Here is a 57,671-nt window from a genome sequence, read left to right as displayed (position 1 = left end):
CCGCGATGTCGAAGCGCTCGCGCAACTCGGCGCACAGGGTTTTAACTAGGGCGGTTTTCCCAGAACCTACTGGGCCGCCAATACCAAGCCGCAATGCAGGCTTTTTCATATAAATACTCCACAAATAATGAATAACAAATTCTATGATCGAAACAAACGTGAATACTGGGTTTCGTGCTGAGCCGAGGCCATTGCCAAACCCGGCAAACCAACACCGAGATCATCGCTGTCGCGTGTTTTCGCTGCACTCACACTGGTCTCCAATTTCGGCATTAAAGCCAACAATAAGCGCTGACCATCGGTCTGCCCTAGCGGCACCAATTTAATGGCCGCCGCCACCTGATTCTCTAACCAACTCCAGGCGAAACCGCTGAGCGCGTCATCGCTATTAACTTGCCAATGCTGGGCCGCCAAGGCGAATACCGTGGCAAAACTTACCGCCACGCCTTTGGGCCAAGCCAAGGCATTGGGCACTTCTAGAGAGACTAATAAGCGCAGCAGGGCTTCGCCCATTTGCACGTCTTCTAATAACAATTCCTTGGATTCACGCGCCGCCTGTAAATAGTCATTCCAATAGGCGACATCGTCCAGCACGCCAGCCTGCCATGCCGTATGCAAACGCTGTAAGACAGGTAAATCTAAACCACCCAAGCTGTGGCTTAACACCTCGCCAATCCAATCTTCTGCGCCCGCCAAACTCTTAACCCAGCCTCGCTCAACCGCATACTCCAAACCCTGAGAGTAGGCATAAGCCCCCACCGGCAAGGCAGGACTAACGAGATGCATTAAATGCAGTAATGGACTAGTCATGATGATGGTGGCTGTGAATACTGCCCGCGCCACTATTATGGTAGGCGCCGTTCTCGGGGTGGAAGGGCTTTTCGCCAACTTGAACGTCTAAGCCTAAGCCGCGCAACATATCGTCCAGCACATGGTCGTGCTGATAGCGCAATTCCCCCGCATCAATCTGCAAGGGCACATGACGATTGCCTAGGTGGTAGGCGGCCCGCGCAAACAATAGGGTGTCGTCAGTGTGAACCAGCGACAGAGTTTCTTTAGCCGCCACCACCGATATTTGCTCGCCATTTTTGGCGATTAAAATATCGCCATCGGCAAGCACCTGGCCCCGCTCAATATACCAAGACAAATCCTGACCGCAGCGAGTTTTACCGCGAAAACGACTACGCTGCCGATCTTGATAGTTCAGCACAATACTCATTTCTGGCGCTAAACCCTGGCCCTCACTTGCTACCTCAAAACACTCAAGCATCACTTACTTCCAAATTAAAATTAATTTTTCTCAACTAATTAGAACCAGCAAATCAAAACAAACAATAGCGCTGGGCCAAGGGCAGCTCGGTAGCGGGTTCACAAATTAATAGCTGGCCGTCGGCACGCACCTCGTAGGTATCGGGGTCGACCTCCATCACCGGCTGATAATTGTTCAAGACCATATCGGCCTTGGTCACATTGCGGCAGTTTTTCACCGCGACCAAGGGCCGGTCTAAACCCAGCGCTGTGCCAATATCGGCATCAATCGCCGCTTGACTCACAAAGCTCACCGAAGTCTGCACGCAGGCTTTACCATAGGCGCCGAACATCATCCGGTAATGCACCGGCTGCGGGGTGGGAATCGACGCATTGGGATCGCCCATGGGCGCAGCGGCAATGGCGCCGCCTTTAATAATCATGGCGGGTTTAATGCCGAAAAATGCTGGTTTCCACAACACCAAATCGGCAAGCTTACCTACCTCGATAGAACCCACCTCATGGCTAATACCGTGGGCAATGGCCGGATTAATCGTGTATTTGGCGATATAACGACGGGCGCGGAAATTATCATTATCTGCGCTGTCTTCTGCCAGCGGACCGCGCTGCACTTTCATTTTGTGAGCAGTCTGCCAAGTGCGACACACCACTTCGCCGACTCGGCCCATAGCCTGGGAGTCGGAGGCAATCATCGAGAAGGCGCCAAGGTCATGCAGAATATCTTCAGCGGCAATGGTTTCCTTGCGAATGCGGGAATCCGCAAAGGCCACGTCTTCGGGAATATTGGGATCAAGGTGATGACAGACCATGAGCATATCCAAATGCTCGTCCACAGTGTTCACCGTATAGGGCCGCGTCGGATTGGTCGATGACGGCAATACATTGGCCGCGCCGCAGGCTTTGATAATATCCGGCGCGTGACCGCCACCAGCGCCTTCGGTGTGATAGGTATGAATGGTGCGGCCCTTAAAGGCGGCGAGGGTATCTTCGACAAAGCCCGACTCATTTAGGGTGTCGGTGTGAATTGCGACCTGCACATCGTATTTGTCCGCCACACTTAAACAACAATCGATAGACGCTGGGGTGGTGCCCCAATCTTCGTGGAGCTTTAAGCCCATGGCACCGGCTTTAATTTGCTCTTCCAGCGAATCTGGCAAACTGGCGTTGCCCTTGCCGAGAAAGCCCAAGTTCATGGGAAAGCTCTCGGCGGCTTGCAGCATTTTGCCCATATGCCAAGCACCCGGCGTACAGGTGGTGGCATTGGTGCCGGTCGCGGGGCCGGTGCCACCACCTATCATGGTGGTCACGCCGCTCATCAAGGCCTCTTCAATTTGCTGAGGGCAAATAAAGTGGATGTGCGAATCGATGGCACCGGCGGTTAAGATCTGACCTTCACCGGCAATCACCTCGGTGCAGGGACCAACAATAATATCGACATTGGGCTGTATATCGGGATTACCGGCTTTACCAATGGCGCAAATTCGACCGGCCTTTATCGCCACATCGGCTTTAACCACGCCCCAATGATCTAATATCAAAGCATTAGTAATCACCGTGTCTGGGGTATGGGCGCCGCCTAACTGACTCTGGCCCATGCCGTCGCGAATGACCTTGCCGCCACCAAACTTCACTTCTTCGCCGTAGGTGGTGAAGTCCTTCTCTACCGAGATCCACAACTCGGTGTCAGCCAAACGCAGGCGGTCGCCCACTGTGGGCCCGTACATATCCGCGTAGGCGCGGCGATCTATCGTAGCCATTTATTTATGCTCCTTGCTTGTCGAGGGCGCCCATTACATCGCCACGAAAACCATACACTTCGCGCTTGCCCGCCAGCGCCACCAACTCTACTTGACGGCTTTGACCAGGCTCAAAACGCACAGCCGTGCCCGCCGCAATATTCAAACGAAAACCGCGACTCGCCGCGCGATCAAAAATTAGCGCAGGATTGGTCTCAAAAAAATGGTAGTGCGAACCAACCTGTATTGGCCGATCACCACTATTGGCCACATCAATCACGCAGGTTTCGCGGTCGGCATTGAGGGTAATATCGCCCTTGGCTGCGATTAATTCTCCGGGAATCATAAGTGCTCCGTTATGCCTGTTTATACGATAGGATTGTGGACGGTAACGAGCTTGGTACCGTCGGGGAAGGTTGCCTCCACCTGTACCTCGTGAATCATTTCGGCAATGCCGTCCATCACGTCATTTTTGGTCAGCACTTCACGCCCCGCGCTCATCATCTCGGCTACCGTGCGACCTTCGCGAGCGCCTTCCATTACCGCCGCCGAAATCAGCGCGATAGACTCGGGGTAATTTAATTTCAGGCCCTTGGCCATGCGGCGTTCGGCCAATAGTGCGGCGGTAAACAGTAATAATTTATCTTTATCTCTGGGACTCAATTCCATGGCGGTGTCATCCTGTTTTTAATTAACTCTCATTTCGATGCTTACTTAAGTGTTCCAAATCCGCGGCGGGCAGGCCTCGCGGCCATTAAATTGCGGTCGAAGCTGCGCCCACAGCCACGCAAAACCTTTGCGGCACTGCTCCGGCGAATCACCCAAATAGCGCGCTAAAAAAATATCCCGCTTTTGCGATAAGCCCCACTCCGCCGCCAACCAAGCATTTTGCTCAGCAAGCTTAGTGAGGCCCTCGCGCAATTTATCCATCATGGCCTGATCGCAAATCATCGTCGCGAAAAAGCTGCCGCTCACCGAGGCGCCAGCCATACCCCAAGGCGCATCCAGCATGGCGCTGCCCCCCAGCCATTCGGTGCGTTCAACTAATAGTGGCTTGCCGTCGCGGCGTATGTCGATTTTTTGCAGGCAACGACCCCGCGCGAAACCTTCGCCACTGGCGCGGCGGCCCAGCACCACAATATCCCATGCACATAAACGGGCATTGCCCTGCAGAGCGAAGTGATTACTCAATTCGGCTTCAGCGCCTTCAAATACAATGGTTTCTTGGGGCAGCCATTCCAAACAGGCGCCATCGGCAACATCAGCGCTCACGCCTTGAGACTGCGCCGTTTTCGCCAAATCACTGCGATACACCTTGCCCGCCGAGGGCGTGGTCAACAGCGCTTGCGCGCCAGCATCCAAACTCACCGCCACCCGCAAGGTATCTCCGGCCACTATGCCGCCAGGCGGGTGCAGGAGATAGACATGACAGCAATCTCCCTCAGGATAAAAAGGGCGCTGCACCCGCAATGGCCCCTTGTGTAAAATTCGCACCAAATCAGTGCGATTTATACTTGCGCGCAAACCCAACTCAATCGCCGCTGGCCACGACTTGGTCGGCGGTGTCGCTGATAAGGTGTCGGCAAGCCCAGCGCTTACGGTAGCTATAGCCGTCAACGGCAATTCCTTATTAGTAAAAGTCAATTTCTGCAGTCGCCGAACACTTAAAAGCTCAACGCATTACATTAGTTAAGAGCAATATCTGTACCATCACTGTGCGTTTTTATTAGCACTGCGCCAAATCGGATCTGATTGCTGCCAAAAACGCACCATTATTAAGCCGGCAAGAGGGAGATGCTTGACGGGAGACGGTAAACGCTAAGATAAAATCTAAACCCGACTTGCCTTTGCGTCTCCCGTCTCCCGTCTCCCGTCTCCCGTCCAGCATTTAGCTAGCGCGAGGCGCCACACATCTCCCATGCATCGCCAATAAACGATACACTTAGCCAATCAACGAGGTAACGATCCATGGCTAAACCCGATTTTATTGCTCAGCTGGCGCAACAGGCCAGCAAGCTGATGAACAATGGTCCTGAAATTCAGCAGGACATCGAAGAGAAAGTGCAGGTGTTACTCCAGGGCGGATTCAGCCGCTTAAACGTGGTGTCTCGCGCCGAATTTGACGCCCAAGTCGCTGTGTTGAATCGCACGCGCAGCAAATTAGAGACACTGGAGAAACAGCTCGCGGAATTAACTGAGCAATTAGCAAACCAAACCGGCAGCAATACCTAAACATTGTATTTCAAAGAATAGCGCCGCCTTCAAGGATGAAGACATGCCCCTCGCTACCGTATACAGCCGCGCCAAGCTCGGCGTGCACGCGCCACTGGTCACCGTAGAAGTCCATTTATCTGGAGGTCTACCGGCCTTTAATATTGTTGGCTTGCCCGAGGCCAGCGTGCGCGAAAGCCGCGACCGAGTGCGCTCGGCCCTCGTTAACTCACGCTTTGAATTTCCGGTTAGTCGTATCACCGTTAACCTTGCCCCCGCCGACTTACCCAAAGAAGGCGGCCGTTTCGACTTGCCTATCGCCATCGGAATCTTGGTCGCCTCTGGGCAATTGCCGACCGCACCACTGGCCAATTGCGAACTGATTGGCGAACTTGGGCTGAGCGGTGAATTGCGCGCGGTAGATGCCGCGCTGCCCGCTGCTGTGCAAGCTGGAGAGGCGGGGCACAGCCTGATACTGCCCGCCGCCAACGCTGGCCTTGCCAGTATTCTCGACACCAGCGATATTCGCGAGGCCCACTCCTTGCTCGCGGTAGTTGCCCACCTTCACGGCCAGCAAGCCCTGCCCTATGCCAGCACCGACGATTCCGCGGAATTGGCCGAGCACTATCCCGACCTCAGCGAAGTGCGGGGCCAAGTGGGCGCCAAACGGGCACTGGAAATCGCCGCGGCGGGAGGTCATTCGCTTTTACTTAGCGGCCCACCTGGTACAGGAAAAACCTTACTTGCCAATCGCCTACCAGGTATTTTGCCGCCCTTAAACGAAACTGAGCGTTTAGAAATTGCGACTGTGCAGTCGGTCGCCGGACTGCCACTGCGGCTAAACCGGCCTTTTCGCGCGCCCCACCACACCGCCTCGGGCGTGGCGCTGGTTGGCGGTGGCAGCTATCCGCGTCCCGGTGAAATTTCCTTGGCCCATCACGGCGTATTATTTTTAGATGAGCTGCCCGAATACCCCCGCAAAGTACTGGAAGTACTGCGCGAACCCATCGAATCTGGGGAGGTAACCATCTCCAGAGCAACCCAACAATTAACCTTCCCGGCTCGATTTCAGATAAATGCACACTAACAATGAATAACTTAAACACATTTAAACTGTTGTTTTATATCACTTTTGGAGAACCACCCTCGGCAATGCAATACACACCATTAACAGTTAAACACCCCTGAATAGCCTCTCCATCTTTGAGGTGTATCCACTTAGGGTATGGAGATACAGACACACTATATGACGCCACAAGAAGCTTCACAGGCTTAGCATTAGCAAGGTTTTGTGCATCACATAGGTCGATGTAGCCTAACCACTTAACCCTCCTGTAGTCGCCATTCTTGAGCTTTACTGGCACGACGTTAAACCTTGGCTCTTTGCCTTCTTCGAGTGTCGCCATACAAGCGTTAAATTGGTATCTTAGAGAAATCATTGGCTGTATATTTATACAGTATTTACTTGGTTTCAATATACAAAGGTGGGAAAATTGCGACATCAAATAACAGCCCTACAATTAGCCCTTTGGTTAATGCTTGCACCTCTCTTGGGATATGCCGATGGCAGCTCCTTAATCAGCCCTGACGAGCATCAAGGCCAAAAGATAGGACATAACGAGTGCTTTCAAGAAGATTGCCCAGAGGGCGACTCTAAAGCCCACAGAGCCATCCAAGAAGCCCAGAAAGAAGGCCGAGCATATAGCCAAATATACAACAGAAGCGATTACCCTCATTGGTCAGATGATGACGGTGATTGTATGAATACTAGACATGAAATATTAGCTCTATCATCACTGACACCACCGAAACTCTCACCTAATGGCTGCTATGTATCCTCTGGATTATGGATTGACCCATATAGCGGAAAAGAGCTCAAAAGAGCTAGTGAAATCGACATTGACCACATAATTCCTCTTAAGTGGGCACATCAACATGGTGCTGCTAATTGGTCAAAGCCTAAGAAACAACAATTCGCCAATGATCCTGAAAACTTATTGGCCGTACATGATCGGATTAATCAGCAAAAAGGCTCTAAAGGCATACTTGATTGGATGCCTCCAAATACCCAGTACCATTGTGAATACCTAAAACGCTGGGTGCATGGTATAAATAAATATAGCCTTGGCCTGAATGCCCCAGAGAAGGCTAAACTAAATGACATGAAAACTAATTGCCTATAAGGGCACTTGATAGGGAAGCAACGGACATGCTCTCAATTACCCGCAAAGACGGACAATCATTTTATATTGGTGACGATATTGTTGTTACTCTCACGCGAGCCAGTAAAGGTAGCGCTGTAATTTCTATCAAAGCTCCAGATGATGTAGCCATAATGAGAACTGAATTACTTGATGGCTCATTAGCCAATATCCCACTGCCAGACGTTGAGTTTGAGCCAGAGTGATTGACGGCAATATACACAGCACCTTGTAAATACTACGAATTTAGCTGCAAGAATAATTGATAACTTATTGTTTTATATTGATATTTTTAGATTTAATTTGTAGTTAAACTCCAGACCCTACACGACAATTCCTAGAGAATTGGCAGACTTGTTTAACCCTATAGCGAAATATTGGGGTAATTGGCTGTGTAATTTTAAAATATCTGCTCGACTTGAGGGGGGCAGGTCTTAACTCAAGCCTATCACATTGATTTTAATACAATTTACCGTCAAGAAGCCCCACCACTAACACCTCAGAAAGAACTAATCCTTCCGACAGACAGAAATTTCCCTAGTGTTCGCCGCTACCATCAATTAAAATCAATGAATGTAGAATTGTCTTTTTCAATATACTACACAAATATATTTACGCATAATACCTTTTTATTCTAAAAAATGATTTTTTATAACCTTTTTGAATTTTTAGTTATAAAGACACACAAAGAAGCAAAAGCAACGCCAACCAAAGGAGAAGTATTATGGGTAAGTAACGACCGAAAAGAGAAACACCAAAGAAAAGGAGGACGGGCCTCTCCCAAAGAAAAGACCCAAACGCCAAAAGAGTCCACAAACCCTCAGAAAGTTAATGACTCTAATGGAGGATATCCTGCGCGTTACATTATCACCGAAATTTGGTGATTACTAGCGCCAAACGCAACGAGGTAAATAATGGCCAAACTCAAGGCAGAGTTAGCTTTCCACATAATTGACTGTATTTGCAACGTGATCAGCACGCTACTTGAAGTACTTAGAAGCGACATTGATATCATGCGATACATACATGAGCTGTGGGCGATACTTCATCAGTTAGCTTTTGCCGCCCTAGATTGGATCGTCGGGGCTGCACTCGTTAACTACCTAGGCTTCTTTATTTCATAGGAGAGCGCTCTGAGCTGGTGGCGAAAGCTGCCAGCTTTAGAGTTAATAGTCACCACTAGACTTTAATCTCAAACTCACTGTAAGCCGCTTGAGTGTCAGCCTCGGTAAGACCTATGTATCTCATGGTTACTGCTGGGTGCGAGTGATTTAAGACCTTACACACACGCTCAATACTTGCTCCTTGGCTATGCATTACCCATCCAAGGGTCTTTCGCATGCTGTGAGTACCTAATTTAACGTCAACCATTTCACCAACTTCAGCGAAGGCTTTAGATACTGCTGATCTGCTTAGGGGCTTATTCCTAGCCCTGTTGCTATCAACCTGAAACAAGTACACATGACTTGGATTATTAACGATCCGCTTATTAACGATGCTCATAGCTGTATCATTCAGGGTGATCTTTCTTTTCTTGGCTGTCTTACCCTCAACAATCTCTAAAGTTCCGGTTTTACCTTGAGCCAATGTGATAGGAAGTAAATCAGAAATACGTAGACCTACGTTTACACCGAACACCCATAAGTCAGAATAAATCTCACCTCTGTGCTTATTAAGCAGATTGGCTACATATTTAACCTCGACCAATGTCTTAACAGCTTCAACTGTAGCCATCATCTATTCTCCTTTATTCTGATAATTAATACATTACGTGGAATAGATAGTAACCCAAAGGAGAGATTTCAGCAATGACAAGGATTTGCTAATCCTCATTATTATATTTTGTGGATTAGAGAAGGTTATAATTATTAGCTTTTTTGATTATCCGCATCACAAGGAAAAGCCTTATAGAGAGCCTGAAAGACTAACTGGTTGCTGTAGATATGTAGCTTATCGGGATTGTCCTTCAAGTATTTAACAACAACTCTGATTAATTGCGGAACCTGAGCCGTATATGGAACGCAATATAAAAGCTGCTCAGGTGTCAACGAAACTGAATACATCCAGTTCATATCGCGAAACGCAGAAAGCCGACCGAAACATATCCCACTATTTGTCGCACTTGTGATGCCAAAGTCGGGAACATCCTCATTATCAATAACATTAAGTGCCATCGTGCACTCAGCAAGCAGGTCGCTACCTGTTGGCTCAGCATTAACAAAGCACGAGCATAGGCTCAATAACAAAGCAAATACCTTAAGTTTCATTACTATTCCCACCTACCACTCAATTGGATTAAGACCTAGACAGTACTACACTATCTAGTCAAATTTTGAATAGTTTCTAAAATGCTAAGAATTTAGCTGATTACCGCTATACAGCTTCTTTCCCTTGGTGATCACCTTGGTATTAGTCTTAGCCAAGTATGACAATGCAAAGAAGGCTTTCTCCAGCTTCTTTTGGTGGCTCTTATCCTTGGGCTTTCTTGTGACCCCATCAAAGTCTATAAAGACTGGCACATCATTCCCTTCAGAGGGTGACACATAGCCCCCTTCAGCAGAATGGTTCTTTAGACAAGCATTTTTCCAGTACTTGTTTAATATAGCGTACAACTCAAAGTCATTCTCACCAGAAAACCTAACAGAGTGACCCGATAACACAAAGAATCCATGATAGTGAATACCCTTCTCTTTCTCACCTTCTCGCTTTGTACCAGTGTCATCTTCTTTGACCCAAAGGTAACTAACTGTCTTATGATTTCTGAATGTATTGGTTTTTGACTTTGTTTTTACTTTGAGATGCTTAACAGTATTTTGGATAGCTTCAGAAAGACTCACATTCACATCAATGTCTGATTTGTTAATTGAATCCGGAAGAGTCACATCAAATCTGTATATATAAATCCTAGTGTACTTTTCTGACACATACATAATTCTTTTATGTATAGCTTCTAAGGGTTCTTCATAAAGGTCTAAGTTATTAAACTTCCCCTTGTTAACTGGTAACCCTTTGTAGGTTAGCTCTTTTACTATTGTGTAATTATTTTCCAATATGCTTTGTACCTCTTGGTTAAATTAGTTAATCCATTTCCTCTTGAAGGGTCTTCCCACAGAGCTCCATCATTAAGTGAACTTAACACTACACACATAAAAGTAAGGCTTTAAGTAAACTTAAGGGTTAATGAATACAGTATTAATTCTTATATATTTATTAATATCTATTTCTATCTTCGCCTATCGGCACTCTATACAGCTCTAATTAATACAGTACCTACTTAAGCAGGCTTAAAGGTTAGAGCCAATACAAGCAGTCAATACAAGCAGTCAATACAGTACTAGTGCTTAAGAGGATAACCAATACAAGACATGCACAAGCAAGCTTGAGGGTTTACGCTTTGAAGAGAAGATACTTTAGACACTAAGGATAGCTAAGATATACGCACAAGAAACAGCAATGAGAAACAATGCTAATTAGCCACAGCTATAGCGATCAGTGGAAAACTCAGCATAAACTCCATACCCCGAAATGTTTCAGGGCAAGACTTTCCCAATTTGAATATTACGCTGATTTTATTTTAAAAGATACCTGTTTTATATGATATTTTATTGTGCTATTTAGAATATACCCAATAAATGCCACTAAAGCCCTCTAGATAGACCGCCACTGAACGATCTTTATTTTTTAATACCTACGGCAGGGTGTTTATTTAAATCCTCTTGTATGGCCACTCGGGAGCCTTTTACTGCCCGTTAATGAGATTCTAGCAAACCCACTCTATGAGAAGCTAACTTCACAGCCACTTGTTAGTGACCAACCTTGCCCCGACCAAAAGAGAACGCCACCCCATTTACAATGTAATGATTTCCTAGGATTTTATGCTGCATACTTTCTGATATTGGAGAGATATCTGTTGTGTGAAACGATATTGAATAAACCATATTATTAGCTTGTAGGGCACTTTGAAATTGATCTAGGACAGTTTTAAAAACATTCTCCTCTAAGTAAATAACGGCCTCTATTACACCACCACTACCATACTCATCTTTGATAAATGAGAGAAAAGCATAGGACTTATGATCATCCTTTCGAATAAACCGTTGAAACTCTTTACTGTTGTTCCCTTGATCCTCAAACAATGTACCAATATCAATAGCTAAAGCATCGCTTCCACCAGACCTGATAATCCATGCAAAGCGAAGTTTTTCAGCTCCATTCCAAAGTACGTTCCACATCTGTAAGTGATTGAACTCTGGCTCTTCACATCGAATAACTATCCCGCCGTCTTCAGGCACGACAATAGATACACCATCAATACGTCCATTTATAAATGCCATGCCCTACTCCTCGCAAAATCAAACTAGATCGAGTTTTTATACATTAAAGCACTCTGCCTTCATCCTTTTGAGATAACTGATGCTTCCGTTATAGATTCCAGCGTTTCCAACAGCTCTTCATAGGAGCTTGCGGCGGCTATCACTCCACAATTACGCCTCATAGCAAAGAACCTTTCATCCTCCTCAATCGGATATTTTGTCTCTTCATCTTCAGCAGACAATATTTCAAAAGGCGGTGTATACCAACGCACCAAGTAACAATTGTGCCTAGTGGATCGCTTTATAAGCGTAAATTCACCCCTTGGATAAGCGTCACGAATACTTGCGGTCTTTTGATTTAACTCGATTGCATAACCTCTTCTCTTCAAAGAGCTTCTGAGATGAATAGGATCACTCTCAATAGCATCAATATCTGAGTTCACGCTATTTAAGTATGGATCATTATTTTCATAAACCTGAAACCCGCCCTCATCTCTTAGCAACTTACCCCTATAGTCCGGCTCTGACGCGAGGTCTAAAGCGTTCAACTCCTCACCTGACAGCACTTTCTCTAAGTAGTTAATTTCTTTTGATAGCTGCTTCTGCTGACCGTCTAACTCTTTAAGCCTTACAATTAAAACCTCTTGATCAGGAGCTACCTCTAACACCCCAATGAGCTTCTTCAATCTATCGTCAATCGCACCTTTTTCGTCTATTAGCAACTGGAGCCTCTTTGCATCCTTAGACTGCTGTAAATCCATAGCAGCTAACGCTAGGTGTAACGAATAAGTGTTGTCATGTATAAATTTCAGAACTTCATAAGGCCACGAGGGTTTGTTGTCGCAATAGTGTGCACCTCGCTTCAAATATTGAGAGCAATTTGCGTAAATGATGATTTCTTTAAGGTGTCGTTTCCTCCTAAAGTGATAGGGGGCACCACAATTACTACAATAGCAAAGACCTGAAAGCTCATACGATTCACTTGGAGAGGGTCTTCGTGCCCTAGCCTTCGCAAGACGCTGCAACTCATAAAATGTCTCAAGATCGACAGCCTTTTCACACACATTAGGTATAACCTCACCATCTGACGTCTCCCATTCACCAATCAATGCTCGATTCTTAAACCATCGCTTCAACGTTGATGGGTGCGTATTACTCAGAATTGGGTGCTTTTCAACTAAGGTCAAAATTATCTTCCGATGCCCGTAACCTTTGATATAAAGGGCAATACACTCTCTAAGAACTTCCGTGTTTTCTGGGATTAATTTCCCTGATGTAGTAAGCCAAAACGGCGTATGACGCCTGATATTGTCAGTTTGTCCATTCCTTGCCCTTTCAACTTTCTTTAAATAGGCGCTCCGAATTCTATTTGAAAGGCGACTGGAGTACTCATGTGCTTGTTGAATTTTACCTACTAGGGTAAATAGCTGACCATGACCTGAATTAAGTGTCTTGTGTGAGAATGTCTGATTATCTTCTAATGTAATTATATCAACGCCATTACTAACGATTTTGTTTATATGAGTAAACATCTCCATAGGCTCTAATCGGCCTATACGGTCGATCGCCTCAACTAGAATACAATCTCCAGACCCAATATCACCAGATTCAATGGCCTGTAGTATTCGGCCAAAACCCTGATTGTCTTCTAGGTGCTTCCCACTAAAGCCAGAAACAGCCAAATCATGAAAGGTTTCTTTCAGAAGGAAGTAATCATCATTTTTGGAAAGCCAGTCTGCTATTCGGTCTTGCTGTCTCGCAACAGTGGAGCCATCGCCTTGGTGTGCAGCAGAGAATCTTATATAAGGAATGGCTTTGGGCATAAGTAAGTATCTATAAAAGTTATTCATATAATCTTAGCACATAGTCAATTAATAGCGGCGATGAATCCATGCCCCTGCGGTTTTGATGGCGACAGCGGCAAGGACTGCCGCTGCACCCCCGACCAAATCCAGCGCTATCGGGGCAAGCTATCTGGGCCGCTACTCGACCGCATCGATTTACGCATTACCGTGCCCCGCCTACCGCCAGGGGTTTTACAGGAAGATGGCCTAGCGGAAAGCAGCGCCACCGTGCGCGAGCGAGTTTGCGCGGCCCGCGACCGCCAGTTGCAGCGCAGCGGCAATATCAACGCCCAACTCAGCGCCGCGCAGGTGCGGCAGTTTTGCGCGCTAGACACCCCCAGCAAGCAATTCATGCTCAAAGCAGAGCAAAAACTCGGGCTGAGCGCCCGCGCCCACCACCGCTTGCAAAAGATCGCACGCAGTATTGCCGACCTCGCTGGCGCTGAGGCTATTAGCCTCGCCCATTTACAGGAGGCCATGATTTACCGAGGCGAACTTTAACGGTATTAATTAGCCGCAGCTCGCCGATGAGTTCTTGTTAGCCATGGGCGCTGGTACAATGCTCGGCCCTTCTTGCATTACCTCGGGAAAGATCATCAGCGTGAGTAAACTCAACGACAGACAACGCGAAGCGGTTCGTTATATCGACGGCCCGATACTGGTGCTAGCCGGCGCTGGCAGCGGTAAAACCAGCGTTATCACGCGCAAGATGGCTTATTTGATCGAGAAATGCGGCATGCCTGCCCGTCATATTGCGGCGGTGACCTTTACCAACAAGGCCGCCCGCGAAATGAAGGAGCGCGTCTCGCAGCTGGTAAAAGGCAAAGAAGCCCGTGGCCTCACGGTGTCGACCTTCCACAATTTGGGCATGAACATTCTGCGCGCCGAGTACAAGGCACTGCAGTACAAATCTGGTTTCTCCATTTTTGATGCCCAAGACGCGCAAACCCTGATTCGCGACTTACTAATGCAGGATCACGGCGCCGAAAGTGATAACGCCGACCGCATTCAGCAGCGTATTTCGCAGTGGAAAAACGAATTCATTACCCCCGAGCAGGCGATTGCCAGCGCCGAGGGGCCAGCCGACATACTTTGCTCCCAAGCGTATTTACGCTACCAAAGCGCTTTAAAAGCTTATAACGCGCTAGATTTTGACGATTTGATCATGCTGCCTGCGCTCTTGTTTGAACAGCATCCCGCCATTTTAGAAAAGTGGCAGCAGAAAATTCGCTATATGCTGGTGGACGAATACCAAGACACCAATGGCTCCCAGTACCATTTGGTTAAGCAGCTCGTCGGTGGCCGCGGCGGCCTAACCGTGGTGGGCGATGACGACCAATCGATCTACGCATGGCGCGGCGCCAAACCCGAAAACCTCGCCTTGCTAGGCAAAGACTACCCCCATCTCAAACTGGTCAAGCTCGAGCAGAACTACCGCTCCACCGCGCGCATCCTCAAAGCGGCCAATACCGTTATCGCCAACAACCCCCACGAAATGAATAAGGCACTGTGGTCTGAGCTGGGGTATGGCGATCCGATTCGAGTTATTCGCTGCCGCAATGACGACGCCGAGTGTGAACGAGTGGTGACCGAAATTCTCGACCACAAACTCCGCACCCAAGGGCGTTTTGGCAATTACGCGGTGCTCTATCGGGGCAACCACCAGTCGCGTTTATTGGAACTTAAACTTCAGGTTCACCAGATTCCCTACAAACTCAGCGGCGGCACCTCGTTTTTCAGCCGCAACGAGATTAAAGACATCATGGCCTATCTGCGCCTGATCATTAATCCCGGCGACGACAACGCTTTTTTGCGCATTGTGAACGTGCCGCGCCGCAAGATTGGCACCTCAACATTAGAGAACCTGGGCCGCTACGCCACCGAGCGGGAAATTAGCATGTACGACGCCTGCGACGAGTTTGGCCTCGCCCAGCGCCTGCCCGAGGCCGCCTTGCTGCGCCTGCGGGAGTTCACCAGCTGGCTGGGTAATTTGCGCCGCAAATGCTACGAAGAAGACCCCATCGATAGCATTCGCCAGCTGTGTAGCGACATAGATTATTTAGACTGGCTTATCCAAAACAGCTCCTCGGTAGCGATTGCCGAGCGCCGCATGGCCAATGTTCACATTCTCATTAGCTCTTTGGAAAAATCCCTTAAAGATGACGAAAGCGACAATGCCATTGAGGGCGCAATAACACGTCTGGTATTGCGCGATTTAATGGAGCGTCAAGAAGACGAAAAAGAGAGCGACGATCAAGTTCAGCTCATGACCTTACACGCAGCCAAAGGTTTGGAGTTTCCCCATGTGTTTATGATCGGCTTAGAAGAGGGCATTCTGCCCCACCAAAACAGCATTGACGACGGCATGGTCGAGGAAGAGCGCCGGCTCTGCTATGTGGGTATTACCCGCGCCCAGCGCACCCTAACCATGAGCTACTGCGCCAAGCGCAAAAGTTTTGGAGAATTCACCAGCTGCGAACCCAGCCGTTTCCTTGCCGAACTTCCCCAAGAAGATTTGGAGTGGGAGGGCCGCGGCGACGCCGACCCCGTGCAAAACCAAAAGCGCGGTGGTGAGACCTTGGCTAGTTTAAGGGATATGCTGGGCTAATAGCCGCTAAAATGCCGAGACCGCGTTACAAACTGCGACACAGTAGTTCTGAACTCGGCAAGCCTAGGAACTGAGTGCAGCTGCGTGCTTCATACTCTACTGCACAGGCCAACATTCGCCGCAATAATTTACACATCCTTGTTTTGAATCATTCATACCAATCTCCTAAGTGACAGTCATTTTTTTATGTTACTTTAAACAGAAAATAAAAGTATGTATGCACGGTTTCCCGTCAGGATGATAGGAACACAGCTAGACAACAAAACTCAAAGGAGTGAGTGCGTTGCAAGAAAAATATTCCCGCCAGTACATTATTTGGTTTTGTACAGTTCCTATTCTCCTTGCTTTTTTCAGTATTATTGCCGCCTGCCAAATCCCTATTAGTGGCTTAAATTTAAGCTGGTCCGCAGATCATGCCATTGCTGAGACGCTCCCCCTAAAAATCCAAATTGCGTCCATTAGTACTATTGACGGTGATATACGCTTACAGGCCAGCGATTTTGCGCCTTATCCAAATCGAGAATTCGAAAGCTACCACGGCTATTGGCAATTTCTGCACCGACAACAACAATTTTATCGAGCCCTCAGGGCACAGGATGTGCAATTTATCACCGCCGACGGCGATACCATTGCGATAAACACAGAGCGATCCCGAAGCGTTAGCGATTTACCCCTGCATTTTTGGCAAGGCATTCTTATCGCGATTGCGGCCTGGTACTTAGGCATGCTTGTTTTTTTACGCGATCCTCGCTCAGCCAGTAACCGCTATTTCTTTCTTGCCTGCGGCGCGCTATTTACCGCGACGCTCTCCGCGGGGATATACAGTAGCCGAGAAATCGCGATGTCCGCCCCGCTATTGGTAATATTGTGTGATATAAAGTTTCTCGCCGACCTACTTCTAAGTACCAGCCTTATCTGTTTTTTACTGCACTTTCCCAAGCGCATTGGTCATTACAGTATCGATATAGCCCTTTTTTACTTAATATTTGCATGGTTTGTCTCCGCAGAAGCAGGCCTCTTAAACACCCCAACAAATCGTCAGCTTCCTATTCCAGGCGCCCTTATTATCATTGCCGTGCTAGCCTTGCTGCAGTTTCGACTCAGTGTGAAGGACCCACTCAACAACGCCGCCTTATGTTGTTTTTATGCCTTTTTATGTTCATCACTATTTTTTATATTGTATGAACTGAGCAGTAGCCCCGGAAATCTCGGAGATTTACTACGCACTGATTACACAAGCGCATTACTGTGGGTTTTATTCGGTTTAGGCCTCAGCATGAGCCGGTACAAATTAAATAGTATTACGCGCCATCGCTGTCTGCTATTACTACTGGTGTCGACTGCAAGCTGTTGTCTCATCGTTATAAACCACTATCTGAAACTCAATGATTGGCCAATGTTTGCCCATCCTATATTACTCATTTTAATTGGTGGTTTATGTCTCGCTATTTTTCATGCAAGGAAGGCTTTCGCTGGGTCGCCTTTTACGAACGCTGAGCTACTTATGTTCACTGCCATCAACTACCAGGGCAGCAATAAAGATATTGATTACGCGTGGCACACATTCCTCAATCAATTGTTTCAACCACAGGCCATTCATGTCGACGACGTCAGCTACCTCCGCGCGACAATCAGCCTTAGCGGAAAATTTCTCCATATCCCGCAACTTAAAGGCCCAGGCAGCCTTCGCTGTGAATATGCGCAATACGGCAAGCGCTTATTTAACAGCAGCGACGCACACAAAATAAATACGCTGCTTTTTACTGCTCGGGGTTTGATCGCCAATAGCCAGCAACATCACCGTCAACAACAGGCACTAAATAGGCTATTCGCCGACGATATACAACGGAGTATTGGTGAAGCGCTAGCGCCGGCACTCCGTTATGATGAATGCGGGCCGATTAAAGAAGTCATAAGAAATGTACTCGCGGAAGCTCACACTATTAGCAGCGGTTTGTACGGCCGCCGCATTGCACTACATGAACTTATCGCAGATTTACAAGCTGAGTTAGAACAGCGTCTAGAGCGGCAAGGTCTTATCCTAAACTGGACTGCAAACTTATCTGAAAATTCCTTAAGCCTTGAGTATCCAATATACAAAGCCGTATCGTCAGGGCTAAGAGAGCTGGCTAAACTTAGCTGCCAGGTGCCCGACATCAGCAATATTAGTTTTGATATCGCGTATGACGCTGGACGTTTATTTATTAATCTCGGTGCCCACAACAAAGGTGCTTATCAATCGCTAAGTCACATTGCCGACAATGAAATTTTGCGGCGCACTATTGCCCCCCTTCAAGCTCAGCTTGCGTTGCTCGAAAACAAAAAATGCCAATTTAGTTTCCAATTAACACCGCCAAACAATGCTTTATAAATCACCTGCTGAGTAAAAATCTGCCCAGGTAAGTAAGGTTGTGCTGGCGTTAATAAACCCCCCGTCTTTAGCGTACTTTAATGCTCGCTCAAGATTTACCACGCCGTTGTTAACCGGGTTTACTGTCAAGCCAACAGACAGCACACTAGTCACCGCTAAGGCCTTACCCGTGGCAGTAAATATTGGCCCACCGCTGTCACCGGGCAAACTCGGTGTGTCTGTCACTATTTCGTAGGCCCAGCCATTTCCTAGCACGCCAGTAATCTGGCCTTGTTTAGTTTCTCGACTGCGGACACCAAGATGCAGCGGCGACTGACCATAGGCAAAAATGCCATCACCAACAGTCGCCAAGCCGGTGAACAAGGCGGTAGGCCCACCAAAGGCAATCGCCGCTGGATGAACGTTCGCTAAGTCGCTGGGGTGAATTTTGACCAGCGCAAAATCATTGTATACACAAGTATTTGAGCCCGCCGTTTCGCCCGCTTCCTGCATTGCTCGCCAACTGCTATAAACTAGTTCGCCGGGCTGGCTGGCATTTTCAATACTGATTTCATTAAAGCCAATCGCCAAATTATTACTCTCACAGGGATCAACGCCAGAGTTCGTATCTGTGCTGAAACAGTGGGCAGCCACGCCGATATAAACAGTTTGCGCGTTAGGAGAATACAAAAAATTGCTGGTACAGCTGCTGCCGTCAGCAATAATTTCAACACCTGGGCGAATTTGGCTGGCCACTGGCACGCCTTGGTTTATCGGTAAGCTGGCATTGCCCGGCAATGTCGCTGGCTTAGTCGTATTGGAGGTAGATGATGATCCCCCGCAGGCACTTAACATTATTATTGCTATTAACATCATCCATTGCTTAGTCACTTTTAGTCCTCTTATTGGGCGCTAACAATACTAAATACTACAGCAGATGAGCAGTATCCACTTTTTCTCGGTTCAGCATGTGGATAGCTTACCCCGTTATATGCACATTGTACGAAAACTAAGGGAAATCCGTTTTTTGCTTCATGCAGTACATCAGCACCATGCGTTTTCTACAGGCAAAAAAAAGCCGCGCTAAAGCGCGGCTGATTCGCTCGCGGAAATGATTACTTGCTGTTTTCGATCATATAATCGACTGCCGCCATCACTTCATCGTCTGAACAGCTCATGCACAAGCCCTTAGCGGGCATCATACCGATATTGCTAAAGCCATTAATAGCATTGCTGTAAACCTGGTCCATACCCTTGGCGCTACGCGCTTTCCAGTCTGCCGCGTCCCCAAGCTTTGGCGCGCCGCCAGCACCAACGGCATGACAGCCTTGGCAGCTACTTTTGTATACTTCTTCACCTGATTTAGCTGCACCACCGGCCGCGGCAACTGCAGCGCCACAGCTGCTATCGCCCTGCAGACAAACCTTACCGGCGGGCTGAATACGAGATTCAACTTCACTGTACTGCTTGTCAGTCAGCGCCCAAGCAGACACACACACCATGAGCAAACCAACAACGGCCGCCAATTTCTTTAACATTACACTCTTCACAGTTTACGCCCTCTCGACATACAGGGCTGATCAGCCCGCAAATTTACTGGCGGCATTATAGCGGCATGACCGCGATTACTCCAACACTGGCATTTATCCATCGCGATTAAACCCACAAAAAAGGGCGACCAGAGCCGCCCTTTTCCATAGTTGGCTAAAACTAGCGCTTAACCAAGCCCTCCAGTCGCGTCGCAGCGTCCAATAAATCCGCCCGGGCAAAGGGTTTATCGGTGAACTGAACGTTTAAGTAGGGTTTTGTTACATGCGCTGCAGTCACTACCGGACCAAGTGCATTCGGCATTGCCCCTGCGGTGGTTAAAGTCACTGAGCTCAAGGTATACGGCCCAGACACACCAGCCTCGCGGAGGATCAAGCCGTAAAAGCTTAAGTCCACCCAGTGACTGCCGGGTTCCAAATGAACCGCATTTTGCGATAAGGACAAAGATTCACCCAAAGCTGAGGCCAAGACGCCCGCCAAGTGGTAACGACCGGCGACCGCAACATCTACCTTGGCGGCAATAACTAAACTGCCTTCGCTCAGGCGATCGCGATACTCACCCGTTAACTGTGCGCCCGGTTGGCTATAGAGGAAACCGCCCAGCGCAACGCGCTGGTCTTGATCTGCATTAACCGCAGTCACTTTTATGGCAATATTCTTGGCGCTACCGATGTCCGGCTGGTGAGTCGCGGGCAAAACATAGCTGGCGGTATACACCCCGTCCCCCGCTTGTTGGTCACCATCTTTGCCATCATCGCGATAGCTCAGCATGGCCAGTTGCTGACCATTATTGTCGACCAACTCGCCAGTCACAGCCCAAGGCCCAGCGGCACTCCTTGGCGCTGGCGCCAATAAATTCACTGAGCTTGCCGTGCGCTCAGCTAGCGAGGCATAAAAATACGCCGTATCGCCAGTACTATAGCGAATATCCGAAGCCCACACTGACAACGCGGGACCGGCGCCCGCAGGCCCCGCCTGGGTTTGTACTGTGGCCTCACGACCAGCTAGCAAGGGGTCGGCTAGGGCGCCGGACACTGGCTGCGACCACTCAGGGTAGCGAGCCATGGTGCGGTACTCCGCCGCCGCCTGTGCCGCGAGATCTGGCGTTGCCGCCGCGATTGTCGCCATCGGCGCCAAACTGAATAGCGATGCCGCCAAGAGGGGCTTAATGTGTTTACTTTTCATTGCGATACTCCCTTAAATTCGGCCAATTAATACAAAATGCTAATAAAACTAGCACTGGTCATTGAGCTCTGGACTTGGGTATTGGCTGCACACGGCGCGCCGCTACAGGTCCAAATGCCATTGGGAATTTGCCGACGTACATCCGAGTCGCTGGCGTCGCGTTCGTCACTGTGATTTTCATGGGCCGCGTCCAAGTTCCGGAAGCCGGAAACTTCCTGTTTGGCGCTATTTCCGCACACATTACTGTTGTTGTAGCTCGCGCTCGCGCTACCACTACAGGCAAAAATAGAGGCGTATTGCACAACGCCGTCGTCTTCACCGCTTAAGCAGGCACTGGCGCCAAATATGGCTTCATAGCCTCCTGTTAAGTAGATGTTTTTCGCTGGCGCACTGGCGTAAGTGCGAACCTGCACATCGTCGCTGCTGCGCAGCCACCACGTTGCATCGTCACAGTCCTGTATCCATCCTGCGGCCCAGTTGCAGCCCCAGCTTGAACCGCCGCACACCGCGTCAGCGCCCTCGGAACCGCGGTGGGCGCCACCTAGCGTAATAGCCATGCCAACCCGTGTCGCCACGGTGTCATAGGGCCCGTTGTAATTGTAGTTTGGGTCAGAGGCGTCATTATTTCCCAAGATATAATCCGTTACAGTACCGCCCATGCTGTGGGCAATAATCCAAAATGAGCCACCTTGGGCATAGGTTTGCGCACAGCGATTACCACCGCCGTCAGCCACCCCATTGGTTGCCGCAACGATTTCATTGGCTACCTCGCCGGCCGCCAAGGCATCCCAATAGGGTTTGGTGCCGTTGTAACCCACCACATAGTACGACGCCGAGTAATTTTTGGTGGCGGTACGCACAAAGTCGTTGCTGCCATTTACCCAGTAATTACGCGCTGAATTCCAACTGGTATAGGTATTGGTGTCCGTTTGCTTGCCGTGTACAAAGATCAAACACGGCGCCGCGAGAACATCACTCACAGCGAAGAACAGACACAAGCCCAAGGCCGCACGTAGTGCGGATAAATATCTCATAGCTAAACTCCCATTTATTATGCATTGCTTTATTTCGGGTTTACCCGCCACTGGTTCACGTATGCCGTGCCCAATTAAAACGAGTCGCTACAGTTAAAGAGATGATCTAGATATCGGCCAATAAGCCGAATGAATTGTCACAATTTATTAGATTTATGTCGTAGTGCTCGCAAGTGATACCGGGAGTATTCAGCAAGATCTTGATTTACTTATTATTTATAGATACGACGGAGTTCACATTTACGTAGCCACAATCAAGGGCAACGCGCGCCAACGCCAGAGCTTAAGGTACCAAAAATTGGCGCTGCCAACCGGCCTCACTCTGGGTCCATAAAGTACGTTGATGCATATCGCCACCTTCTCCACGCTGCCAGCGCTCGACAAAATTCACTGCAAGCTGCAAACCGAAGGCATTATCCACCGGCGGAATATCCTCATCGCGGGGATAATCCGCTTTGAGCTTCGCTATGTCAGCGAGGAAAGCCTCTCTACTTTCTATGACGGCACTTTGTGCCTGGTGATTTACATAATAGAGATCAAGGATTTTTGCTTCATAGGGCTTGCGCTGCCAATGATCATGCATCTCAGCCGCCGATAATTCGCGAAGTTGATTGCCACCCAAGCGGTATTGGCGCAGCAACTCCGGCCAAAAAACCAAAATTTCAAAGTTCCCGTTATTTTTCAGCTGTTGCCACTTGGGGCTACTGGCGCTGACAAAGAGCACTAGGGCATTATCGGTCACTGCGCGCAATACTAATGTTCGCGTTACCGGCCTACCATCAAGCCCGACTGTGGCCAGTGAGCAATAGCGCGCATTCGCCAATTTTTGAGCTTGCGCCGCTTGCCATTCCACGGCGAAATCCGCGAGGGGATCAAACATAAGTTAGTCCAGGTATAAGTAAACTCTAAAGCGTATTTAGTATTGCACTATTGGCGCGCGGTGCAGCCAGCGATCATCTTCTAACATGGCCAACATCGCGTGCGCACAATCAGCGAAACTAATACGCGAAAAGCCATTGAAGCGGTCAAAACCTAGGCGATAATCACCTCGCATCGGCCCCGGAGTCATTTGCAATGGCCGCACGCCAATATGGGGAATATCAGGATAAGACTTGAGCAAGAGGTACTGATGCTCTTTATCGATATGACGCAGGCTCATAAAGGTTTCGGCAAATTTGCGCACAAACTTCGCGCCAAAGCCAATCACATCTTGCTCAACAAAGGTACTGCCGCCGCCACACCAAATAAATCGTGCACCGCAGTCGCCGCGCAAGGCGTCGAGAATAATCCGCGTTACATCAGTGCAGAGATCCGGTGGTGAATGCTTGTCGACACCAATAGCGAATAGTACCGCGTCAGTATCTGCAGCTATCACCCGCCAGACATCTTCAGGGCACAGCGCATCGCCTTCCACTACACAGACTTTACTGCGCAGCTCAGCTGATATTTTTTTAGCTGAGCGAACTAAAATCGTCAGTTCATGACCCGCGGCTACCGCCTGCTGCAAACACTCACTGCCAAGCTGACCGGTGGCACCAAACAATGTAATTTTCATCGCAACAGCTCCCACTTTAATACCGCTATTATTTGATCCTAGGACGACTGCACTGACATACATAAAAAAGGGCGAGGCTTAAAACATAAGACCTCGCCCTTTTGTTACCGCTGAGCTCTACGCCATCCGGTGCAAGGCACAAATCTTATTACCCGACGGGTCCCGCAAATAGGCGAGGTATAATTTTCCTAAACCACCTTCGCGAACACCCGGCGCCTCTTCGCAGCTCACGCCGCCATTGGCCAATCCCGCTGCGTGCCAAGCGTCAGCTTGCGCCGGATCTTTGGCGGCAAAGCCGATGGTAGAGCCATTGCCATGGCTTGCTGGATTACCGTCGATTGGCGGCGTAATCGCAAAAACGCCGCTATCGGTAAAATAAAAGCAACGGCCGCGATCATCAAAAACACCCGGCTGGTAACCCATTGCGCCGAGAACAGCGTCGTAAAATACCTTCGACGCCTGAACATCATTTGCACCAACCATAATATGACTAAACATTTGTTATTCTCCTTGTATCTACTATACGCAACTCGCAATTGAGCTTGCGCTTACGCTAAAAATGACTCATTCCGTTCCGCAAATTTCAAAAGCGACAATCACAGTAAAACCTCTGCTTCATCGCCGCTGGTTTCAAGCCAACTCTTGCGGTCTGGCGCCCGTTTTTTAGACAAGAGCATGTCCATCAGGCCATCGGTCTCGTCGCCGTCTTCTATCGACAATCGCACCAAACGTCGCGTATTGGGATCCATAACCGTCTCGCGCAATTGCAGCGGATTCATTTCACCCAAGCCTTTAAAGCGGGTGACCGATATTTTGCCGCGCTTATTTTCAGCTTCGAGACGATCCATAATGCCCTGCTTCTCGGCATTATCCAGCGCATAAAATACGTCTTTACCAAGGTCAATACGGTATAGCGGTGGCATGGCGATATAAACATGCCCCTTCTCAACTAATGGTCTAAAGTGCCGCAAAAACAGCGCGCACAACAAAGTGGCAATGTGCAGTCCGTCTGAGTCCGCATCGGCAAGCACGCAGATTTTATTGTAACGCAGGCCGCTAAGGTCATTTGAGTCGGGGTCGATGCCCATGGCCACGGAAATATCGTGGACTTCCTGTGAGGCTAATATCTGCTGAGATTCGACCTCCCAAGTATTCAAAATTTTACCGCGCAGGGGCAGTATCGCCTGAAACTGACGGTCTCGCGCTTGCTTGGCCGAGCCACCCGCCGAATCACCCTCAACCAGAAACAGCTCTGAGCGCTCAATATCACCACCGGAGCAGTCTGCCAATTTACCGGGCAATGCGGGACCCGCCGAGACTTTTTTACGTACTACTTTTTTGGCTTTGCGCATACGCGACTGGGCATTGTTTATGCACAGTTCAGCAAGCTTTTCAGCATCTTCAGTATGCTGGTTTAGCCACAGGCTAAAGGCGTCTTTGGCGACCCCTGAGACAAAGGCGGCGGCTTCTCGCGAGCTTAAACGCTCCTTGGTCTGCCCTGAAAACTGCGGGTCGGCCAATTTAGACGACAACACATAGCTGCATTTTTCCCAAATGTCGTCAGGCGCGAGTTTGACGCCACGGGGAATCAAGCTGCGAAATTCACAAAACTCGCGCATGGCGTCGAGCAGACCGCTGCGCAAGCCATTCACATGGGTGCCGCCCTGCGCCGTGGGAATCAAATTTACATACGACTCAGCTAGCGGCTCGCCGCCCTCGGGCAACCACTGCACCGCCCAATCTACCGCTTCAGAGCGGCCGCTAAAATGACCGATAAACGGCTCTGCTGGCAGCGTGTCATACTCGCGAGTATGGCTGGCCAGGTAGTCACGCAGGCCATCTTCGTAATACCACTCTTCACTCTCGGCACCCGTCTCATCGACAAAGATAACCTTCAGGCCCGGGCATAAAACTGCCTTCGCGCGCAGCACATGCTTGAGGCGCCGAACCGAGAATTTAGCGGTGTCGAAATACTTGGGATTAGGAGTGAAGCGAATATAAGTGCCGGTATTGCGCTTGCCGCAGCTATCAATCACCGCCAGCTCTGACGCCTTGTCGCCGTCAGCAAAGAACATTTGATGCACTTGGCCGTCGCGTTTAATAACAATTTCAAGAGAGCTAGACAGGGCGTTAACAACCGACACCCCTACCCCGTGCAAACCACCAGAGAATTGATAATTGTCATTTGAGAACTTACCCCCAGCGTGCAGGGTACACATAATGACCTCCACCCCCGGCAAGCCCTGTTCTTTGTGAATATCCACCGGCATGCCGCGCCCGTCGTCGGCGCAACTCAGGGAACCGTCATTGTAGAGCGTAACCGTGACTTCTTTGGCGTGCCCGGCCAGCGCCTCATCGACGCTGTTATCGATCACTTCTTGAGCAAGATGATTTGGCCGAGTGGTATCGGTGTACATTCCCGGCCGCTTGCGAACAGGCTCTAAACCGGTAAGGACTTCAATGGACTGAGCATCATATTGTGACATTTGAAACCATTTTAGCGGCAGGGCCGCATTATCTAATTATGTAATAAAACGCCGTCGCCAATAGGGCAACGATCCTCAACTATTTACTTTGCAGTGGCATTACACCAACTGCAAAAAATTCACCACGGCCTCTAAATGGCGGTCAAAGCCCTGAAAGCTGTGATCGCCACCCGCCTCCACGGTCATTTTGCTACCACGATAAAAATCGAGGGCAAGGCGGTAATCTAATACTTCATCCGCCTCCTGTACCAACACCCAGTAGCGGCTGGCGTGAGGCACCACGCCCATATTGCGAAGCGCGTCGATATCGCCCATTGTGAGACTAAAGTCCACAGCTGTATAAGGGTTGCGATGCGCACCAATAAAATGTTCGGCAAAATTATGTGGCTCAACCGCTGGGTTGATCAAGACCGCAGACAAATCATAGCGTTCAGCCATTACTGTGGCCAAAAATCCGCCGAGGGAGCTACCGACCAAACCCAGAGGCCCCGCACGCTGTCGCAGGCAATCTTGCACTAGGCGATCAACTTGCTGACACGCTTCACCGGGGTTATTCGACAAACCGGGAACAATATAGTCAATACTCGGATACCGGGCGGCAACAAATTCACCCAGCTGCTGAGCCTTGGTTGAGAGCGGTGACGATAAAAAGCCATGAATATAAATTAGCGATGCCGTCATTCGTAACCACGAGCCGAATTATCAACCGCGAATATTACACCTTTTACCCGCGACACTCTCGTCTGAAACTCACGTTTATCCCCCAGCCAAAACCGGCGATAAGCTGGATTGCAATCATCCAAAGCAAAATTGGCACTGTTAGGCGCGAACTGAACACAGGTCGAGGGTGTGCTTAGCAAACCAATATTTTGAAACAATTGCTCTGACTGCTGGTGAACGTGACCGCAAACAATAGCTTTAAATTGATCTTTATTGGCAATTGCGGCAAACACCGCGTCGGCATTTGCAATCTGCTGCTCGTCAAGCCAAGCACAACCGACCGGCTGTAAATGATGGTGTACAAATACAAGCGTGGGGCGATCAAAGCGCGCAGCGTCGGCCAAGATCGCTAATTGATCGGCGGCCAAATTACCGCAGACCTGCCCCGGCACAGCTGAATTTAAAAATACCAGCTGCCAGTCGCCCAATTCAATACGACTCGGCATCCACTGGGCACCGACAATATTCTGCATCAGTTCGCTATTGTCATGATTGCCCGGCAGCCACACTATTTGCTTTGCCATTCCCTTCAAGCGCGCAGCCAAACGCTGGTAGGCGCTGGCATCACCGTGGGCGGCCAAATCACCGGAGGCGACTAGCACATCTATTTCTGGGCACTCCTCGGCCACTGCCTGAAGAACTGCCTCTAGGCTATTGTCGGTATCCATACCAAGCAGTGAGTCGCCGAGCTCAGCACCCAGATGACAATCGCTAATTTGCACCACACAGAGCGGCGCCTTGTTAGACTGAACAGGCAATTTCACCGTTACCTCATTATCTATTGCTTGATTTATACGGTATGACCCTTGCCAGCACCAGTAAATTTCGCGGCCGCTATCATATTTCGAGAAGATTCAGCGGGTTCTCCAGCGAATGCCCCAACGCTAAGCACAGACTCAACCACTCGCCCAAATACGTGTTTTGCTGAGCTTTTTCATCGCGCTGCAACATGCCCGCATTGGGGTAGGCATAGCGCGGTTTTAGTGGGCGCAAACCGCTAGCACCCATCACCTCGGCCAATTTAGCGTCGTGGTAGACCCGCACCTGCAAAGAGGGCACTGGCAGCCCAAGCAACAATGGTTTGTGTAACCGCAGTTCGAGCATCGTGGTGTAAGGTGCACGCTCTTTGACTAGCAGTTCAACCATATTGGCCGCCACCCCAAAACGCAGACAATCCCCCGCCTCGGCGTCGGCGGGCAATAGCTGCCGCAAGCGCCGAAAATTCAGTTCGCAATCGGCCAAGTGGCCGCTGAGATCAATTTGATAGCGTTGACTACTCACACTTCTCCCGATATTTAGCCGTCTAAACCATAACTTTAGTTAATATTCATTCTCAATCAGCTGGAGTTTGGTACACTCCTTGGCTATCTAAACCTCCCGCACTGGAGCACAGGTTAACTCTATGATTGCCAAACGTCATCTTCTCAATGTTTCTATCGCGGCGCTATTCACCAGCCAATCCATATTCGCCGACACCTTACTCGATGTTTACGAGCTAGCGGTAAAAAACGATCCCCAGCTCAAATCAGCGGAAGCGAGCTACCGCGCCAATATTGAAACAGAGAAACTCGGTCGCGCAGCACTGCTGCCGCAGGTCACCGCCCAAGCGTATTACCAAGACGCGGAGACCGACCGCGAAAGTAAAAGTGTTGATTTTTCTTCTACGCCAGGTGCCAGCCCGACCACGATTAACCAACAGACATCTACCGATAGCGAAACAGAATCTTATTCTGTTTCCTTGAATCAAGCTTTATTTGATCTACCTGCTTGGTTTACCTTCCGCGCCGGTAAAAAGATCTCTGAGCAAGCGGAGGCCCAGTTAGCCTACGAGCAACAGCAATTAATCATACGGGTTTCCGAAGCCTATTTTAATGTGCTGCGCGGTCGCGAGAACTTAGACGCCTCCAAAGCCGAAGAGCGTGCCGCCAAACGTCAATTCGAGCAAACCCAGCAACGCTTTGATGTTGGCCTGATCGCGATTACCGACGTTCACGAAGCCCGCGCGGTGTACGACAGCACGGTAGCGCAGCGTCTAGGTTTTGAAGGCAACTTGGCGATTGCCCGAGCGAATCTCAGCAGCCTGACAGGACAAGAACACAATAATTTGTGGTCGCTGAAGTCTGATTTCCCTATTACTATGCCCGAACCTCTGGATCGTGCCGAGTGGGTGGACTTTGCCCTCGCCAACAATAAATTACTGAAAGTTTCTACCGCAGGTGCCGCGTCGGCCTACCAGTCTGCGCAAGCCAAGAAAATGGGTCACCTACCCAAGATTACTGGCAGCTTTACCGCCAGCAAGGAAGACCTGGATGGCACTACCCGCTATATGCCAAGCAGCACATTTTCAACGCCACCAGACGCGTACACCGAATCAGAAGCGCTGCGTATTACGCTGACCATGCCACTGTTTGCTGGTGGCGGCATCAGCGCCGGTCGCCGCCAAGCTTACGAGCAGTACAATGCCGCCAATTACAATGCCCAGGCCACCCAGCGCCAAGTCATTACCGGCACCCGCGCCCAGCATATTGCGGTCTATACTAATGTACAGACGGTTAATGCACGTCATCAAAACATTATTTCTACGCGCAGCGCCCTTGACGCAACGGAAGCAGGTTACGAGGTGGGCACGCGTAATATCGTCGACGTGTTAGACGCTCAGCGCAGGCTCTACGCTGCAATGCGCGACTACACAAATGCTCGTTATGATTACGTTGTGAACGTGCTGAAGTTGAAATTAAATGCCGGCACCTTAAGCCCCGCCGACATTCTTTATTTCAATAAATGGTTACAGGCATCGGAATCGGTCTCGCTAAGCGACCGCTCTCCCGCCACCAGCGTTAATCCTTAAGATAGCCTTCAATAATCGCGAGCAAGCGCTGCAAGGCGCCGCGATTATTATCTACCACCGCCTTTGCCGCCGCGCCCTGCCGCTGACGGCAAAGGGGCTTGGCAAACAAAGTCTGCAACACCTCAGCCAGCGCCCTGTCGCCATCAATCTTTTGCAAGCCACCCGCCGCCTCTAGCAACGCACTGATTTCAGAAAAATTGAAGTCACTTAGCCCAGTCACCACCGGCAAACCCCAAGCCGCAGGCTCCAAGGTATTATGACCGCCATGGTCGATTAAACTGCCGCCGACAAAGGCAATATCTGCGCAGCCTAATAGCAGCAGCAACTCGCCCATGGTGTCGCCTAAAATAACCGATGTAGTGCTCGCCACAGGGGCAGCGGCAGCACTGGCTAGACTCGCGCTGCGGCGTTCAAAGTTCAAATCGCTGCTGGCAATCAACTCGGCCACCTTTGGAAAACGCTCAGGGTGGCGAGGCACAAGAATAAGCACAGCGTCGGGGTGTTGCGCCAATAACGCCCGGTGAGCGGCGAGCAGCACTTCATCCTCGCCAGCATGGGTGCTGGCGGCGATCCACACTGGGCGATCACCCAGCCAATGACTGCGCAGTTCGCTCGCCTGCGTTTGTAATTCTGTGGGAATAGCTAAATCGAATTTAATACTACCCGACACCGTCAAATTGGCCTCAGGAACACCCAGCGCGGCAAACCGTGAACCATCAGCGGCGCTTTGTGCCACGACCTGACTAAACCGCGAAAATACGTCTCGACTCAAACTGCCAATACGACCGTATCCCCGAGCCGAGCGCGCCGACAGACGAGCATTGGCGAGAATCACCGGAATCCCTCGAGCCTCGGTCTGGCAGACCATATTCGGCCAAATTTCGGTTTCCATGATCACTGCCGTGCGGGGTTGAATCCGGTTTAAAAACCGGGCAATCGCATCAGGTAAATCGTAGGGTGCATAAACATGAAAAACCCGATCACCAAACATGGCCTGCACCCGGTCCGAGCCAGTGGGGGTCATGGTGGTAACCACCACCGGCAAATGGGGGTGCTGAGCCAAAAAATAATTAATCAGGGGCGCCGCCGCAATACTTTCACCCACCGACACCGCATGCACCCACAAACCACCGGTATGCGCAGGGGGCTTAAAAAACCCAAAACGCTCGGCGATCCGGTGCCGGTAGGCAGGCGCCCGCGACGCCCGCCACAGCAATCGCACCAGCACCAAAGGCAGGATTAAATAGAAAAAAACACTGTAGAAAAAACGGGGCATAAATAAGATTTAAACTCCGACGCTCAACACGTCACGGCAATTAAAAGAGCTCACAACTGTGGGTTTCTGGCCATTATACCCCGCCTAAAACCGCGCCTTAGTTTAAAACGCGGTTTTAATTCGCCTTTCAGGCCAGACTCAGTACTTCCTTAACGCAGCGGTTAATACCTCTGGCCGCCTCGGCGATACTGCCCGCCACCATATAGGCCGGGGTGGTCACCAGCTTCATGTCTTTATCAATACAAACCTCGTCAACTGCGCACACCTGATGATTACCGCCCATGGCTGTAATCGCTGCCGCCGTATCAGCATCACTGCCAATAGTGCACTTTACGCCCGAACCAAAAATGCGCGCGGCCATGGTCGGCGCAATACAAATTAGCCCAACCGGCTTCGCCGCGCCATGCATTGCCTGTATAAAGCCAAGCACCTCAGGCAGCACATTCATTTCAGCGCCGTTAACGGCGAAGTCAGACAAGTTTTTGGCCACCCCAAAGCCACCGGGCACAATAACAGCATCAAAATCTGCGATATTTGCCTCATTCAGGTTTTTCACCCGCCCCCGCGCCAAGCGCGCCGACTCCACCAGCACATTGCGGCGCTCACCTTCGGCCACTTCGCCACTGAAGTGGTTAATAACATGCATTTGCTCTATATCTGGCGCAAAACACTGGTAACTCGCATCGTGATTTTCTAGCGACAGCATAGTCAGCACGCTCTCGTAAATTTCGGAACCGTCATACACGCCGCAACCGGCTAACAATAACGCTACTTTTTTCATACCTATTCTCCTTTATGCTTGATCTCTACTGACGCAGTCGACACCACCCCAGCATTAACACTGCGTTCAAGAATTCCTTCGCGCAGACCGCGCTCAGAAACCGCCATCTCATCAATATTTAATGCCTCAAAAAGAGCTAGTACAATGGCTAATCCAGAGGCAAAAATAGACTGCCGATCTTCGGGTAGCCCAGCAAAAAATACCGACTCCACACGTGTAAAGGACTGCAAATCTGCCACCAAGTGCCGCAAATCATCTCGGTAAATTCCCGCTGAATGACCACGCCGGGCAATAAGCACCTGCTCAACGGCCAATAATGTTCCCGAGCAACCGACAACCGCAACGCCGGGTGGCAGCGCGAGTTCCGCGGCGGCGCGCTCAAATTCCACTCGCGCGGCACCCAGCGCCGCGTTAAAGTCGGCTCGACCTAAGCGCCCCTCGGGAAAATAACGCAAATAGCTCAGGCAGCCCACCCCCACACTGCGTCCCCGCGCCATACGCGGGCCGTGACCAAACGCCAATTCAGTACTGCCACCACCTATATCGACCACCAATTGTGCGCCATCGCCAGCCTCGTTGCCGACCCCGAGATAAACCAACTCGGCCTCTAGCTCACCACTGACAATCTCTGGCATTACCCCTAACAAGCTCTGCACTTGCCGACAAAATGACGCCGCATTCGCCATGCCGCGCAGCGAAGCCGTGGCCACAATATGCAGGGGCATAGGATCGTAGCCCCCCAGTATTTGTTTAAACTCCGCCAAACAGGCCAATGCTCGCATTTGTGCGTCGGCCTGCAAAAATCCGCCAGAATTCCCCGCCGCCAGCTGCACCTTACGCTCGGTCTTATAGCAGGACCGCCATGCTCCATGCCGAATTTGGCCAATCAATAAATGAAAGCTATTAGAGCCCATATCAATTGCTGCAATATATGAAGCTGCCGTCAAATTTACACCCCTGTCTGTTTTCACTTCCGTCTAAATCCTGTGCTATCATCGCACATCCTAAATTTTATGATGTGTAATCGGAGAAATAACATGAGCGACAACATCGTTCACGTCACCGACAGCAGCTTTGAAGAAGACGTGCTGAAGTCAGACGTACCTGTACTGGTCGATTTCTGGGCAGAGTGGTGTGGTCCCTGCAAAATGATCGCCCCGGTATTGGAAGAAGTGGCGGTTGAATTCGCCGGTAAGATCAAGATCTGCAAAATCGATGTTGATGCCAATAGCGACACGCCACAGAAATTCAGCGTACGCGGCATTCCTACACTGATTATTTTCAAAGGCGGCAACGCCGAAGCGACTAAGGTCGGCGCACTGTCTAAAACTCAGCTGCTCGATTTTATTAACGCGGCACTGTGATTCAAAATCGCGCGGCGCCCTAGCGCCGCGCGATTTTACTGAATTTAAATACTAGACGCCTCTGGCTTTCAATGATAGAGTGCTGACGATCCTTCAAAGAATACCCAATAATTAACCTTATTTTCGCTCCTGCTATACACGTCGAGTTCGTTTCGGCTTTCCGATTCTGCCGTTCCTGCGTCTCGCTCATATCTCGTCTAATTGATACCACTAAACCCATATACCTATGAATCTTACCGATCTAAAAACCAAACCAGCACAAGAATTACTCGACATCGCCAAAGAAATTGGCCTAGACAATGTCTCCCGTTCGCGCAAGCAGGACATCATCTTCTCCATACTTAAGCGCCACGCTAAAAGCGGTGAAGACATCCATGGCGACGGCGTATTAGAAATCCTGCAAGACGGCTTCGGCTTCCTGCGCTCCGCCGACTGCTCTTACCTCGCCGGACCCGATGATATATATGTTTCACCCAGCCAGATCAGACGCTTTAACTTGCGCACTGGCGACAGCATTGCCGGCAAAATTCGACCACCAAAAGAAGGCGAGCGCTACTTCGCTCTGCTGAAAGTCGACGAAGTCAATTTTGCCCGCCCCGAACAGTCCAAGAACAAAGTCCTGTTTGAAAACCTGACCCCACTGTTCCCCAATGAGCGCCTGACCCTAGAACTGGGCACCGGCTCTACCGAAGATTTAACTGGTCGCATCATTGACCTCGCTGCACCAATCGGCAAAGGCCAGCGCGGCCTAATCGTCGCACCGCCAAAAGCGGGTAAGACCTTGATGCTGCAGAATATTGCCGCGAGCATTATCCGCAACAACCCAGAGTGTTACGTCATCGTTTTACTGATCGACGAACGCCCAGAAGAAGTAACTGAAATGCAGCGCTCGGTTGGTGTGCGCGGCGCCGAAGTTGTCGCCTCGACCTTTGACGAGCCACCAGCCCGCCACGTACAAGTGGCCGAAATGGTTATCGAAAAAGCTAAGCGCCTGGTTGAACACAAACGCGACGTGGTCATCCTCCTCGACTCCGTTACCCGTTTGGCCCGCGCCTACAACACCATTGTCCCGAGCTCCGGCAAGGTCCTCACCGGTGGTGTTGACGCTCACGCTCTAGAACGCCCCAAGCGCTTCTTTGGCGCCGCGCGTAATGTCGAAGAAGGCGGCAGCCTGTCAATCATCGCCACCGCGCTGATCGACACCGGCTCCAAAATGGACGAAGTCATCTACGAAGAATTTAAAGGCACCGGTAACAACGAGCTGCACTTGGATCGTAAAATCGCCGAGAAGCGCGTCTACCCCGCCATTAACATCCGCCGCTCAGGTACTCGCCGCGAAGAACTCCTCACCGGCGAAGAAGAACTGGCCAGAATGTGGATACTGCGTAAATTACTGCACGGCATGGAAGACACCGCAGCGATTGAGTTCTTGATCGACAAGCTCAAAGACACCAAGACCAATGCCGAGTTTTTTGATTCAATGAAGCGTAAGTAGTGCCGAATGCTTGACGGGAGACGGGAGATGCTTAAAAGCAAAACCCTAAATACCCGTCAAGATTTACACTTGGGCTTAATTAGCGCGGCGCCTGCCGCGCCTAATATTTTGACCTTGCCTCTCCCGTCTCCCATCCAGCGTAACGCCTGCTATGTATAAAGACCTCAGAGAATTCATTGCCGACCTCGAAGCCAAGGGCGAGCTAAAGCGCATCAAACACCCCGTTGACCCCATTCTCGAAATGACTGAGATTTGCGATCGGGTATTGCGCGCCGGTGGCCCTGCGCTACTGTTTGAAAATCCCATTGGTTATAACATTCCGGTACTGGCGAATTTATTCGGCACCGAAAAACGGGTGGCCATGGGCATGGGCAAGGACGACATCAAAGCCCTGCACGAAGTCGGCGAGCTACTCGCGTTTCTGCGCCAACCCGATCCGCCAAAGGGGCTGCGCGACGCCTGGAGCAAACTGCCGGTATTCAAGCAAGTATTGAATATGGGCCCTAAAATGGTGAATGGCGCCGCCTGCCAACAATGCGTGATTGAAGGCGATGCGGTCGACCTTAACACCCTGCCAATTCAAACCTGCTGGCCCGACGATGCCGCGCCGCTCATTACCTGGCCGCTGGTCATTACCCGTGGCCCAAACAAAGAACGCCAGAATCTGGGCATTTACCGCATGCAATTAATTGGCAAAAACAAGCTGATTATGCGCTGGCTGTCCCATCGTGGTGGCGCCCTCGATTTCCAAGAATTTAAACAGGCCCACCCCGGCGAAAGGTTTCCAGTTTCGGTTGCCCTTGGCGCCGACCCAGCGACCACCCTCGGCGCAGTAACACCAGTGCCAGACAGCCTCAGCGAATACGCCTTTGCCGGTTTATTGCGCGGCAGCAAAACTGAACTCACTACCAGCCTAAGCAACGATCTAAACGTACCCGCCAGTGCGGAGTTTATTTTAGAAGGTTATATCGACCCAACAGAGATGGCCGACGAAGGCCCCTATGGCGACCACACCGGCTACTACAATGAAGTCGATAGCTTCCCGGTATTTACCGTGACCCATATCACTCACCGTAAACAACCGATTTACCATAGCACCTACACCGGTCGGCCACCCGATGAACCCGCAGTGCTCGGCGTCGCGTTAAACGAAGTATTAGTGCCGCTGTTGCAGCGCCAGTTTCCCGAAATCGTGGATTTCTATCTGCCGCCAGAAGGTTGCTCCTACCGCATGGCCGTAGTCACCATTAAGAAACAATACCCCGGCCACGCCAAACGCGTGATGTTTGGGGTGTGGTCGTTTTTGCGCCAATTCATGTACACCAAGTTTGTGATTGTGTGCGACGACGACGTCAACGCCCGCGACTGGAACGATGTCATCTGGGCCATTACCACCCGCATGGACCCCGCGCGGGACACCGTGTTGGTGGAAAATACCCCCATCGACTACCTCGACTTTGCCTCGCCGGTCTCTGGCCTTGGCTCAAAAATGGGGATGGATGCCACCAATAAGATGGGTGGTGAAACCACCCGTGAATGGGGGCGGCCGATTGTGAAAGACCCAGCCGTTATTCAGAAAATTGATGATATTTGGGACAAGTTGGGGTTGAGTTAAGCTCAGCGTTTGGCACCTCCTCGCTGGGCGACTTAGCTACTCGGCACTAAGGGCCCCACCCTCCGGGTGCCTGACAGCGCCTAAAGCGGTTAAGCTGTTTTTTCAAAAAAACCAACGGCATCACTGCGAAACTCGTCTTCGGCTCAGACAGTCCTCGCTAAAAGCATTCGCTGTCGCTCATATGGTTACCTGCCTGCGCAGGTAAGACGACACTTTCAGCCAGAGTGGAATACTTCTAAATCGTCGCTCCTGCGGAGGCAGGAGCCTATCCCCACAACGAAGTACTAGTTAGATGCTGGCACCCAACTTCCTTCAGCGGAGCACTGCAGCAAGCAACGGGAAAAACTGGCCTGAGGTCTGACGTCGGATGTCTGACGCAGGGGCATTCGCTACGCTCATATGCTTGCCTGCCTGCGCAGGTAAGACGATATTTTCAGGGCATGCTGAAATACGACTAAATCGTCGCTCCTGCGGAGGCAGGAGCCTATCCCCACAACGAAGTACTAGTTAGATGCTGGCACCCAACTTCCTTCAGCGGAGCACTGCAGCAAGTAATGGGAAAAGCAGGTCTGAGGTCTGACGCAGGGGCATTCGCTAAGCTCATATGCTTACCTGCCTGCGCAGGTAAGACGACACTCTCAGCCCGAGTGGAATACTTCTAAATCGTCGCTCCTGCGGAGGCAGGAGCCTATCCCCACAACGAAGTACTAGTTAGATGCTGGCACCCAACTTCCTTCAGCGGAGCACTGCAGCAAGTAACGGGAGAAACAAGTCTGATGTCTGATGCAGGGGCATTCGCTGTCGCTCACATGGATACCTGCCTGCGCAGGTAAGACGATATTTTCAGGGCATGCTGAATTACGACTAAATCGTCGCTCCTGCGGAGGCAGGAGCCTATCCCGGCAACGAAGCATTAGCTAGAGGCTGCAGCCCAATCCCCTTCAGCGCAGCGGAGTACTACAACAAGCAATGGCTTTACAGCCTGTTATTCCCCCTTGGAACTATTCCCAATTCCAAGGATCGATTAATGCGCGAGCACAAATACGAAGTGTCACAGGGGTGTTATTTTTGTCCAAAACATTAAACAACCGGCTTGGCCAGATAGCGCCGTGGCGTAGTCGCGCCCCGAGCGGCCACAACGTTTTAATCGCCTGCGCAATGTTCATATTGCTGCTCGCCTTGACGGGGTGTTCTTCATTGCCGCAGGAGGAAGGCAAAGTTGAGGAAGAGGTGGTACTCGTCGTAGAGGAAGCCCCCGCGATCTTCGAATCAGGCCTAGCCTCTTTTTATGGCGATAGACACCACAATCAAAAAACCGCAAGCGGGGAGCGGTACCGACACGAGCTAAAAACCGCGGCCCATAGAACCCTGCCATTGGGCAGCTACGTTAAAGTCACAAACCAGAAAACCGGCCAAAGTGTTGTGGTCAAAATTAATGACCGAGGACCATTTGTGCGCGGGCGGATAATTGATCTTTCCAAGTCGGCCTTTGCTGAGATAGGCAATACCGCATCGGGCCTGCTCCATGTCGACGTTCAGGTAATTGATTAACTCGATGTTGCTTTAACGCACAAAGCACAGCACGACAGCTAGCCTAGGGCGTAGAGATTAACCTCAATAACAACAGCCCATGAATAATGCTAAACTTGCAGGCCGCAGCAGACCATCACAAGTAAAGCCCGATTATGAACGATTCCCTATCAAGCCCCCTTAGCACCGAATCGTCGCAATCAAAGGCAATACCCTTATCACTTTACGTCCACATTCCCTGGTGCGTGCGCAAGTGCCCCTATTGCGATTTTAACTCGCACGAGCGCAAAGGCGACTTACCCGAGCAAGCGTACATCGCTGCGATGTTGGAAGATCTGGAGCAGGATTTAGATCTTATTCAAGGTCGCGAGCTGCAAAGCATATTTATTGGCGGTGGCACACCGAGTTTGTTCAGTGCCACGGCATACGAAACCTTGTTTAAGGGCTTACAAAAACATTTACGCTTTGCCCGCGACATTGAAATCACCCTGGAAGCGAATCCAGGCACTTTGGAACAAGGTCGTTTTGAGGGTTATCATTCCCTCGGCATCAACCGACTTTCTATTGGCGTGCAAAGCTTTGACCCAGCACAATTAAACAAGCTCGGCCGCATTCACAATAGCGATGATGCTCGACGCGCCATTGCCTGCGCCCAGCATGCGGGCTTTAGCAATTTTAATGTCGATTTAATGCACGGTCTCAACGAGCAAAGCCAAGCTGAAGCCATGCAGGATTTGGAAATCGCCATATCGGCAGGCGCGCCTCATATCAGCTGGTATCAACTCACCATCGAAGCCAACACCGAATTTTTTAAACGGCCACCCAGCCTGCCATTAGAGACTGAAATGCATCGCATGCAGGCAGCGGGCTTGTCGCTGCTGAACGACGCTGGATTTGCGCGCTACGAAGTATCGGCCTACGCCAAGGCCGGTCACCAATCTCGTCACAATCTTAATTACTGGCAATTTGGTGATTACCTCGCCCTTGGTGCTGGTGCCCACGGCAAGATCAGTCACGCGAATGGCGATATTTACCGCTACCAGAAAACCCGCAAGCCAGAGGATTATTTGCAGCGCCAGCCTTCCCGCACGAGCAAGCGTGAACCCGTCGCGACAGAGGATTTAGCACTTGAGTTTATGATGAACGCATTGCGTTTAGAACAGGGGTTTACTCGGCAATTATTTAGCGAGCGCACGGGCCAGAGCAGCCAAACCATCGATGCAATCTTAGCCAAGCTGCAGCAGCAAGGTTTACTGCAAGAACAAAATCACCTAATACGTCCCAGCGCACGCGGCTTTGAATTGATAGACAGCATCCTCAGCGAATTCTTAAACGCTTAAGCTCTTTTCGCGCAATACAGGCAAGACACTTTAAAAATCGATGTGAGCTATTAGATCAAGCTGTCGCCCGCAATGTTCATAACAATATCGGAAAATACGCATCGTTATGACATAAGTAAACCGTTAGGTTTAAAGTCTTCCTTCATTAGTTGTGCACTGGCATCGGGAACTGGAGATGCTTCTTTAAAAATAAGAATCTATCATCACCAACGCAAATCTCTCGCCGCGCAAGTACTGTATAGGTTATTACGATGATCGAAAAAGAATTGCTCTCTGCAGCCCTGTCAGCCACTTCGGAAGGGGTTATCATTGCCACCGTAAGGCACGACAACAAGCCAGATCGAATTATTTATGGAAACCGAGCTTTTGAAAAACTTATCGGCTTTGATAATGCGTCAATCATTAATCACAAATATAATTTATTGGAACGCCTAAGTAAAAATACGCCCGTTACTGAAGACGAAATTGTTAAGGCCATAACTGCAGGAAAGAGTATTCAGTGCATTAGAAAATCCCAGACCAAATCTGGCGATTACTTTTGGCACGAACTGAGTATCTCGCCAGTTTTAGATGAAAGTGGAACGCTAACCCATATTATTGGTGTACTACACAATATAAATGAGCGTATCCACTACCAAGAGAAAATTGAGCAACAAAATTTACTCCTAAAAAGAAAAAATCAACAACTTGATGAATTGGCCTCTCACGATTTCTTAACCACACTTTATAATCGTCGCTTTTTTGACCGAGAACTTACTCGTCTCTGTGCCTTCCACCAACGCTATCAAATTCCGCTTAGCTTAGCTTTTTTTGACATTGATTATTTCAAGCAATACAACGATTACTATGGGCATAACGCGGGTGACCGGGCGCTGCGCCTCGTGGCGGAGCAAATAAATCAGCATTTCAGTCGCGAGGCCGACATCTGTGCACGCTATGGTGGCGAAGAATTTGTGGTGCTATCGGCAAGCGACTCAAATGAAGCAACATTTTTAAAACATGTTGAGGCCGTTAGATTAAACATTGAGCAGCTGGCCATACCCCACAAAAAATCCACATCGGCAAAGGTCATCACTGTCAGCGCCGGCATTTATGTCGCCGTGCCACTGCGCGGCATGTCGCCCAATTATTTTACGGAAGAAGCTGATCACGCCATGTACCAAGCAAAGCAGCTTGGCCGAAATCGCGTCGCGGTTGCCCGCCATATTCGCATGGCGAGCGGCTAAGCCTGCACGACGACACCCTACACATAGCAAACAGCGCCACCATCTATCCGAATATTTTGGCCATTGATAAACCCCGCACGCTCACTGCAGATAAACGCCACTAAATCGGCCACTTCCTGACGTTCAGCAATACGGCCACAGGGGTTCGGGTACTCGCTGGCCACAATTTGCTTCACAATATCACCCCAGTTATCCCCCCAGCCTTTCTTCTCCGCTCTGCGGCGAAAACCCGCTTCCAATTCGGCGGTGCGAATATAGCCAGGCGAAATGGTATTTACGGTAATACCAGTATGACTCAACTCCTTGGTTAGACTTACGCTCATGGTCGCCAAGGCACCTTTAGCGGCGTAATAATGCGGCATAATACTATTGGGTTGGTGGCTGCCGATGGTGCCAAGCTGAACGATTCGCCCCCAGCCTTTCGCTTTCATTGCCGGTACCAAGCCCTGTATTAATCGCGCCGCCGACAAAACATTTTTCTGATACATATCCAGCCAATCGTGACTGGTGCTAATCGCCCACTTACCTGCTGATGCTGTGCCATAGTTGTTTACTAAAATATCAACCTCGCCCACCAGCTCCTTGGTTTGCCTCAAAACTTGCTCGCAGCCTTCATCGCTACTGATATCACCCCACACCGCACAAGCATTGGGGAGTTTATCGGCAGCAAGCTGAGCGAGACCCTCTTCATTGCTATGAAATACCACGCAAGCCCCCTCATTCGCCAAGGTGGCCGCTATACACTCACCAGTACCGCGATTGCTACCAGTGACCAGCGCAATTCTATTACTCAGGTTTAAATCCACAGTGCATCACCCTCTAAATTAAGCTCATTGCAGCATAGTCGCATATAGCCAGTCTGTGGCAAAATCACAGGCTGAACACCAATAAAATAGAGGCCACTATGAATTTTTGTCCCCAATGCGCCAGCCCCATCGCCGAGCTATTAATCGACAGTGAGATTCGCAAAGGCTGCCCAGACACCCAATGTGGTTTTGTGCTGTGGAACAATCCCGTGCCCGTGATTGCTATGATTGTGGAGGTTGAGGGCGGCGTGGTGATGGCCCACAACGTCAATTGGCCAAAAAGTTTTTACTCTATTATTACTGGCTTTCTCGAAGCGGGCGAAGACCCCGAAGAATGCGCTCGCAGAGAAACCATGGAAGAGCTAAACCTCCATGCGCTAGAAACCACGCTAATTGGCGCCTACCCTTTTGCCCAGCAAAATCAGGTGATTATTGCCTACCATGTGCGCGCTGCTGGCGAGATCAAGCTCAATCACGAACTTGATGACTATAAAATAGTGCCGCCAGCCGAGATCAAACCCTGGCCAATGGGCACCGGACTCGCGCTAACAGCCTGGTTAAAGCAGCACGGCCTGAGCCCTAAGTCTTAAGCTTGGGCGGCTGCTCTTCTGCCTGAGCTGGCTCGTCAGTGCTTTCATCTTCCTCTTCGTGGTTGCCCTTATCCCGTGCGACTTCCGCCTTGGCCAATTCCCGCGCCTGCTCAAGCTCCTCGGTCAACAGACCGAGGGCCGTCTTTAGTTCATCGCGATCAGGCGCCTCCTCGCCCTCAACCGGCTCGGCGTTCAACTGGTCTTTGAGCTTTTTAATTTTGCCCTGTAATTGCTCGACGGCGCTGGCCACCTCGGCTTTGCTGAACAAGATCTCTTCAGCGTGCCCACTGCGATCCTCGTCTGGTTGCCGCGTCACTTTACGCTTAGGAATAAATTTTAAATCTGCAGGCAATGGTCGCTGATTCATAAAGTTCGGCGACACGATTTCGATGCCCGCATCATGCAGTGCGTCTAGTATTTTGCCGCGCAAACGCGAGCGCGCGCTGACCAGTAATGCCGCTTCTTTAAGCCAGCCACTGGCGCGATAATTCACCGAGAAATCACCAAGATTGCGAATTTGGACAAAACCATTTTCCAATTCTGCCGCTTCAATTGCGCTCAACAGGGCCGTTTCGATATCACGTCGGTCAACGTCATAACCCAGCGACACCTCTGCCGACACCACCGTGCCCGATGCCCGCACCACATTGTAGGGCTCTTGCACCAGCAACAAATTAGGTACCGTGACTAGCTCGCTGGTTTCATTCTGAAATTCCACATGCAGTAAACCGCGCTGCGACACCCGCCCCAACTCACCGCGAAACTCAATATAATCGCCAGCCCGGAAACTATTCACCGTGCGCAGCATAAAGCCCGCCATTAAATTGCCCATCACCGAAGTCGACGACAGCGCGATCGCGGCACTCATTAACAAACCCACCAAACTCAAGAGTTGGCCGCGCAGCTCACCGTTCATTGGAATCGTGCTTATTGCCAGCAGCAAGCCACTCAGCCGAAAGGCCAAGCGCGTGCCCTGCTCCCGATAACGCGTGTCAGCGCCATGACTTTTCTGCACCGCAAACACCTTGCGGGTGAAAAGCCAGGTGGCGAATAATAAGCCCATCACCACCGCAAACGGCCCCCACTGGCCCAGCCAATTCGGCGCTACGCTAACGACTGCGTCTAAAGCATCATCCATTCAAAAAGCCTCGTTACTGTTATAAGACTGCATCATACTCATAGACACGAGTATAGACACCTGCGCGCCTTATCGCGGACACCACATTTACCGCATACGAAGGCGCCGCGCTCTGTGTTAAACTGCGGCCCAATAGCAAACGTTCAAAATACTACTCAGCGACCGCGCACGAGGAACACTATGCCTGTATATCGCTCTAAGACTACCACCGCTGGCCGCAATATGGCGGGTGCCCGCGCACTGTGGCGCGCCACCGGCATGAAAGACGGCGACTTTGAAAAGCCGATTATTGCGGTAGTGAACTCCTTCACTCAATTTGTACCCGGTCACGTCCACCTCAAGGACATGGGACAGTTGGTTGCCCGCGAAATTGAAGAAGCTGGCGGCGTCGCCAAAGAATTTAATACCATTGCCGTTGATGACGGGATTGCCATGGGCCACGACGGCATGCTCTACAGCCTGCCGAGTCGCGACATTATTGCCGACTCCGTGGAATATATGGTCAATGCCCACTGCGCCGACGCTATGGTGTGTATCTCAAACTGCGACAAAATCACCCCCGGCATGCTCAATGCGGCCCTGCGCCTAAATATTCCCGTAATATTTGTGTCCGGTGGCCCCATGGAAGCGGGTAAAACCAAGCTGTCTGAGCATAAACTCGATTTAGTCGACGCCATGGTCATCGCGGTCGACGACAGCGCTTCCGATGAGAAGGTCGCTGAATACGAGCGCTCAGCCTGCCCAACGTGTGGCTCCTGCTCGGGCATGTTTACCGCCAACTCGATGAACTGTCTGACTGAGGCGCTAGGTCTGTCCTTGCCTGGCAACGGTTCAATGCTGGCCACCCACGCTGACCGCAAAAAACTGTTTTTAGAAGCAGGTCGCCGAATTGTTGAATTATCTCGTCGGCATTACGAAGAAGACGATTACAGCGTACTGCCCCGCAATATCGCCTCCTACAGTGCCTTCAGCAATGCCATGGCGCTAGACATTGCCATGGGCGGCTCCACCAATACTATATTGCATTTATTGGCCGCCGCGCAGGAAGCTGAGCTGGATTTCACGCTTAAAGATATCGACGCGCTGTCGCGAAAAGTCCCCCAGCTGTGCAAGGTTGCACCGAATACGCCGCTGTATCATATGGAAGACGTTCACCGCGCTGGTGGCGTCATGGCGATATTAGGTGAACTTGATCGCGCCGAATTATTGGATACGAGCCTGCCAACTGTACACGCCAGCACTATGGCTGCGGCCTTGGCCCAGTGGGACATCATGAGCACCGATAACGACGCGGTGAAGAACTTCTTTAAAGCTGGCCCGGCGGGTATTCCCACCCAAACCGCGTTCAGCCAAGACACCCGCTGGAGTTCACTGGACGCCGACCGTGAAAACGGCTGTATCCGCAATCTAGAGCACGCCTTCTCACTAGAAGGCGGCTTGGCCGTACTCTATGGCAATATTGCGGTAGACGGCTGTGTGGTAAAAACGTCGGGCGTAGATGAAAGCATTCTGGTATTTGAAGGCCCAGCCCATATCTGCGAAAGCCAAGAAGGCGCGGTAGACGATATCTTAAATGACCGCGTAAAAGCGGGCGACGTGGTTATTGTGCGCTACGAAGGCCCCAAGGGTGGCCCCGGTATGCAGGAAATGCTCTATCCTACGAGTTATATTAAGTCTAAGGGTTTGGGTAAGGTCTGCGCGCTCCTCACCGACGGCCGTTTCTCGGGCGGTACTTCTGGCCTGTCTATTGGTCACGCTTCACCCGAAGCCGCTGCCGGCGGCGCAATTGGCCTGGTTGAGCAAGGCGATATTATCCGTATCGACATACCTAACCGCGGCATCAATGTACTGGTAGACGAAGCCGAGCTTAATAAACGCCGCAAAGCCATGGACGCCAAAGGCGCCGACGGCTGGAAGCCCGTGAAAGAACGCCCACGCAAAGTATCTGCTGCCTTAAAGGCTTACGCTAAAATGGTAACCAGTGCTGACAAGGGTGCGGTGCGGGATATTAGCCAGCTGTAAACATCGCAAAGATGTTTGCGGGCATAAAAAAAGGGGCCTAAAAGGCCCCATAAGAATGCTGGCGCCCTCACGCAACAGAGGTAGACAGCCGTCCCACTAATTCATCTGCTCAAAATCATGTAAACAGGGCAATACTATACCGCAAGTTTATGGCGATGATGATAGGCAATTTCCACTAGAGCCTATTTACCCAAATATTCACCACTTCCGTCACAAAAAGCCCTTAGCTTTGCGGCGAACCGCACTGCCAACACAGTTTAAAACTGACGCCATTGTGTTCTTTACAGCGTGGGCACTGCCATTCACGATCGTCATCTTTGCTTAAATCGGCCAATAGCGCCTCTGCCGCAGCGACACTGTAAGTGGCCACCCACAGTTCTGGCCACACATCGGTAAAGGCCAAACCACCGCTAGCACCGCCAGCATAGGCATTGCGCAATTCCGTTGTCAGCCCTGCCACTGCTAAAACATTTGCGGCATTGGCAACCAAGCTTAAATTAGGATCGGTAAAGATTTTTTTCACTGAGGCTAGCACTCTGGCCGAAGTGGACGAACATCGATATCGGCCAATGTCGGATCAAAAGCGTCCGTTAATAAACTGTCATAGCGGCAGTCATCATAGGCAATAATGGCATCGGCCTGCGCTTGATTAAAAGCACCACTTGCCACTGCACTGGCCACTTTCTCCGCGGTAGAATCGCCAGCTAAATCGCCCTGCTTGTCTAGGCTAAGAAAATGTTCGTAATCTTTTTCTACTGCGACCAAAAGCTGGTAAGTGTAATGAATTCGGCCCTGGGCATCGTGCGGATCAGCACTGATATAAACCTTGTCCGCCAATAAATTGCGCACCGAACTCGGCTGCATAATTAACTCACCCAGCGCACGAATCTCGTCGTCTGACGGCGTCCACTGCGGCAGCCCCCAAGGGAAAAACACCGCCTTTAATATTGCACCCAAGCCTCTAATAGGCAGATTGCGATAAAACGCCGCCAAGGCCGTGTTCATTGCAATAAAGCACTGCTTTAAGGCATATTCTGCGTGTAGCTCATTAGCTTCATCTGGAGTTTGGGCGTCGTGAAACTTAAGCAACGCACAGGCAATCACCAACTGGCTGTGCACATCACCCAAACGCGCCGACAATAATTCGCGGCGTTTCAAATCGCCACCCAAGGTCAGTAGCGCAATATCCGCGCTCGCCGCAAATACGGCGCTGTAGCGATTGATATGACGATACCAGCGTGCCGACAATTCGCTATTACCGCATTTGGGTTTGCCCAAAAAGCCACCGCTAAGACCCTGTAAAATCCCGCGACTAAACACCTCGGCAGTGTGGCCAAGATGGCCCATTAACAAAGCATCAAAACGCGGCAAGGCGTCTGCAGACTCATCACTGAGCGCCGCTAATTCATCGGCTAAATAGGGGTGACAGCGCATTGCGCCCTGACCAAAGATAATCATGGACCGCGTCAGAATATTCGCGCCTTCAACCGTGATGGCAATTGGCACAGTTTGGTAGACCAAGGCCATAAAATTGCGCGGCCCCATTTGAATACCGCGACCACCAAGAATATCCATGCTGTGATTAACGACGCCCCGCAGCTTTTCAGTGGCGTGGTATTTTGCCATGGCGGTCAACACCGACGGGGCGCCATCGTCTAGCGCGCGGGTAACGAGGGCGCGATAGGCCTCAAGCATATACGCCGACGCCGCAATCTCGGCGCTGGCCTCTTGCACCCCTTCAAACTTACCAACAGAAATTCCAAACTGGCGACGGATACGGGCAAAGGCGCCCACCAGCAGATAGCCCATTTCACCGCCTGCCGTCGACAGCGCTGGCAGCGACACCCCACGGCCAGCGCCCAAACATTCCACCAACATCCGCCAGCCTTGACCAATGTATTCTTGGCCACCAATCAGCATGTCCATGGGAATAAACACATCGACACCGGTAATTGGGCCATTCATAAAGGCTGAGCCAGGATTATGACGCCGACCAATTTCCACCCCCGGCAAGGTCGCGGGCACCAAGGCACAGCTAATACCGCGCTCGACCTCATCGCCGATCAGTCCGTCGGGGTCGCTAAGCCTAAAGGCCAGCCCCACCACCGTGGCAACCGGCGCGAGGGTAATCCAGCGTTTAGAGAAGTTTAATTTAACGCCGAGCACCCGCTTGCCTTCGTAATCTTGTTCGCAGACTACGCCGGTATCGGGAATAGCACCGGCGTCCGAACCGGCTTCAGGGCTGGTAAGGCCAAAACAAGGTAATTCTTCACCCTTGGCTAAGCGCGGCAACCAAAAATCTTTTTGTTCCTCACTGCCGTATTTCAGCAGTAATTCACCCGGCCCCAACGAATTGGGCACCATTACAGTCACCGCCGCCACGGTTGAGCGACTCGCAATTTTACTTACCACCCGGCTTTGGGCATAAGGACTAAAGCCTAAGCCACCGTAAGCAGGGGGAATAATCAGCCCCAAAAAGCCTTTGTCTTTAATGAATTGCCAAACCTCTGGGGGCAAATCTTTGGTCTCGTGATGAATTTTCCAGTCCGACAGCATGGCGCACAGGGCCTCAGTTTCGCCGTCGATAAAAGCCTGCTCTTCAGCGCTGAGTTCAGACAGTTCAATGTCTTCAAACACAGCCCAATCAGGTCGGCCAGAAAAGAGCTCTTTCTCCCACCACGTGGTGCCGGCATCCAGCGCTTCACGCTCGGTGTCGCTCATGGGAGGCATCATTTTTTTGAGTGCGGCCATCGCTGGGGCAGATAAAACTCGTACCCGCAGTGGCTTAAACAACAGCACGGCTAAGACAGCAAAGAGTATTAAAAGACTCAGGGGGTGCAGAAATATCGGGCTACTCAAGCCTAACAGTAGCCACCCCAAGGCTATGACTACTGCACCACTGTGTGCTGACACACGCCGATAAAAGACAACTAACACTAATAAAATAAATGCGAAAACGCTGAGTACACTGGCCATATTACAATCTCCAAATTAAGTGGTGATGTTCTTAGCCTGCCAAGCTCTGTATTCCATAAGCCTTAATGTTCTAATCTGGTGTTGCACTAAAACTTGGATCGGCGCCTGATGTAGGCCCTGAGCCATGATGCAAGCCCGACACAATATGCAAATCCCGCTGGGGAAACGGCACCACAATGCCCGCCGCGACCAGCGCGCTGTCTATTGCCCACAAAAATGCGGAACGCGTGCCACTCTGCTGAGCAGCGTATTCTGGTTTAACCCAAACCAGTAATTCAAAATCTAAACTGGAATCGCCAAACGCCTTCATAATTACCGTGGGCGCGCGTCCTGGAAAATCCAACAAGGTTTGCGGTAATTCCTTTATCGCGTCTAGCACTACCTCTCGCATGCGCTCTTTATTCGTACCGTATGCCACACCAAATGGAATTCGCATGCGACAGTAATTATTGGTGTGCGTCCAATTGGTGACCTTGCCGTTTACAAATTCGGAATTAGGGACAATAACCTCGGCATTTTCCAAGGTAGTAATAATCGTTGCCCTAACCGTGATTTCCGCCACCACGCCAACCACACCACTTTCCAATTGCACGTAATCACCCACCTTCAGTGAACGTTCAACCAAAATAATCAGCCCCGATACAAAATTACTGAATATGGCTTGCAGACCGAAGCCGATACCCACCGACAGCGCCGAGGCCACGAGCGCTAGCTTGCTCAAATCAATACCGATTACCGACAGGGCAACAAACACCCCTACGATCAAGACCACGTAATGGATTAGACGTTCAATGGTATAGAGGGTGCTGCTGGAAAACGCCGCGCGGCGTTGGGCAACTGAGCGCAAACTACCCCGCAACACTCGCGAAGCCGCCCATGCAATACCGACCACCACACAACCCGCGAGCAAGGTCCCCAGCGTCACCGGGGTTTTACCAAGGCTGACCAAAGGGTAGGACAGATAACTGCTTAGAGAAATGAAAAAACTTTCAACGGTAATGATAGCGGTCCTCAGTGAACGGCCGCGCGGCGGCCTATATTATCTTTTTAATATAGGCCTTTACGTGTAAAACAGCGAACTTTTAAGGCTGCCAAGACAGTGTAATACCGTAGGTCACCGGCATACCGGTGTAGCGACCGATGGTATCGAGCTGATTGGTGACATTATTATAATAGTACTCGTCGCCGAGGTTGCGACCCCACAGCATGAGCTGCCAAGGGCCCGCCGCTGGCCCAAAGCCAAGCCGCGCATTAATCAGGCCGTAATCATCAATGAAAAAGCGTTCGTCCTGTTCCAGCGAAGCATTGGTTTCACCGCTATAGCTGTAATCAATACCCAGCGACAGCTCATAGCGCTCAAAGACGGGCAGCACATAATCTAATAGCAGAGTGTATTCCCAGCGCGGACTGTAATTAAAGGGCTTGCCAGCAAAGTCGAACTCATCGCCATTGCTGTCGCCGCTGACAAACTCTTCAACTTCAGTGTCTAAATACGCCGCCGCGAGGGACAAATACAAGCCTTCGATCGGCGTGTATTTCACGTCCAACTCAGCGCCGCGCACGGCAGACTTGGGGGCATTGCGCAAAATCGGCAGCGCGCCAAAGACTGGGTCGCGGAAGTTGGTCACCAACTGCTTATCTTTATAGCGGTAATCAAATACCGAGGCATTGAGCTGCATGGTTTTGTCGAGCAAGGTCAATTTACCGCCGATCTCCAAGGCGTCGAGCTGCTCTTGGGTAACGGGTTCAAACTGCACCGAATCCGAGATATTAATCACCGGAAAGCTACCCGATTTAAAGCCGCGACTCAGCGCGACAAAAGCCAACATGTCTTCGGCAAAGCGCCAATCGAGCGCAAGGCGCCCAGACACATTGTCTTCACTCAACTCTCCAAAGTAACGACCAGGCTGGCGAGTTTCATTGTCCAAGGTAAAGCAGCCACCTTGTTCCGCCGTGCCGGGCAGATAACCGGCCAGCGGCGATTGCAGTAAACTAATCCCGCTAAAGGCCCCGGCCAAGCCGACACCTTCGTCTTGCGCGCCGGGTGAATCTTGGTCAGCGCCGGGCTCATCGCCAACGTTAACGTCCTGACCGCAGCCATTAAACTTACGGGACTCGTCGGTGTAACGCGCGCCACCGCTTAAGGTCCAATCATCGGCCAGGGCCCACTCGGTGTGAAAAAACACCGCCGCCACTTCGGCAAGCTGATTGCCGCCAAAGCCCGATCGATTATCCAGCCCCGCCACACCGTCGCCGTTCGGCGCGTCAACGGGGAAAATAATACTCACCGTCTCGTGATGCAGGCGCTGAAATTCAGCGACATCATCTTCGCTGTAATTAACACCGAGCTGCCAGAATACGTCGGGGTGCGCGTTGCCCGCCAAGCGCCACTCCAAATTGTAATAATCAGTGGTCGCAAACACATTGCGCTCGGTATTCACCGTGTCGACACCAGACTGGGGAATAAAGCTGCCATCAGATTCAAAACGGCCGAGTGAGCCCAAAAACACCGCTTCGAGGTCCGCTGACAAAGTCCAGGCCACGCGCACACCGGTGGAGTAAAAGCTGTCGTTTAAGCGAAATTCCATACCGGCATTTGGCCAATCAGCGGCGCGATTGTCTTGGGTGTCTTTATCATTAACGGGATAATCTGCCACCTCTGGGTGCAGGCCAGCCGCGCCCAAGGTCGCGTTCTGAGATTCAATGGCAATCACTTGCAAGGCCTGAGGCTCGGAGCGATCGCGCCAACCGTCGAGGTGATAGCTAATATCAATATTGTCGGCGGCTAACCAGCTCAGCGAAAAACGCCCGCTCTGCTTGTCGACTTTACCCAAGGTATCGTAGCCAAACTGCTGATACTCACCGCCTAAATTCCGCCCAGTTTTGCCGTTGTAGGCTTCACTGCTAGGGTGGCGGGTACGGCTGCGCTGCCAACCTTCACTGCTATTAATGGCGCGCAGCGCCAGACGTGCACTAACGCTCTCAGACAGCGGCCCACTAATAAAGCCATTGGCTTCACTGGTTTCATAGCTGCTGTAGCCCACACTGCCGCCATAAATCAAACTATCACTGGGCTTATTGGCAATATAATTTATCGCGCCACCGGTGGTATTGCGGCCGTAAAGCGTGCCTTGAGGGCCTTTTAGCACCTCTACCCGCGCAAGGTCCAAATTACTGCCCTTAGTCATAATCGGGAAGGGCAAATTAAATTCATCAATATAAACCCCCACCGTCGCGCTGGCGGTTTGGCTATTTTCATTAAAGCCGACCCCCCGCAGGGTATAAATTGGGGTGTTAAAACCGCCATCGGCGTATGAGAAGCCCGGCAGTAATTTACCAAGATCCGTGGTATCGCTGACCCCGAGTGCAACGAGGTCTTCGCCGGTATAGGTGGCAATGGCCAAGGGGATGTCATTGGCACCCTCCTCACGCTTTTGCGCCGTAACCAGAACTTCTTCTATGCTTAAGCCCCGCCGACTCTGGGGATTTTCTTGGGCGTTAAGGGCCGCGGCTTGGGACAAACCCAATAATATTAAAGTCAATTTTGTAGACGTGTTCACCTAGGTCTCACTCTCGGCAGGCTATCAGCAGCGCATGCTAGGGGCTCAGCCTAGGCTTTTCAAGCGAAGGGCGGGTTTTGGGCTAAATATTCTAAGCTTAGATCATTTAATTATTACCAATAAATTCAACGCCTTAAACAATAACGTCGTGGCCTACTGATCCGCAGCAGCCCTCCGCCACGCAGCGAGCATAGTATCGCGCTGCGATTCGCTTACCGCAGCCTTTCCCAGCCACACACTCAAGATTAGCGCCGCGGCATTAGGGTCCTGAATTGCACCCAAATGCTCCTCATTCAAATACAGCTGCAACCCCCGCTCTGGCAGCCAAGCAAGACGGTATTGCTGACCCTTTTCAACACTTTTATACCAGCTGCTAAACAAGGCGATGTCCGCTTTAGCTGGCGCCAATTCCGCAGGTGAATAGGCACCCGTCAGCGCCTTGTCGGTCATGCTGCGAAAACGCTCCGCCGACACCCCAACTTTATATTCAATAATGATTTGCTTGGCGTAATCTGGCGCCAGAATATCACCGGACGCGGGCAGAGCTTGCTGGGGGTCAACTTGCAGACGGGTGTAGGTCAAATCCTTCCAGAGCAAGCTGAAGGTTTCCGCGCTCACAGTGCGCCAATTTTCAGTCGCCATTACGGGTGCCGATATCAAGCCTGCAAACATCAGTAATGGAATACTGAGTAGATACGCATTGCGATTTTTATTCATTGTCCACCACCCTCAAGTGTCACTATTGATCTGCGACCCAACATCAAAAAAACCAGTAGTTTTAGCGCCACTGGCGCCACCACATACACGGCGCTGATCGCCCACGCTGGCGGAACCGCCCCATCCGTCTGGCTGCCCAACCACAAATACGACACGCCGACCGCCAGTCCCAGTGCCGCTTTGCTTAACATACTCCATAGCGCAAACATCCGCGCCCCTATTACCGCACCGCCCTGCTCTTTGGACAAAGTCTGCGCCAAAGCGGTTTGCATGGCTGAAGGCAAGGCCTGGTCGGCCCCCAGCGCCAGGCCGGTGCCAATGCTAATGGCAATAAACCAGCCAACATCCCCCTCGCCCAGCAGCGCAGCAAAGCTAAACAGCAGTGCAGAACTACACAAGCCAATTCGCCAGGACAATAGATTGCCAACCCGGCGCGCGAGAAAATACCAAAATGGCACACCAAGCAAGCCCGCGAGAAAATAGCTAATCAATACAATGCCGAGCTCGCTCTCGGCGTGCAGCACTTCGCGCATAAACAATATAAGCACCGTTCCGGGGATCGCATTGGCTAGCATATTGGTAAACCACGGCAAGGCTAAACTGCGTGTGCGCTGATCTGTTAGCAGCACCCGAAAACTAAGAACGCGGGTGCTGGCCGGTGCCGCCTGACTCCCCTGTAGACAAACCGTCAGCAGCAAGACTGCAAGCAACAACACAAGAAATGAGGGGAGTATCGCGGGGGCCAATATGGCAGGTAATACCATTGCCAATAGGGTTCCGAGCAATAGCATGGCTTCGCGGCTGCTGTTATAACGCAGCCGATCTAGCGCGGAAAATGAGATATTCACAGGCAGCGCCAACCAAGGTACAGTAATACCCGTCCAACCCAGCATGAGTAGTATCAGCCCACTCGCCAGTAATGGCAGGGGCCAAGGGTGGGGCAGATAAACCAATGCCGATGCACTGCTGGCGATGAGCAGCCAAGCGCCAATCCATAAGGCGCGATGACTGCCATACCGATCGATCCACGCCCCTGCGGGCAAGTCGCTCAGTACGTCAGTCATTCTCGCTGCAAAGAACACTAAACCGACTATGCTGTATCCATAGCCGCCTTGTTCAGCCAGCCAGAGCGGTGCATAAAGATAAAAAGGCAGGCCTAAGGCCGCAAGTGGTAAGCCTGGCAAAGCATAACGAATAAATTGCCAGCTTCGGGACGGATTCCGCATTTTATTCTCCTAACAGAGACGACGACCTTGGTCGCGTCGCTAGCATTGGCTGTGGCAAATCTGTTTAGGCTGAATATACGTAAATAAGACAAAGCGGGATCAGCGATATATTTATGCAAACACCATTAAAGTCAGTACCCCTAAAAATTGCCGTTATTGGCTCCGGCATTTCGGGCTTGAGCAGCGCCTGGCTGTTGAGCAAACATCATCAGGTAACGCTGTTTGAACAAGATTCCCGACTCGGTGGCCATACCAACACCGTCGATATCCAAACCAGTGCCGGCACCATTGCCGTTGATACTGGCTTTATTGTTTTTAACGAACACTGCTATCCCAATTTAGTGGCGCTGTTTAAGTACTTAAACATTCCGTATCAAGGCACCGACATGTCCTTTGGGGTGTCCTTAGACCAAGGCCGCCTTGAATACAGTGGCTCAAACTCCATCGCCACTATGTTCGCCCAAAAGCGTAATGTTTTTCGTCCGCGCTTCTGGGGCATGATCCAAGATTTACTGCGCTTTTATAAGCAAAGCGCTGGCTGGCTGCAAACCCTGCCTGACGATTTGTCGCTCGGCGAGCTGCTGCGCCAAGAAAAATTTGGCCCTGGCTTTTGCGAAGATCACTTGCTGCCGATGAGCGCCGCCATTTGGTCAACACCAACCGAAAAAATGCTCGCCTACCCCGCCAAAGCCTTTTTACGCTTTTGCGACAATCACGGCTTGCTGCAAGTCAATGAACGTCCCCAATGGCAGACAGTCACCGGCGGTTCCCGCGAGTACGTAAAACGGCTGAGCGCCGACTTCGCCGAGGGCATTCGATTAAACTGCGCTATTAAGAAGGTACATCGCTTCAACGACCATGTAATTCTTGTCGACCAGAATGGCGAAAGCCATCACTTCGATCATGTGGTTATGGCCGGACACGCCGACCAATCACTAGCCATGCTTGATGAGCCCAGCAGCGCAGAACAGAGCCTGCTCGGCGCCTTTAGCTATGAAGAAAACGAAGCGGTATTACACCGTGACGAAAATTTGATGCCCAAGCGCCACCAGATTTGGTCAAGCTGGAACTACCTTGCTGACACCAGTCAAAGCACCAACAAGGTATCGGTGAGTTATTGGATGAATTTACTGCAGCATCTGCCCTGCCAAGAATCGGTTCTGCTCACCTTAAACCCGCTGACAGAGCCGCGTCGCGATCGGGTTTACCGGCGATTCAGCTACCAGCATCCGGTATTTAACGAGGCCGCACTCCAAGCTCAGCACAAATTATGGAGTTTACAAGGGCAGCAGCGAACCTGGTATTGCGGCAGTTATTTTGGCTACGGCTTTCACGAAGACGGCATCCAATCTGGCTTGGCGGTGGCCGAGCAATTGGGGAATACCATCAGGCCGTGGATTGTGCCCAATGCCAGCGGTCGCATTCACCTAAGCAGTAAGCCGGTGATCGATAATGCCGCATGAGCGCTAATTTACGCACCGCTATTTATCGCGGGGAAGTGAGGCATCAACGTCTAACACCGTTACGGCATCGCTTTGTCTACCGAATTAGCAGCTTTTTATTTGATCTGGACGAACTCGATACAGCAGCAGAGCGCTGTCGCCTATTTTCGCTAAATCGCTTTAATTTATTCAGCTTTCATTTTAAGGATATCGGCAATGGCAGCGGCGAGTCACCCCGCCGCTACATTGAGCGCTGCCTTGCAGAGCAAGGGGTTACGGACACCCTCGCTAGGGTCAGCCTTCTCTGTTACCCCCGTATTTTGGGCTACACCTTTAATCCACTGAGCGTTTACTACTGCTATAACCAGCGGCAACAGTTATTTGCGGTGCTCTATGAAGTGAGCAATACCTTTAAGCAGCGGCACAGTTATTTATTTCCCGTGCCCGAAGCCGACCGCGACAATCCCACTATCGAGCAACAGTGCGACAAAAACTTTTACGTATCCCCATTTAACAATATGGCGATGCGCTATAAATTTCGACTCCACCAGCCAAACAATAAATTGGGCATTAGCATCCGTGTCCAAGACGGCGGCAAAGACCTGCTCCACGCGGCCTTCCAAGGCCGACGCCGGGCATTTAACGATCGCGAATTACTGCATAATTTCTGCACTCTGCCCTTTATGACCCTAAAAGTTCTTGGCGGTATTCACTGGGAGGCACTAAAGTTATTTTGCCAAGGTTTGAAAATAGTCCCTCGGCCAGCTGAACCAGATTCATCAATCTCACGTATTGATAAATAAATCTGCCGAATACGCAAAGGGTCTACTATGAAATCAGCTGCCGCTGCATTAGAAAGCAATCTCGGTTCCGCCTGGTGGGCAAAACGCCAGCAACAAATGCTCGCCAAAGTGTTGGCGCCATTATCAAAGGCGGCCAGAGGCGTACTGAGTCTAAACCTGCCCAATGGCAGCTGTGTTGAGTTTGGCGAACATCCCTGCGAACGCCTAAATCCTGTAGTGACTCTGCACAACTGGAAGGCGGTGCGCAAAGCCTTTACCGGCGGCTCAGTAGGGTGGAGCGAAGCCTATATGGACGGCGACTGGGACAGTCCCGACCTGGCTGTTTTGGTTGAGTGGATTGCCGTTAACGAAGCTTTCTTTGACGGCATGCTCGACAGCGGCAAGGTGGAAGGCGCCATCCAAAAGTGGCGACACCGCCGCAATGCCAATAGCAAGCGCGGCAGTCGCCGCAATATTAGCTATCACTACGATCTTGGCAATGATTTTTATCAGCGCTGGTTAGACCCCAGTATGACTTATTCCGCCGCGTATTATCGCGACGAGCAGCAAAGCCTAAACGCGGCCCAACACGCCAAATACCAACGCCTAATCGATTTACTCGACATAAAAAACGGCGACCATGTTTTAGAAATTGGCTGTGGTTGGGGGGGCTTTGCTGAGCAGCTATGCCAGCAAAAGGCCGCAACGCTTCACGGCATCACCCTGTCTGAACGCCAGCTGGAATACGCTGAGCAGCGCTTGAGCAATATTAAACTACGCGGTAGTGCTGAATTCAGCTTAACCGACTACCGTGACACCGAAGGTCAGTACGACCATATCGTGTCGATTGAAATGCTTGAAGCTGTAGGCGAGAAGTATTGGCCAAGGTATTTCGAAACCATAAATCAACGACTCAAGCCCGGTGGCCGCGCGGCGATTCAAATCATCACCATTGACGAAGCGCGCTTTGCCGATTACAGCGCCAATCCCGATTTTATTCAGACCTATATCTTCCCCGGCGGTATGCTGCCAAGCCCCGAGCGCTTCCGCGCTGAAGCCCAGACCGCTGGGCTAACAATAAAAGATGAAGAAGCCTTTGGCTTGGGCTACGCCCGCACCCTCCACGAGTGGGCAAAGAATTTTAATCAACACTGGCCCGAGATCGCCCCGCTGGGCTTTGATCAGCGCTTTAAGCGGATGTGGAATTACTACCTCGGCTACTGCGAGGGTGGCTTTCGGGGCAAGTCGATTGATGTCTATCAGTTTGTGCTTGAAAAGCCCCAGTGCTAAAAGCGAAAAGGGTCGCTTAGCGACCCTTTCTACCGAACATAGCGTTGTTCAGAGGATTAGCTCTTTGCCGCCACTGCAGCTCGACAGCCCTCCACCCAGGGCATAAGGAGATCCAAGGCCGTTTTATCGCTTGGGGGTAACTCTTCATCGCACACGCCAACGGGAGTAACGCGCTCGCCCCATTTAATCACTGCCGCGCCCCAGGTTAGGCCAGCGCCGAAAGCCGCCGTTAAAATGCGGTCACCGGGCTTAACCCGCCCCGCTTCCAAGGCTTCACACAACGCAATCGGCACCGTGGCCGCAGAAGTGTTGCCGTATTTTTCAATATTGACTACCACTTTTTCTGGCGGTGCCTTAAGACGCTTGGTCAAGGTTTCAATAATACGAATATTTGCCTGATGGGGAACGAGCAAGTCGATTTGCTCGGCTTCCAGCGACAATTTCGCCAGCACATTCGTTATTGCGCCACCCATGCCCCGCACCGCGCGCTTAAAGATCTCCGGGCCTTCAAAGTTTACGTCAAAAAAGCCATCTACCTCAGTAAACCGCTCTCTGATTGTGCCAGCGTCTCTCGCCATTAAAATATC

Annotated in this window: 53 protein-coding genes and 1 pseudogene (2 of these 54 running past the window's edge); 19 read left to right on the top strand and 35 right to left on the bottom strand. The window is 50.8% G+C overall.

What is annotated here, in order from left to right:
- The 7 genes in view from ureG to AZF00_RS00820 are tightly spaced (at most 52 nt apart) and all read right to left on the bottom strand, a layout consistent with a single transcriptional unit that may run on beyond the window.
- On the bottom strand, positions 1-109 hold the beginning of the coding sequence (gene ureG, locus AZF00_RS00850; RefSeq protein WP_008253386.1) for an urease accessory protein UreG. It extends 503 nt beyond the left edge of the window; the window shows 109 of its 612 coding nt (coding positions 1-109); it begins with the start codon at positions 107-109; its stop codon lies beyond the left edge, outside the window.
- Between the two features lie 32 nt (positions 110-141).
- Positions 142-810 (bottom strand): urease accessory protein UreF, encoded by a 669-nt coding sequence (locus tag AZF00_RS00845; protein ID WP_062382437.1) that lies wholly within the window; start codon positions 808-810, stop codon positions 142-144.
- Complete coding sequence (ureE, locus tag AZF00_RS00840) at positions 803-1,270, bottom strand: urease accessory protein UreE (RefSeq protein ID WP_062382432.1); 468 nt, start codon at positions 1,268-1,270, stop codon at positions 803-805. Before ureE ends, AZF00_RS00845 begins: the two co-directional genes overlap by 8 nt.
- A gap of 52 nt (positions 1,271-1,322) precedes the next feature.
- Complete coding sequence (gene ureC / locus AZF00_RS00835) at positions 1,323-3,026, bottom strand: urease subunit alpha (RefSeq protein ID WP_062382430.1); 1,704 nt, start codon at positions 3,024-3,026, stop codon at positions 1,323-1,325.
- A gap of 4 nt (positions 3,027-3,030) precedes the next feature.
- On the bottom strand, positions 3,031-3,351 hold the full coding sequence (locus tag AZF00_RS00830; protein WP_008253382.1) for an urease subunit beta: 321 nt from the start codon (positions 3,349-3,351) through the stop codon (positions 3,031-3,033).
- Between the two features lie 20 nt (positions 3,352-3,371).
- Positions 3,372-3,674, bottom strand: coding sequence for an urease subunit gamma (gene ureA, locus AZF00_RS00825; protein WP_008253381.1), 303 nt, complete (start codon positions 3,672-3,674; stop codon positions 3,372-3,374).
- Positions 3,675-3,719: 45 nt separating this feature from the next.
- A complete protein-coding gene (locus tag AZF00_RS00820) occupies positions 3,720-4,622 on the bottom strand; it encodes an urease accessory protein UreD (RefSeq protein ID WP_231856178.1) in 903 nt (300 codons plus the stop codon).
- A gap of 351 nt (positions 4,623-4,973) precedes the next feature.
- Between AZF00_RS00820 and AZF00_RS00815 the strand changes: the two genes are divergently transcribed.
- From AZF00_RS00815 to AZF00_RS00795, 4 genes and pseudogenes are all read left to right on the top strand, one after another.
- On the top strand, positions 4,974-5,237 hold the full coding sequence (locus AZF00_RS00815; protein ID WP_008253379.1) for an accessory factor UbiK family protein: 264 nt from the start codon (positions 4,974-4,976) through the stop codon (positions 5,235-5,237).
- Positions 5,238-5,280: 43 nt separating this feature from the next.
- A pseudogene (locus AZF00_RS00810) lies at positions 5,281-6,297 on the top strand (YifB family Mg chelatase-like AAA ATPase); the annotation flags it as partial.
- A 412-nt stretch (positions 6,298-6,709) separates the two neighbouring features.
- Complete coding sequence (locus AZF00_RS00800; protein ID WP_231856177.1) at positions 6,710-7,399, top strand: HNH endonuclease family protein; 690 nt, start codon at positions 6,710-6,712, stop codon at positions 7,397-7,399.
- 26 nt (positions 7,400-7,425) lie between these two features.
- The gene (locus AZF00_RS00795) at positions 7,426-7,623 is read left to right on the top strand and encodes a carbon storage regulator (protein ID WP_062382419.1); all 198 of its coding nucleotides are present in this window, start codon (positions 7,426-7,428) and stop codon (positions 7,621-7,623) included.
- Positions 7,624-8,596: 973 nt separating this feature from the next.
- Here AZF00_RS00795 and AZF00_RS00785 read toward each other — a convergent pair.
- The 5 genes from AZF00_RS00785 to AZF00_RS00765 all read right to left on the bottom strand — a co-directional run bounded on the left by AZF00_RS00785 (position 8,597) and on the right by AZF00_RS00765 (position 13,553).
- A complete protein-coding gene (locus tag AZF00_RS00785) occupies positions 8,597-9,154 on the bottom strand; it encodes a tyrosine-type recombinase/integrase (RefSeq protein WP_231856176.1) in 558 nt (185 codons plus the stop codon).
- Positions 9,155-9,285: 131 nt separating this feature from the next.
- Positions 9,286-9,684: a Rap1a/Tai family immunity protein gene (locus tag AZF00_RS00780; protein ID WP_156474829.1), complete on the bottom strand. Its 399-nt coding sequence runs from the start codon at positions 9,682-9,684 to the stop codon at positions 9,286-9,288.
- 84 nt (positions 9,685-9,768) lie between these two features.
- Positions 9,769-10,467: a YagK/YfjJ domain-containing protein gene (locus tag AZF00_RS00775; protein WP_062382410.1), complete on the bottom strand. Its 699-nt coding sequence runs from the start codon at positions 10,465-10,467 to the stop codon at positions 9,769-9,771.
- 753 nt (positions 10,468-11,220) lie between these two features.
- Positions 11,221-11,751 carry a hypothetical protein gene (locus AZF00_RS00770; protein WP_062382407.1) on the bottom strand — a complete coding sequence of 177 codons (531 nt, stop codon included), beginning with the start codon at positions 11,749-11,751 and terminating at the stop codon, positions 11,221-11,223.
- A gap of 59 nt (positions 11,752-11,810) precedes the next feature.
- Entirely contained in the window at positions 11,811-13,553 is a 1,743-nt protein-coding gene (locus AZF00_RS00765) for a recombinase family protein (RefSeq protein ID WP_062382404.1), read from the bottom strand.
- A gap of 60 nt (positions 13,554-13,613) precedes the next feature.
- Here AZF00_RS00765 and AZF00_RS00760 point away from each other — a divergent pair, with 60 nt between their 5' ends.
- The 3 genes from AZF00_RS00760 to AZF00_RS00750 all read left to right on the top strand — a co-directional run bounded on the left by AZF00_RS00760 (position 13,614) and on the right by AZF00_RS00750 (position 18,553).
- A complete protein-coding gene (locus AZF00_RS00760; protein ID WP_062382402.1) occupies positions 13,614-14,075 on the top strand; it encodes a magnesium chelatase subunit ChlI family protein in 462 nt (153 codons plus the stop codon).
- A gap of 100 nt (positions 14,076-14,175) precedes the next feature.
- Positions 14,176-16,182, top strand: a complete 2,007-nt coding sequence (gene rep, locus AZF00_RS00755) for a DNA helicase Rep (RefSeq protein ID WP_062384783.1) — start codon at positions 14,176-14,178, stop codon at positions 16,180-16,182.
- 283 nt (positions 16,183-16,465) lie between these two features.
- Positions 16,466-18,553, top strand: coding sequence for a hypothetical protein (locus AZF00_RS00750; protein WP_062382400.1), 2,088 nt, complete (start codon positions 16,466-16,468; stop codon positions 18,551-18,553).
- Here AZF00_RS00750 and AZF00_RS00745 read toward each other — a convergent pair.
- From AZF00_RS00745 to AZF00_RS00695, 11 genes are all read right to left on the bottom strand, one after another.
- Positions 18,548-19,423, bottom strand: a complete 876-nt coding sequence (locus AZF00_RS00745) for a S1 family peptidase (protein ID WP_156474828.1) — start codon at positions 19,421-19,423, stop codon at positions 18,548-18,550. The two genes, AZF00_RS00750 and AZF00_RS00745, sit on opposite strands and share 6 nt — an antisense overlap.
- A gap of 224 nt (positions 19,424-19,647) precedes the next feature.
- Positions 19,648-20,070: a c-type cytochrome gene (locus AZF00_RS00740; protein ID WP_062382395.1), complete on the bottom strand. Its 423-nt coding sequence runs from the start codon at positions 20,068-20,070 to the stop codon at positions 19,648-19,650.
- Between the two features lie 172 nt (positions 20,071-20,242).
- On the bottom strand, positions 20,243-21,265 hold the full coding sequence (locus tag AZF00_RS00735; RefSeq protein ID WP_062382391.1) for a DUF4785 family immunoglobulin-like domain-containing protein: 1,023 nt from the start codon (positions 21,263-21,265) through the stop codon (positions 20,243-20,245).
- Between the two features lie 26 nt (positions 21,266-21,291).
- A complete protein-coding gene (locus AZF00_RS00730) occupies positions 21,292-22,299 on the bottom strand; it encodes a lipase family protein (protein ID WP_062382390.1) in 1,008 nt (335 codons plus the stop codon).
- A gap of 283 nt (positions 22,300-22,582) precedes the next feature.
- A complete protein-coding gene (locus AZF00_RS00725) occupies positions 22,583-23,179 on the bottom strand; it encodes a pyridoxine/pyridoxamine 5'-phosphate oxidase (RefSeq protein ID WP_062382387.1) in 597 nt (198 codons plus the stop codon).
- Between the two features lie 36 nt (positions 23,180-23,215).
- Positions 23,216-23,854 carry an NAD(P)-dependent oxidoreductase gene (locus tag AZF00_RS00720; protein ID WP_062382384.1) on the bottom strand — a complete coding sequence of 213 codons (639 nt, stop codon included), beginning with the start codon at positions 23,852-23,854 and terminating at the stop codon, positions 23,216-23,218.
- A gap of 117 nt (positions 23,855-23,971) precedes the next feature.
- Entirely contained in the window at positions 23,972-24,352 is a 381-nt protein-coding gene (locus AZF00_RS00715; protein ID WP_008253365.1) for a VOC family protein, read from the bottom strand.
- A gap of 98 nt (positions 24,353-24,450) precedes the next feature.
- A complete protein-coding gene (gene parE / locus AZF00_RS00710) occupies positions 24,451-26,340 on the bottom strand; it encodes a DNA topoisomerase IV subunit B (protein WP_008253363.1) in 1,890 nt (629 codons plus the stop codon).
- A gap of 99 nt (positions 26,341-26,439) precedes the next feature.
- Positions 26,440-27,021 carry a YqiA/YcfP family alpha/beta fold hydrolase gene (locus tag AZF00_RS00705; RefSeq protein WP_008253361.1) on the bottom strand — a complete coding sequence of 194 codons (582 nt, stop codon included), beginning with the start codon at positions 27,019-27,021 and terminating at the stop codon, positions 26,440-26,442.
- Entirely contained in the window at positions 27,018-27,824 is an 807-nt protein-coding gene (gene cpdA, locus AZF00_RS00700) for a 3',5'-cyclic-AMP phosphodiesterase (RefSeq protein WP_062382381.1), read from the bottom strand. Before cpdA ends, AZF00_RS00705 begins: the two co-directional genes overlap by 4 nt.
- Positions 27,825-27,897: 73 nt before the next feature.
- A complete protein-coding gene (locus tag AZF00_RS00695) occupies positions 27,898-28,341 on the bottom strand; it encodes a DUF1249 domain-containing protein (RefSeq protein WP_008253355.1) in 444 nt (147 codons plus the stop codon).
- A 121-nt stretch (positions 28,342-28,462) separates the two neighbouring features.
- On the opposite strand from AZF00_RS00695, the gene AZF00_RS00690 reads away from it, so the two are divergent.
- A complete protein-coding gene (locus tag AZF00_RS00690) occupies positions 28,463-29,908 on the top strand; it encodes a TolC family outer membrane protein (RefSeq protein ID WP_008253354.1) in 1,446 nt (481 codons plus the stop codon).
- Here AZF00_RS00690 and waaA read toward each other — a convergent pair.
- The 3 genes from waaA to AZF00_RS00675 all read right to left on the bottom strand — a co-directional run bounded on the left by waaA (position 29,898) and on the right by AZF00_RS00675 (position 32,912).
- On the bottom strand, positions 29,898-31,184 hold the full coding sequence (waaA, locus tag AZF00_RS00685; RefSeq protein WP_062382378.1) for a lipid IV(A) 3-deoxy-D-manno-octulosonic acid transferase: 1,287 nt from the start codon (positions 31,182-31,184) through the stop codon (positions 29,898-29,900). The two genes, AZF00_RS00690 and waaA, sit on opposite strands and share 11 nt — an antisense overlap.
- A gap of 127 nt (positions 31,185-31,311) precedes the next feature.
- Positions 31,312-31,965: an isoprenoid biosynthesis glyoxalase ElbB gene (elbB, locus tag AZF00_RS00680; RefSeq protein ID WP_008253352.1), complete on the bottom strand. Its 654-nt coding sequence runs from the start codon at positions 31,963-31,965 to the stop codon at positions 31,312-31,314.
- A gap of 2 nt (positions 31,966-31,967) precedes the next feature.
- Entirely contained in the window at positions 31,968-32,912 is a 945-nt protein-coding gene (locus tag AZF00_RS00675; protein ID WP_156474827.1) for a Ppx/GppA phosphatase family protein, read from the bottom strand.
- Positions 32,913-33,002: 90 nt separating this feature from the next.
- Here AZF00_RS00675 and trxA point away from each other — a divergent pair, with 90 nt between their 5' ends.
- The 6 genes from trxA (at position 33,003) to AZF00_RS00645 (ending at position 40,535) form a co-directional block, all read left to right on the top strand.
- A complete protein-coding gene (gene trxA, locus AZF00_RS00670) occupies positions 33,003-33,329 on the top strand; it encodes a thioredoxin TrxA (protein ID WP_008253347.1) in 327 nt (108 codons plus the stop codon).
- A gap of 226 nt (positions 33,330-33,555) precedes the next feature.
- A complete protein-coding gene (gene rho / locus AZF00_RS00665; protein WP_008253345.1) occupies positions 33,556-34,824 on the top strand; it encodes a transcription termination factor Rho in 1,269 nt (422 codons plus the stop codon).
- Between the two features lie 151 nt (positions 34,825-34,975).
- Positions 34,976-36,439, top strand: coding sequence for a 4-hydroxy-3-polyprenylbenzoate decarboxylase (ubiD, locus tag AZF00_RS00660; protein ID WP_008253341.1), 1,464 nt, complete (start codon positions 34,976-34,978; stop codon positions 36,437-36,439).
- Positions 36,440-37,507: 1,068 nt separating this feature from the next.
- A complete protein-coding gene (locus AZF00_RS00655; protein ID WP_231856175.1) occupies positions 37,508-37,990 on the top strand; it encodes a septal ring lytic transglycosylase RlpA family protein in 483 nt (160 codons plus the stop codon).
- A gap of 134 nt (positions 37,991-38,124) precedes the next feature.
- Positions 38,125-39,309 carry a radical SAM family heme chaperone HemW gene (gene hemW, locus AZF00_RS00650; RefSeq protein ID WP_062382373.1) on the top strand — a complete coding sequence of 395 codons (1,185 nt, stop codon included), beginning with the start codon at positions 38,125-38,127 and terminating at the stop codon, positions 39,307-39,309.
- A gap of 251 nt (positions 39,310-39,560) precedes the next feature.
- On the top strand, positions 39,561-40,535 hold the full coding sequence (locus AZF00_RS00645) for a GGDEF domain-containing protein (protein WP_008253335.1): 975 nt from the start codon (positions 39,561-39,563) through the stop codon (positions 40,533-40,535).
- A 17-nt stretch (positions 40,536-40,552) separates the two neighbouring features.
- Here the strand turns inward: AZF00_RS00645 and AZF00_RS00640 are convergent, their stop codons facing one another.
- Positions 40,553-41,341: an SDR family NAD(P)-dependent oxidoreductase gene (locus tag AZF00_RS00640; protein ID WP_062382370.1), complete on the bottom strand. Its 789-nt coding sequence runs from the start codon at positions 41,339-41,341 to the stop codon at positions 40,553-40,555.
- 98 nt (positions 41,342-41,439) lie between these two features.
- Between AZF00_RS00640 and AZF00_RS00635 the strand changes: the two genes are divergently transcribed.
- Entirely contained in the window at positions 41,440-41,931 is a 492-nt protein-coding gene (locus AZF00_RS00635) for an NUDIX domain-containing protein (protein WP_062382367.1), read from the top strand.
- Here AZF00_RS00635 and AZF00_RS00630 read toward each other — a convergent pair.
- Entirely contained in the window at positions 41,921-43,069 is a 1,149-nt protein-coding gene (locus tag AZF00_RS00630) for a mechanosensitive ion channel family protein (protein WP_062382365.1), read from the bottom strand. The genes AZF00_RS00635 and AZF00_RS00630 overlap by 11 nt on opposite strands.
- A 180-nt stretch (positions 43,070-43,249) precedes the next feature.
- On the opposite strand from AZF00_RS00630, the gene ilvD reads away from it, so the two are divergent.
- Positions 43,250-45,091, top strand: coding sequence for a dihydroxy-acid dehydratase (ilvD, locus tag AZF00_RS00625; RefSeq protein ID WP_008253330.1), 1,842 nt, complete (start codon positions 43,250-43,252; stop codon positions 45,089-45,091).
- Between the two features lie 223 nt (positions 45,092-45,314).
- On the opposite strand, the gene AZF00_RS00620 is transcribed toward ilvD, so the two are convergent.
- From AZF00_RS00620 to AZF00_RS00595, 6 genes are all read right to left on the bottom strand, one after another.
- Positions 45,315-45,614, bottom strand: a complete 300-nt coding sequence (locus AZF00_RS00620) for a putative signal transducing protein (RefSeq protein WP_008253329.1) — start codon at positions 45,612-45,614, stop codon at positions 45,315-45,317.
- 5 nt (positions 45,615-45,619) lie between these two features.
- Positions 45,620-48,067, bottom strand: coding sequence for an acyl-CoA dehydrogenase (locus AZF00_RS00615; RefSeq protein WP_008253328.1), 2,448 nt, complete (start codon positions 48,065-48,067; stop codon positions 45,620-45,622).
- Positions 48,068-48,137: 70 nt separating this feature from the next.
- The gene (locus tag AZF00_RS00610) at positions 48,138-48,992 is read right to left on the bottom strand and encodes a mechanosensitive ion channel family protein (protein WP_197465697.1); all 855 of its coding nucleotides are present in this window, start codon (positions 48,990-48,992) and stop codon (positions 48,138-48,140) included.
- Between the two features lie 157 nt (positions 48,993-49,149).
- Positions 49,150-51,627, bottom strand: coding sequence for a TonB-dependent receptor (locus tag AZF00_RS00605; RefSeq protein ID WP_008253323.1), 2,478 nt, complete (start codon positions 51,625-51,627; stop codon positions 49,150-49,152).
- 153 nt (positions 51,628-51,780) lie between these two features.
- Entirely contained in the window at positions 51,781-52,344 is a 564-nt protein-coding gene (locus AZF00_RS00600; RefSeq protein WP_008253321.1) for a chalcone isomerase family protein, read from the bottom strand.
- Positions 52,341-53,570, bottom strand: coding sequence for an MFS transporter (locus AZF00_RS00595; RefSeq protein ID WP_008253320.1), 1,230 nt, complete (start codon positions 53,568-53,570; stop codon positions 52,341-52,343). The genes AZF00_RS00600 and AZF00_RS00595 overlap by 4 nt, the downstream gene beginning before the upstream one ends.
- Before the next feature lie 113 nt (positions 53,571-53,683).
- Here AZF00_RS00595 and AZF00_RS00590 point away from each other — a divergent pair, with 113 nt between their 5' ends.
- Genes AZF00_RS00590 through AZF00_RS00580 form a run of 3 tightly spaced genes read left to right on the top strand, consistent with a single transcriptional unit; the run spans position 53,684 to position 57,084 of the window.
- Entirely contained in the window at positions 53,684-55,033 is a 1,350-nt protein-coding gene (locus AZF00_RS00590; protein WP_008253319.1) for an NAD(P)/FAD-dependent oxidoreductase, read from the top strand.
- Complete coding sequence (locus tag AZF00_RS00585; RefSeq protein ID WP_008253318.1) at positions 55,030-55,815, top strand: DUF1365 domain-containing protein; 786 nt, start codon at positions 55,030-55,032, stop codon at positions 55,813-55,815. Before AZF00_RS00590 ends, AZF00_RS00585 begins: the two co-directional genes overlap by 4 nt.
- Before the next feature lie 27 nt (positions 55,816-55,842).
- Positions 55,843-57,084: an SAM-dependent methyltransferase gene (locus AZF00_RS00580; RefSeq protein WP_008253313.1), complete on the top strand. Its 1,242-nt coding sequence runs from the start codon at positions 55,843-55,845 to the stop codon at positions 57,082-57,084.
- 56 nt (positions 57,085-57,140) lie between these two features.
- On the opposite strand, the gene AZF00_RS00575 is transcribed toward AZF00_RS00580, so the two are convergent.
- A protein-coding gene (locus AZF00_RS00575) for a ketoacyl-ACP synthase III (protein ID WP_040804498.1) crosses the window boundary here: on the bottom strand, positions 57,141-57,671 show its end. 558 nt of this gene lie beyond the right edge of the window; only the last 531 of its 1,089 coding nucleotides appear in the window; its start codon lies beyond the right edge, outside the window; it ends in the stop codon at positions 57,141-57,143.

The organism is Zhongshania aliphaticivorans (assembly GCF_001586255.1).
Classification (GTDB): Bacteria; Pseudomonadota; Gammaproteobacteria; order Pseudomonadales; family Spongiibacteraceae; genus Spongiibacter; species Spongiibacter aliphaticivorans.
Note: the sequence above shows the minus strand (reverse complement) of the source record. Positions and strands in the feature narration are given on the sequence as shown.

Excerpts from the sequence above, each read along its gene's own strand:
- AZF00_RS00845 (WP_062382437.1), bottom strand. The coding sequence starts at position 810 with ATGACTAGTCCATTACTGCATTTAATGCATCTCGTTAGTCCTGCCTTG.
- ureE (WP_062382432.1), bottom strand. The coding sequence starts at position 1,270 with ATGCTTGAGTGTTTTGAGGTAGCAAGTGAGGGCCAGGGTTTAGCGCCA.
- ureC (WP_062382430.1), bottom strand. The coding sequence starts at position 3,026 with ATGGCTACGATAGATCGCCGCGCCTACGCGGATATGTACGGGCCCACA.
- AZF00_RS00830 (WP_008253382.1), bottom strand. The coding sequence starts at position 3,351 with ATGATTCCCGGAGAATTAATCGCAGCCAAGGGCGATATTACCCTCAAT.
- ureA (WP_008253381.1), bottom strand. The coding sequence starts at position 3,674 with ATGGAATTGAGTCCCAGAGATAAAGATAAATTATTACTGTTTACCGCC.
- AZF00_RS00815 (WP_008253379.1), top strand. The coding sequence starts at position 4,974 with ATGGCTAAACCCGATTTTATTGCTCAGCTGGCGCAACAGGCCAGCAAG.
- AZF00_RS00795 (WP_062382419.1), top strand. The coding sequence starts at position 7,426 with ATGCTCTCAATTACCCGCAAAGACGGACAATCATTTTATATTGGTGAC.
- AZF00_RS00785 (WP_231856176.1), bottom strand. The coding sequence starts at position 9,154 with ATGATGGCTACAGTTGAAGCTGTTAAGACATTGGTCGAGGTTAAATAT.
- AZF00_RS00780 (WP_156474829.1), bottom strand. The coding sequence starts at position 9,684 with ATGAAACTTAAGGTATTTGCTTTGTTATTGAGCCTATGCTCGTGCTTT.
- AZF00_RS00770 (WP_062382407.1), bottom strand. The coding sequence starts at position 11,751 with ATGGCATTTATAAATGGACGTATTGATGGTGTATCTATTGTCGTGCCT.
- AZF00_RS00765 (WP_062382404.1), bottom strand. The coding sequence starts at position 13,553 with ATGCCCAAAGCCATTCCTTATATAAGATTCTCTGCTGCACACCAAGGC.
- AZF00_RS00760 (WP_062382402.1), top strand. The coding sequence starts at position 13,614 with ATGAATCCATGCCCCTGCGGTTTTGATGGCGACAGCGGCAAGGACTGC.
- AZF00_RS00740 (WP_062382395.1), bottom strand. The coding sequence starts at position 20,070 with ATGTTAAAGAAATTGGCGGCCGTTGTTGGTTTGCTCATGGTGTGTGTG.
- AZF00_RS00735 (WP_062382391.1), bottom strand. The coding sequence starts at position 21,265 with ATGAAAAGTAAACACATTAAGCCCCTCTTGGCGGCATCGCTATTCAGT.
- AZF00_RS00730 (WP_062382390.1), bottom strand. The coding sequence starts at position 22,299 with ATGAGATATTTATCCGCACTACGTGCGGCCTTGGGCTTGTGTCTGTTC.
- AZF00_RS00725 (WP_062382387.1), bottom strand. The coding sequence starts at position 23,179 with ATGTTTGATCCCCTCGCGGATTTCGCCGTGGAATGGCAAGCGGCGCAA.
- AZF00_RS00720 (WP_062382384.1), bottom strand. The coding sequence starts at position 23,854 with ATGAAAATTACATTGTTTGGTGCCACCGGTCAGCTTGGCAGTGAGTGT.
- AZF00_RS00715 (WP_008253365.1), bottom strand. The coding sequence starts at position 24,352 with ATGTTTAGTCATATTATGGTTGGTGCAAATGATGTTCAGGCGTCGAAG.
- parE (WP_008253363.1), bottom strand. The coding sequence starts at position 26,340 with ATGTCACAATATGATGCTCAGTCCATTGAAGTCCTTACCGGTTTAGAG.
- AZF00_RS00705 (WP_008253361.1), bottom strand. The coding sequence starts at position 27,021 with ATGACGGCATCGCTAATTTATATTCATGGCTTTTTATCGTCACCGCTC.
- AZF00_RS00690 (WP_008253354.1), top strand. The coding sequence starts at position 28,463 with ATGATTGCCAAACGTCATCTTCTCAATGTTTCTATCGCGGCGCTATTC.
- waaA (WP_062382378.1), bottom strand. The coding sequence starts at position 31,184 with ATGCCCCGTTTTTTCTACAGTGTTTTTTTCTATTTAATCCTGCCTTTG.
- elbB (WP_008253352.1), bottom strand. The coding sequence starts at position 31,965 with ATGAAAAAAGTAGCGTTATTGTTAGCCGGTTGCGGCGTGTATGACGGT.
- trxA (WP_008253347.1), top strand. The coding sequence starts at position 33,003 with ATGAGCGACAACATCGTTCACGTCACCGACAGCAGCTTTGAAGAAGAC.
- rho (WP_008253345.1), top strand. The coding sequence starts at position 33,556 with ATGAATCTTACCGATCTAAAAACCAAACCAGCACAAGAATTACTCGAC.
- ubiD (WP_008253341.1), top strand. The coding sequence starts at position 34,976 with ATGTATAAAGACCTCAGAGAATTCATTGCCGACCTCGAAGCCAAGGGC.
- hemW (WP_062382373.1), top strand. The coding sequence starts at position 38,125 with ATGAACGATTCCCTATCAAGCCCCCTTAGCACCGAATCGTCGCAATCA.
- AZF00_RS00645 (WP_008253335.1), top strand. The coding sequence starts at position 39,561 with ATGATCGAAAAAGAATTGCTCTCTGCAGCCCTGTCAGCCACTTCGGAA.
- AZF00_RS00635 (WP_062382367.1), top strand. The coding sequence starts at position 41,440 with ATGAATTTTTGTCCCCAATGCGCCAGCCCCATCGCCGAGCTATTAATC.
- AZF00_RS00630 (WP_062382365.1), bottom strand. The coding sequence starts at position 43,069 with ATGGATGATGCTTTAGACGCAGTCGTTAGCGTAGCGCCGAATTGGCTG.
- ilvD (WP_008253330.1), top strand. The coding sequence starts at position 43,250 with ATGCCTGTATATCGCTCTAAGACTACCACCGCTGGCCGCAATATGGCG.
- AZF00_RS00615 (WP_008253328.1), bottom strand. The coding sequence starts at position 48,067 with ATGGCCAGTGTACTCAGCGTTTTCGCATTTATTTTATTAGTGTTAGTT.
- AZF00_RS00600 (WP_008253321.1), bottom strand. The coding sequence starts at position 52,344 with ATGAATAAAAATCGCAATGCGTATCTACTCAGTATTCCATTACTGATG.
- AZF00_RS00595 (WP_008253320.1), bottom strand. The coding sequence starts at position 53,570 with ATGCGGAATCCGTCCCGAAGCTGGCAATTTATTCGTTATGCTTTGCCA.
- AZF00_RS00590 (WP_008253319.1), top strand. The coding sequence starts at position 53,684 with ATGCAAACACCATTAAAGTCAGTACCCCTAAAAATTGCCGTTATTGGC.
- AZF00_RS00585 (WP_008253318.1), top strand. The coding sequence starts at position 55,030 with ATGAGCGCTAATTTACGCACCGCTATTTATCGCGGGGAAGTGAGGCAT.
- AZF00_RS00580 (WP_008253313.1), top strand. The coding sequence starts at position 55,843 with ATGAAATCAGCTGCCGCTGCATTAGAAAGCAATCTCGGTTCCGCCTGG.